The sequence below is a fragment of the Massilibacteroides sp. genome (assembly GCF_028705895.1).
In the GTDB taxonomy this organism is placed as follows: Bacteria; Bacteroidota; Bacteroidia; order Bacteroidales; family Tannerellaceae; genus Massilibacteroides.
In genome coordinates this window covers 1-57,671 of the sequence record NZ_JAQWCQ010000010.1, presented here as the reverse complement: position 1 = coordinate 57,671, position 57,671 = coordinate 1, and the positions used below count along the sequence as shown (strand labels likewise).

Below are 57,671 nucleotides of genomic sequence, written 5' to 3'. Positions count from 1 at the left end.
CGCGTTCAGCGTTAACCATTTTCTTACCTTGCTATCTAAATTTAGTCTGAAATTATACCGTTTGTAATAGGCCGTATTCAAGACTCCCTTTTCATTTACATAGCCGCCGGAAATGAAATAATTCATTTTCTCGGTACCATCGGAAATAGATACCTGATAGTTTTGGCGATTACCGGTTGAATACGCTTCATCAAACCAGTCTGTTTTGTCCGTGAGACCATCCGGCAGAGAAATTATTCCGATCTCATCCTGCAGCTCTTTATACTGTTGCGTATTGAGTACATCCATGCTCTTAACCACTTTGTTAAGACTTAATTGTGCATTGAATGTAATTTTAGCATCTCTGTTGCTACCTGCTTTAGTCGTCACAAGAATAACTCCGTTTGCCGCACGTGAACCATAGATAGCAGCTGAAGAAGCATCCTTTAAGATCTGAATGTTCTCAATATCATTTGGTGATAAGAAATTGATATTGTCAACAGGTACTCCATCGACTACATAAAGAGGATCATTACTGCCGTTGAACGAGGTTGTTCCACGTACACGAATAGACATATCAGCTCCCGGTGCACCATTGGGCTGTACAACGGAGACTCCCGCAGCTTTTCCCTGTATTGCCTGAGCAGCCGAGATAATCGGACGTTGATCCAGGTCTTTTGTTGAAACTGTGGCAATGGCAGTAGTCACATCTTTACGTTTAACGGCGCCATAACCGATCACAACAACCTCTTCCAAAGCAACTTGAGATTCTTTTAACTGAATAGACCAGCTTTTTTGAGAACCGGTCACTCCTATTTCCTGAGGTTCATAGCCAACGTAAGAAATGTGTAATGTAGTTCCTGTCGGTACTGAGAGCGTAAAGTTTCCATCATAATCAGTTACCGTACCATTTGTTGTCCCTTTTTGGACGATTGAAACTCCAATAAGCGGTTCATTGCTTTTAGCATCCGTAATTGTTCCGTTGATTTGTGTTTCCGTCTGTGCATACGTATTCGAAGCGAAGAAGGTTAACAAAACACAGAGCAAGAAAATTGGAGAAAAGATCTTTTCCAATAATTTCATAATCTTCTGTGGATTTAAATTAGTATTTCTATTTAAGTATTCTTACACACACTATAAAATATAATGCTGTTGCTAAGCTATCGGGATTCGGTATGCAAATAGAAGAGATGAATAAAAAAAGTACTGAATAAAATTACAGAGTTATTGTTTTACAATATAAAAGTTTGAAATAAAAACGAAAAAAAGTACTGAATGATTAATTTTCTTCAGATGGGAAAGCTGCAATTTCTGCTACTTTTTTCTCAAAATCATCACGGACAACGGCAGACTTATTTCTCATTTTTGTCCGGTAGTTATATACTGTCCGAAGAGAATACCTCAAGAAAGAAGCAATCTTATCACTGTCGGTAATGCCAAGTCGGATAAGTGCAAAAATGCGAAGTTCGGTATTTAAGAGTTCACCTTGCTTGACTGTCACCTGTTCTCCGGGTAGTAACAGTTTATTGAACTCCTCAATAAAAGTAGGGTAGAGGTTGAGAAATATAGAATCAAAACTTCTATAAAGCTCTTCTAACTCACTATCTACAAAATTAGTTGATTTAAGTGCGTTATATAGTTCCTCTAATTTCTTGTTGGAAGCCAACTTGTTCAGATCTTTCCTGTAATTCTCTAACTTATCTATATAAGAAGAACACAAGTCGAAGAAATGTCCAATATATTCTTCTTTTATGTGATTGGCATCAACTAAACTTGAGTTTACATGATTCAAATCAGTGTTCAGTTTGCTTAATTCTTCATTCGTATCCTTTAGTTGACGACGAATACGAGATAATTTTTTCATCTGTTTGTACAGATAAATTGTAAGAATAAGCGCAAAAATCGTCAAAAAACTAATTAATATTGAGAAAAGCTGCAGATCGGATTTCCGTTTTTCTTCTTTGGTCTGATACGAAGCATTGATGATAGGATAAAAAGAAGACGTTTCAATTGCACGATAACGCATATTGCAAAACAGAGCTTCGTTAATAGCCAGATCGATAAATTGATAAGCCCTGTTGATATCCCCATTCTGATAATAAAACAATGCAAGTTCCTGTAAAGAAGCATTGTCTTTAATCGCGTTCTTAATGTCGGCAATCGCTGACAATAAAAGCTGTTTCTCCTGTAGTCCGGACTGTCCCGTTTGTTTATAAATCAGACTAAGAAAATAGGAAACAGTAGCCTGTTCAGGGCTCTCTTGCTGAATATCGTGTATTAATCTGTTCAAAACAGTCTCAGCTTCATTTAAACGTCCGTTATAAACTAACTTTATCCCGTAATTTAACCGATAGGAGTAAGAATCCCTATCTAATACAGACAATAGAGAATCCCTGTAATATTCACTTTTAATAAAATATTTAACCTGATTGTTACTTTGTCCGTAATGACTACAAAATGAGCCATATACTTCATAATATCTTGCAAGAATATCTTGATTTAGTATTGGTTTATGAATACTATCCAATAATTCTTTAGCTTCAAAATATAATCCGCGTGATGAATAGAGCCACGCCAACTCAATATCCGAATAGTTTTTTCGTTCCGAATCATTTAATTTCTTCGCAATTTCTATATTCTTTATTACATAGCAGACTGCAGAATCAGAGATGAACTTTTTATACTCATTGTATAATTGGTCATTTATTTCAAACTCTTGTTCAAGGGAAAGAAATTTCATATCTAACAGTTGCTTGTGCGACTGAATAGTTTTTTCTTTTATATCAATATAATCCTGCTTTTTTTCGATAATCTTATCCAGCTCTGTTATCAAAGAACTGTTTTCTTTTTGAGCATTTATACCTAAAGAAAAGAACAGAAGAAACAGAAGAATATTAAGTGATGTGGACTGTGGTCGAATTTTCATTTTTCTGGCTGATAGTATATATTACAAAGCTACTTAATTTTTTTCAGATAATGTATTATTATAAGAAGAGACATTTTTTGCAATAAAAAAGTCCGAACGAAAAGTCCGGACTTAGTATATTCTATGAATTGAATTTATACGTTAAACCTGAAATGCATAATATCTCCGTCTTGTACGATATACTCTTTTCCTTCTACACTCATTTTTCCTGCTTCTTTTACAGCAGCCTCAGAACCATATTTTATGAAATCATCGTACTTGATAACTTCTGCACGGATGAATCCCTTCTCAAAATCAGTATGAATAACACCGGCACATTGTGGTGCTTTACTTCCTTTCAGGTAAGTCCAGGCACGAACTTCTTGTACTCCTGCGGTCAAATATGTTTCTAAATTTAGTAACCTGTAAGCTGATTTGATCAGGCGATTAACTCCCGACTCTTCCAGACCTATTTCACTAAGGAACATTTGTCGTTCTTCGTACGTTTCAAACTCTGCGATTTCGCTTTCTATCTTTGCTGCAACAACAAGTATTTCGGCATTCTCGTCTTTAACCGCTTCGTGGACAGCCTCAACATATTTGTTTCCGTTTACAGCACTGCCTTCGTCCACATTGCATACATAAAGTACAGGCTTATTCGTCAATAGAAATAATTCGTGCGCTATCTTTTGTTCATCTTTTGTTTCGAAACTTACCGTACGTGCGCTCTTTCCTTGCTCGAGAGCCTCTTTAAACTTAACTAATACATCGTAGGCAAGCTTAGCTTGTTTATCTCCACCCGTTTGCGCTTGTTTCTGTACTTTAGAAATACGCATATCAATCGTTTCCAAGTCTTTCAACTGTAATTCAGCATCGATAATTTCTTTGTCACGGACAGGATTAACAGCGCCATCCACATGCACAATATTTTCATCATCAAAGCAACGTAACACATGAAGAATGGCATCCGTTTCACGAATATTTGCAAGAAACTTATTACCTAAACCCTCTCCTTTACTGGCACCTTTAACTAAGCCGGCAATATCAACAATTTCTACAGTAGTAGGAACAATGCGTTGAGGATTGATAAGTTCGGCAAGTTTATTCAGTCGTTCATCGGGGACAGTGATTACCCCTACGTTAGGTTCTATTGTACAAAAGGGAAAATTAGCCGATTGCGCTTTTGCGTTCGACAAACAATTGAAAAGAGTAGATTTTCCAACATTCGGAAGCCCTACTATACCGCATTGTAATGCCATGTATATCTTAATTAATTAGTTATATCTCTGATTTCCGGGCGCAAAGATAACCAATCTTTTGGTATGTTATTTATATTCCCGAAGTTGAGTTTGCCTATGTCTTTGTTCAAAAAACAAGGAATTAAGTTACAATAGAATCGAAAAGTGCGTTTTGTATGTAAAAAGATAGATGAGTTATAAAGAAACTTTAGACAATTTTGTATTTTTGTATAGGAAGGAATGAAGATGCTGAATTGTAAGTATTGGCATTTTTATTTAAATAAATATTCCTTGTTTAAAGAGTTTTTAAAAAAAACGAGAACTTTATTTTATATTTATGAAGAAGATTTTAGTAACAGGTGGAGCAGGTTTTATAGGTTCTCATTTGTGTATTCGATTGTTGGCAGACGGACATCAAGTGACGTGTCTTGATAATTATTTCTCCGGGAGAAAAGAGAATATTCTTCATCTACTTGAAAATAAAAACTTTAGAATAATTGAACATGATATTACTTCTCCCTGTTGTTTAAATCAGCAGATAGATGAAATTTACAATTTAGCTTGTCCGGCATCTCCTGTCTTTTACCAATATGATCCGATAAAAACGGTCAAAACCTCAGTTATGGGGGCTATTAATGTGCTTGAATTAGCGAATAAGATAGGAGCAAAAGTTCTACAAGCATCTACGAGTGAAGTCTATGGAGATCCTGTTATTCATCCACAAAAAGAAGACTATTGGGGAAATGTGAATCCTATAGGGATTCGTTCGTGTTATGATGAAGGTAAGCGTTGTGCGGAAACTTTATTTATGGATTACCATAGAGAAAGAAAAACAAGGATAAAGATTGTACGTATTTTTAATACTTATGGTCCGCATATGTTATTAGATGATGGAAGAGTGGTTTCAAACTTTATTGTTCAGGCTCTTCAAGGGAAGAATATAACTATCTATGGAGATGGAAGCCAAACAAGAAGTTTTCAATACATTGACGACTTAATAGAAGGAATGATCCGGATGATGGAAACAAATGACGACTTCATTGGTCCAGTAAATTTGGGGAACCCATCTGAATTTACAATTAAAGAATTAGCTGAAAGAGTTTTACTAAAAATTAATACAACGTCAGAAATTGTGTATAAACCATTACCAATGGATGATCCTAAGCAGCGAAAACCTGATATTAGTCTTGCGCAACAATATTTGGATTGGAAACCTAAAGTAGAATTAGATGAGGGAGTGGTGAGAGTGATAGATTACTTTAAAGAACAACTATATTTATTCGCATAGTTTAAATAAAATAGAGGGAGGAACGTAAGAATGATTTTTGATTATTCATTATACAAAATATTGGTTATAGATGATATTCCCACTAATGTTCTATTATTAAAAGTGATGTTAGAACAGGAGGGATATAAAGTTATAACCGCAAATGGAGGACAACAAGCTTTTGAACTTATTAATATGAATAGGCCTGATCTTGTACTTCTGGATGTTCTAATGCCTGAAATGGATGGCTTTGAGTTTGCCAAAAAAATAAAGAATGAAGCAAATTATAAAGATATACCTATAATTTTTTTAACAGCATTAGATAAACCATCGGAAGTTGCAGAAGGCTTTAAGGTTGGAGGACATGATTTTGTTTCTAAGCCTTTTAATAAAATAGAACTTTTAGCCCGAGTCAGACATCAGATATCACTAATTGCTGCTAAGAGAGTGATATTGAAACAAACAGAAGAACTTAAATGCACAATAGCCGCGAGAGATAAATTGTATTCTGTTATAGCTCATGACTTACGTACGCCTATGTCATCCATGAAGATGATATTGAATGCACTCTGTTTTAATATTGATAAAAACTTATCCAAAGAAGAATTTTTCGAAGAATTGCAGTCGGCGAATAAAATAGCAGAAGAGTTATTCTCGCTATTAGATAATCTGTTGAAATGGACACGAAGCCAGTTAGGTTTGTTGAAACCTATTCTTCAAGATTATAATTTGGTAGATTTGACAAAAGGTGTTATTGAGGTTTTTGAAATACTTTCAACTAAAAAGAATATAACAATCTCTTTTAATGCACCGCAAGAAGCATTTGTGCATATTGATATTGACATGATTAAGGTTTCAATAAGAAATTTATTAAGTAATGCGATTAAATATAGTTATCCAGGAAAGAATATTGAGGTTAAGATTCAGAAAGTTGATGATTATGTTTCGTTGGATGTTATAGATCATGGATGTGGAATAAATGAAGAAAACCTGAATAACCTCTTAGACGTAAAAACTCATATTACAACGTTTGGCACGAATCAAGAAGAAGGATCTGGATTAGGACTACTCTTAGTAAAAGAATTTTTGGCATTAAATAATGGCAAGCTTTGTTTTGTCTCAGAGGAAGGTGTCGGTTCTACATTCACCGTTATTTTACCCCTTGTCGGCGAAACAAGTACAAACGAATAAAAAACTTAACTTAAAACAGTAGAGTTTTATTTCTTTTTAGACAGTTTTATATGTTTAGTTAAGATTTCTAATAGAATGTTTTTGTCAACAGGTTTACTAATGAAATCATTGCATCCGCTTTGCATCGCTTTCTTTTTCTCTTCTTCATATGCATAAGCTGTAACGGCAATTATTGGGATATCTTTAGATACTTTTCGTATTTGTTTTGTTGTTTCAATACCGTCCATACCCGGAATTTTGATGTCCATAAGGATGATGTCTGGGTGGTATGCGTTGAACATCTCAATAGCTTCACTACCTGTTGTTGCATGATACAGCAGGTACTTTGTTCCTATAATCGCTTTTATAAGATTGAAATTTGAAAGAATATCTTCAACCACTAAAATTGAACCTAATGGAGTTGCTGTCTGGGAATCTTTATCAAATATATTTTTCTCATGTTTTATACCGTTTTTTTTAGGCCGTTCATAAGGTAAAGTAAATGTAAAGATAGTTCCTTCTTCTTTTTTTGAAGTGGCAGAAATACTTCCTCCTAATTTTTGGACAATAGTTTTACAAATAGCTAATCCTAATCCTGTTCCCGGTGCAAACGAATCAACTTTTACGAATCGATCAAAAATTATATCGATCTTATCCGGAGCGATGCCAATGCCTGTATCTTTTACATAAAATTCAATCTCAGCTGTTTTGATTTTATAACCAAAATGAATCTCTCCTTTTGGCGTAAACTTAATAGCATTATTAATAAGATTTGAAATAACTTGCGCTAACCGATTTTTGTCAGTCATAAGTACAATATTATCTGGAGAAGGATCAAAGAATAATTTGGCCATTTTATTATAAACCTGATGAGTTGCAAGAAGTTCTTCAAACAAATCTTTTAGCATGATTGATGAGAATGAAAATTGAAAAGTCCCTGACTCAATCTTTGACAAATCAAGTATTTCATTAACCAATTGTAATAAACGCTCATTGTTTGTTTCAATAATATTATAATATGATCTTCGTGTTTCTGCATCATCTGTATCTGCAATAATCCCAGAGAAACCAACAATTGCATTCAACGGTGTTCGAATTTCGTGACTCATATTAGATAAAAATGCTGATTTTAAACGGTCAGATTCTTCTGCTTTTTCTTTTGCTTTGACTAATTTTTCTTCATAACGAAGCTGATCGGATATATCACGCCTGAAACTCCAGATAATATCTTCTCCCTTTGAATTTTTCACAATATATGATGTACAATCTGATGCAATAATATCAAAATCTTTATAATTCTGCTTACAGACATACTTTAAGATATTATTATTATTTAATAATTTATCAACAAAAGCATTCCACATGTTTTGATCAGTAATATTATCTAATATCTCGAAAGCTTTATATTGAGAAATATCTATTGTTGGGGCTATATGATTATGGGCACGGCATAATTTATTGGCGAAGATTACAGTTCCATCTAAGTACGTGGCATAAATACTGTCATTTGAATTATTTACAGCCATTGTGGTCATCTCTAATTCACTTCGTTTTTCAATCAAATCCGTTATATTCTGAATATAACCTTCATAAAAGAAATGCCCGCGTTCTGTATAAGATTCTGTAATTTTTATACGCATATAATCAATATCATCACCTAAAATGCGATAATCAAGAACATCACATCCATTATTGCCCATGTCAAGATTCTTAAGGGATTCTATATCATCGACATGCACGGATTTACAATAATCGCAAAATTCCACTTCGTGTATATGCCCTTCCGGATAACGTCTATCTGCAAAACCAGCATATAGAATTATACCAGTTTGTGTGTCATATCTCCACTGCCCGATTTTCGCAGCTTTCTCCGTTTCCCTTAACTTTTGGTTCATCGATTGCAACCTTTTTTTCATTTGGCTTCTTTTGGTGATATCCCGATATTGACAAATTACATGTTCCGGATCATAACGCTGCATGATGCATTTGAAGTAATACATTTTATCTGAAGTTGGGAGATCATAGTTCTTATTTGAAATGATGCCATTATTTACTACACCTTCAAATTCTGGACGAAATTCTACGACTGTTTCATCAGGTAGTACATCAAAAATATTCTTGCCTAAAATCGTGCCATTGTCGGAGATATAAGGATGTACTGTACGAATAATCGCATCTTCACAGACTCCATCATTTCTTACAAGAAGAAGCGTGTCACAGGTTAAACCTAATATTTTATACGCATTATTTTTGTCATGTAGTATTCCTGTTGTTTGCATAATAATAAAGTGTTAAGAACGTTCGGCTTTCTCCCATATAGCAGGTTTGCCCCTTTGCTTCCAAAAGTAATAAAAACCCTTCAGAACACTTAGATTCATAAATAAGAAATAGTAAGGAATAAAAAAAATCTTATATTTAACCCTTTGGTTAGCGTATAGCCAGCCGATAAAAGAAAGCAAATAAAACAAAATCTGAAGAATCGCTATAGTTTGATAAAGAAAAACAGGCTCTGTATCTTGGATAATCAATAATATATTCAAAGGAATTAAGAGAAAAAAGGCTAATGGTGTAATTGTCCAACGAAGAACGCGATGCGAAACGTATTGGAAGCTAAGCAAGCCATATCGAAACGGATTAAGAAGCGCTTTCAATCGAAGGACAGACTGTAAACCACCGGCAGAAATACGAACTTTCCTTTTCTCTTCCTCCTGAATATTTTTAGACGCACTTTCAATGGCGTAGGCATCTTTACAATAAGCAATACGATATCCTTTCTGAGCAATGTGCATTGATAGAATGAAGTCGTCTAAGAGCGTGTCTGATGACATTTCTTCAAAAAGTGATGTGCGGATAGTAAACAACTCCCCAGCTGCGCCTACGGCCGAATATAGGCGCGAATCCAGGTCTTTCAGTGCCGATTCGTAATGCCAGTAAGCCCCTTCACCTCCGGTTGCCGATTCTTTTTCCTGTTTCACTATTCTTTTTTCTCCTGCTACACAACCTACTTTAGGATCACTGAGCTGCTGAACCATTAACATGATAGCATCCTGATTGATCATTGTATTGGCATCTGTAAAGACTGTGACAGAAGTACTCACCTCTCCCATTCCTCTATTTAATGCTGCTGTTTTTCCTCTTCGTTCAGGTTGATGAGTTATTCTGATATTTTTGTAAGTCTGGAGTTTTGTTACTGTATTATTTGTACTCCCGTCCGTAACCCAAAGGATTTGTAACTTTTCTTTCGGATAGTTTAGAGCAAGGGAGTTATTCATCTTTGCTTCAACACAATTTTCTTCGTTATAAGCTGTAATGAAAAGGGTTACATCCGGTAGTTCTTTGCCATAATCTACTTGTTGAGGTTTCTTTAGCATTTCTTTTATCTTTACCAAACACCAAAGAAGTATCCCATAACCTATATAGGTGTAAAAAACGATGAATAGGGCAAGTATAAACAGATAAAAAGACAATGTCATTTTTTTATAATTTAATTCATCTAAGGTAATGAATATGTTATACAAAAAAGACGAGGCAAATGAAATGTCTCGTCTTTTTCTCTCTATTTATCGTTAATAAACTTTTCCTGCTGATGGAGATTTATACCAATCTGCACTGCTTGATCCTCCGCTACTTGCCCAGCTCTCAAATTCAGGATATGCATCTTTGATGTTCACATACTCTAATGGATAGCTGAATCCGTTAGGAATACCTAATACCCACACTAATTTATCCGCACTTCTGAATGTTGTACCACTTGAGTTACTATTTGCGGTGGGAGCGTATCCATACATATGTATTTCCGATCTTTTACCTTTTGTTCCTCCGTTAACCGCGAAGATATTCAGTTTGCTGACATTAATCTTGTCTGTGCTGACCGGCGTATTGAAAGTAATGGTGATAGTCGTACTTGCAGAGCTTTTTGAAGCACCGCCTTTTATTGTATTTAATAAAACAGCGCTTGATTCTCCAAGGGTAGCATGGGCATCATCAAATAGTGGAATAACGGCATTGCTTCCTGATTCAAAATCAGATGAGAAAACACTTCCGGTTAACCAATCATCTGATCTGCTAACATTACTGATCAGAGATGAATTAACGCCATCCAATTGAATACCGGCAGCTAATCGTTTGCTTGCTCCTACAGCACGAAGTACAACTTTCAAGGTTAATGTTTCAACTTGGTTCGCTGAATTTTGGCTGTAACTCGGTTCTACGTTGATAACCAGGTCATTCATATCATAATCCCCTAAAGACGGCCAGTTGTCTTCAAATAGATAAGTCATTTCACCTCCGTCTGAGATGATAGGGAAAGAGGGATTAGTCGGTTCAGTTGGCTCAGTTATTATTTTATATCCTCCATCATTACAACCGCTGTCTGCGATATTTTGCGGATAATCGCCCCATTTTACACCTGATGTCTGTGTGTAATATATATTCCAATTATCCTTTTTTTCCGCAAAGTGGGAATTACATTTTATATATAAATTTCCATCATAAATTACATTATTATTTGAATTCTCATTTCTTATTGCGGTATTCATTATTAAAAACGCATTGTTTCCTGTTCCAATAATCTTGTTATTATATTTTAAAGTTGCAGTATCATCAACTTTAAAAATAGCATCTTTACCTAATTCAATATTAGTTTGTTCGATAGACATAGAATTTGTCTTAAATAATCCGCCAGCGCCTACTGTAATAGTTGAACCGTTTAAGTTGGATTTATCTGTAACTTCAAAATGACAGGTGTTAATAATAACACCTCTCCACGTAAGATTTAAAGATTTAGTTGTAAATGACTTATTATTTTCAATTGAAGTATTATCGCTCTTCAAATTTGTTTCATTATGAACAAGAATAGTTCCTCCGTTGACTATTCCTCCGTTATCAAAAATTAGGTCATTTGTAGTAATATTTCCTGAATTTTCTATCTTACCATTGTTTGTTATCTGTATGGTTGAAGAAACATTAACTGTTCCTAAATTGTAAAGGGCAGAATTATTATTAGTAATAGTTATATTTGTAGCTGCAATACTTCCATTTCCTGTATTTTCAATGATACCATTACCATTACTTGTCTTCAGATTTCCTGCAACAGTAAGTGTTCCCGCATTGTTTAATAACGTATTCTCTAAAATTTCAAGACTCGGAGCAGAAAAACTTCCACCACTTAAAATGATTAGTTTACAATTGCTCGGAAGTTGAAAATTATTAGATAGTGCTACATTACCTGTAATATATATTTCCTTACTTGTTGAACCACCAAAGCTTAAACTTCCTTGTAAATTTGCTATTACGTATGCTCCCGCTGCCAGATCAAGATGACCTCCATTAACAATCGGAGTTGCATCAGCCGGTACCGTATATGTTTCGCCAGCTCTTAAAGAATACGTTTCTGTATTATTTGAGGATGTAAACTCAAAACTTTTTGTTGGATTAGACGCAGTATTATTTCCAAAATCGTAAACAAGACTTTGAGAGTTTATATCTAAATACCCGACAATTTCATTTTTTGCCGGATCTGTTTGTTTGATATAAACAGCCTGAAGCGCTTTAGCTATAGTTGTTGTTGTAACAAAATCTTGCCCTTCTTTAGCAACGCCTTTGCTTAATAGTATAGCGTTTGTGTCGAATAAAGGGTTTGAATCATACACTTCCACTACATAGTAGTATTCACTATTATATTGGTCATCCACTTTAACTGTTATATTGACAGTTTGAGTATTGTTCCAATCAAAACTTTCGGGGATTGTAAAGTCTTCACCAAAAATATCGGAAATAGTTTTTGTTTCTTCTGTTGACGGATCATAATAATCCTTTTCGCAGCTAGTCAATATTGTGGCTAGTAAAAAGAAAGAAAAGAAAAATTTAATAATAACATGTTGTTTCATAACCACTATTCTTTATTAATCTTAAATCAGATGCAGTGAAAAAAATTAAGTGTAAATTCAATTCTGTCAAAAGGACGGACAAAGATATATATATATTTTCAGAATTAATGAGAAATGGGTTGATTGTTATATAATTGGGTTTATTTATGCAATCATAAATGCTGTCTATTTTATTAAGTTTGATGTTTCATCTTTGGGTGGTTTGTTTTGCTTTGTAAAGTAAAACGCTGGATTTTTTAACGCTTTGATAGTTCGTACCCGAAAACTATTCCACAATGAACCGTCAGCATTTAATGTGTTACTCGCTGTTACAGCCCGCGCTTTGCGAGAGGTAATTAATTTTATTTTTCCATATTTCTTTAATCCTAAGGCCATTGAACCATCTTCACCGCGAATTAATTCTATGCGATAGCCTACTTTACGGCCAAACTCTGTTCTATAAGCGAAAACCATACCTCGAACCCCTCTTTCAGGACGGTTTATTGATAGTAAGCGAATATAAATATCTCTCAGTAATTCATAAGCAAAAAGTTTTATTGGGGTGAATTCTTTATTTGGAATAAAACTCCACAATGAATAGACAGCCATGATATTTGGTTTTTCTAATTCATTTATCATTGTTTGAATATAATAAGGAGGATACATGGTATCTGAGTCAATACAAATATAGTATTTTCCCTTTGCTATAGCTTGTCCGCATTGTCGTGCATATCCTGGACTTTTCTTCCCTTCAAAAAGAGGTGTTATTCCTACAGTCCTAAAAACATCCTCAGTCCGATCAATAGAATTATTATTTACTCCGATTATTTCTATAGGATACTTACATTTGTTATCAGCTAAAGACCAAAGACAACTAAGAAGGCGGGTTTCCTCATTGTGAGCAATCACTACCACAGAGGCAATAGGAGAGTTGCTTTGTTTTTTATTAATTTTATTTCGTATCTCATCAATAACCCTTTCTGAAGCCTCATCAAAAGGTTTTTCAAAGACACTTAAATATTTGCTATACCAACTCATGATTGTTTTTGTTTTTTAGTAAATCATTAAAAAGGCTTTCCCATTGTTTAGCAATATATTCTATTTTAAAACGTTCGGCATTTATTCTTGCTTGCTTTCCCATCCTTTTTCGTACTTCTTCGTGTTCAATCAGATAACAGATTCTATCAGCCAATTCTTCAATATTGCCATTCTCAACAAGTAGTCCGTCTTCTCCGTCTTTGATTATATCTCGTGGTCCGCAGGGACAGGCAAAAGAGACCGGAGGAACTCCACATGCCATTGCCTCCACCAGTACCATTCCAAATCCTTCATAGCGAGAACTCAACACAAAAATAGAGCTTTCACAATATTTAGCAGTAATGTTGTTTACTGTATGTTCGAGGATGCAGTTTTCTCTTAAAGACAAATTATTAATCTGCTCCTGTAATTCTTCTCTATTGCCATCACCATATATTTTTAAAATCCAATCAGGGTGCTTCCGAGTAACAATAGTCCAACTGTCTATCAATCTGTCAAATCCTTTTTGTTTCGTATATCGTCCAACAGCTATTACTTGTTTATTTGTCATGGGTGACACGCATGAAACATGAATGGTTAATGGATTAGGTATTACTGATATGTTTGATAATTCCGGCCATAATAAAGATTCTTCATTTGTTAATAAGATTACTCGAGACAGTTTTTTAAGGTTATTGATGAATCTGTCTGATAGTCTTTTTTTTATGAAGCGGATAAAAGGATTATCCTGTTTTATACTATTTGCCTGATATGAATTGCGGGTGATATGAAATTCGCCGATTTTAACGCTACCGTCATTGATGGAATGAATGAAATTAATCTCTCTCCTTAGCGTTGAAATTACAATGTCGGCTTTTATCTGAAATAATGCGGAAGACAGTCTTTCTCTGAACTGATAATAACGAAAGGGGTATTTGAGCATTTTGAAAAATGGTGACTGATTGAATGGCCAATCAATGGGGCATCCTAAATCAATATGTTTGACACGGGAAGAGAGTGGGAAATAAGGTGGTTTCCCGATTTGTTCTGAAGTAATAATCGTAACAGAACAATTCGGTATATTATCAGCAAAATAGTTTGCTTTGAAGGTGATAATGCGCTCTAATCCCCCCGGTATATAAAGAGATGGCAAATAATAAACGATTTTCATTATTCAATCCTGCTAATTATTTCTTTTTCATATTCTTTATCACTCTCAGTTACCCAATTACCTCCAAAAGCTTCGTTTGTGAACTTTTGTTTTATCCTGACTTTTCTTTTTGCTTTCATTCTCCACCACTCATATTCGATATCAATATGCCCAATGTCCAACGCTTGAAAACCAAGTTTAAATAAATCATAGGAAAGAACCGTGGCAGTTGGACCTAACGCAATCAGAATGAGGTCGTTTTTGTTTAGTTTTTTTGCTTCGTGAACTATTTGGCCGTATTTGTCGAACGCATCATAGGCAGGACATAGAATGCGTTTTATACTGTTTGCGTTATCGAATAAATCATTACCCACTCCTAACCTACTCTTTTCCCCTTCAATAAAAACAATATCTCTATTATTCCAAACTCTTTTTATCTCTTTGAACCATTTATCACATTCTTTTTTTGAAGCAAAATCCATGTACGGACGTGAGACAAAAGTATTATAATATTCTTTCTCAGGCGAGAGATATTTGTCCCAAAGTTCTCCATACAAGTAAAAATGTGCACGCCAGAACCGACGTGCTTTTCTGTTATACCGATATAAGTCTTTAAATACATCGGATATACAGACAAGATGTTTCTTATCATTACTTTCTAAAACTTCAATCAAACGTGTGGCTAATTCAGGATCTCCTTTTTGAAAACCAATAGAATGACAATGAGTAAGTAATATTTCTCCATCTCCAAAACGACTGATAGAACACCCATCAGAGATTATCTTGTTTATAGTCTCCTCTATTGTAGCAACCTGTGGAGTAATTTTCTGCTTTTTCTGAAAAATAAGATACCAGAAATTGTACCATTCAACAATAAAGCCATATCTGACTTTTGATTTGATGAAACGAAAAATGTCGGAATAACTCATAGTTTCTTCAATTTATATTATCTATCACTGTCTGCATTTGATTAGTCCAGGATAAAGAATCAATGGATTTTCTGATCTTTTCTGATGTCCAGTTCTGATTGTTATAGAAATCAATCAAAGCATCAATATCTATTGGTGTTTCATCAGCCGGAGCTTTTATCACATAAGGCATCATTTCAAAATCTTCGTCAATTTCCGAATAAATAAAAGGGATACCTCTTGCTGCGTATTCGCGGTTTTTCAGTGTCTTGATATGAGTGATATGACTTCTGTGACGTGCTAAGCTACCAATACCAATATCAGCCATGTCGAACAATCGAGTTAGATCATTTCCATGTAATGCTCCATGAAGAATCACATAGTCATTCAGGTGGTTCACCTCAATTAATGGTAATATCTCTTCTCTTTCCCGCTCTCCACTGAAGTTTCCAACAAGATGAAAGACTATTTTCTTTTGACCATCCTTAAACGATTGATAATAATTAACCATACCGGCGATTAACCGATCATAGCCATGCCAATAATGAATCTCAGCGACTCCAATTAAATGGATTTCATTTTTTGATACTTCTTTTCCTCTTTTTAAAGGAATACTGTCAAAATCAATCCCATTGGAAATCTGAATCGTACGTTGACCAAATATTTCCTTTTGATTAGAGAATGTAATTATCGCATTGAGAAAGGAGGCTAATTTACTGCGAAAAAGTTTATCAATCAGCAGGTGGCATTTACTTTCAAATGTGATATACTCTTGGTCGTAGGGATAGGTTGGTATCTCCATCAGAACTTTTATGCCATGTTGTCTCAATGATCTTATAAAGGAAATAGTAAATGGATTCGCATTATGATCTGACCGTATATAGATAAAAGAGATTTGATTGTTTATGATATACCTTAATAAAGGCCGTAGATAAAAGCGTTTCTTTAATTTAGCGATAAAGCCTTTTCCCAAATTAACAATAACTTGTTCATCGCATTTCCAAACCCTGCTTCCGTTTTTCTCTACACCATAGTGGCAGAGAGCTGTTTCCACGCCACATTCATTAAGCGCTTTTACTTGCGCTTGTATCTTCTTGCTGATACCATTTGTTGGCGACAGTCCGTGGAATATGAGGAATAAGGCTTTCATGTGTTTATAATCAGTTGATTTATTAATGATTAAAGATGCTTGTTGAGATTAAATCCTATCTGTGAAAATTTTGAGGCGCCTCAACTTTCTTTTCCAGGCGCCTCAAAAAAGTCAAAGCTCAGTCCTTTTTTTTCGTAGTCCATATAACCTTTTTTATTTTTTCTAATAAATTGTATTCACCACTTAATTGGAGATAAAAACTCACAAGAAAGATAGAGGAAATACCTTTTATTAACAAGTTTGCTAATAAGTTTTTATCTGAAATTACTGTATTGAGTGGCCATAAAAGTAATATACAACAGAATGTCAACGACAGAGGTGAGAGGAATTGCTTAATCAATGACTTAAGAGAACGTTTGTTAAATGTTTTCAGATACATCTGTAGATAACATTGTATGAAGTTTATAAAAAAGGTAATGCACAAGCACCAGGCTATGGCTTCCAACGATTTGAAATAAAAGACACCCATAGCAATTCCGCTTACATTCAGTACGGATGAAAATAGTCCGCAAATAAATAAACTTTTTGTGTCGTTTGCTGCTTGGAATATTGACCCGGAAGAGGAAAGCACGATTTGAAAGCCTGCTGATAAGGCTAATATCTGAAAAACAGGAACAGAAGGCAACCATTGGTTGCCGAATATAAGCAGTGTCAACTCCTGAGCGGTAAAGAAAAGAAAAACGCTAAGAGGAAATCCGATAAACGCAAGTATTCTAATTATTCGTTCATAAGAAGAAGCTAAGAAACGCAGGTCGTTCTGGAAATCGCTTAACACGGGATGGAGCACGGGGGTAATAACAAAAGTAATATTTTGTATTGGTAACATCATCAGGCGGTACGACTTTTCATAATAACCCAAAGGATTCATTCCTAAGAATTTCCCAATCAACAATTTATCCAGATTTCGACTGAAATAATTGATTAAATTGAAAAGGAACTGAAATAAAGAATAAGAAAATATTTTTCTGACGGAGTTAATTTCCGAGACAAAACGAAATTTCTGTGGATATTTCCGATATGAGAGTATAAATATAAAAATACTTGATAATATCGGGCTAATCAATAATGCGTACAAACCTGCTCCTGATAAGGCGGCAATAATAGCAAGCAATCCCGTCGCTAATTGAATAGAAAAACTCCTTATAGCGATATATTTAAACTCTTTATTCTTATAAAGTAAAGCGTTGGGAACAAGGTTGACGGTATTGAAAAAGAGATTTACAGTCAACAAGCCACATAAAACAGAAAGCACAGGAGAGTTATAGTAAGCCGCTATAAACGGAGCTGCCAACAGAAAAAGAAACGATAAGAAGAGGCCAAGCCAAACCGTAAACGAGAACAAAGAGGCCAGATCATCTTCTGTTAAACTTTTATTTTGCACGATAGCCGGTGATATCCCAAGATCAGAGAAAATACTGAAAAAGGTAATGATAACCGTTGCTATAGCTACAATACCAAAATCTTCCGGATGCAGCAGTCGAGCTAATATACCGGAAATAATTAGTGTTAAAATAATGCCGGAGTATTTTGAAATACCGGTGTATAGAATGCCGGATAAAATTTCTTTTTTTTGTTTAGACATCCTTTCTTTTTACTAATGCTTTTATTTGTATTAACCACGGGAATAGCAAAACGCATAAGTTCTTAATCCGAATATATGGTATGTATTTTTTTCTGATACATGTAAAAAACAGTTTCCATCTGTGTTTCGCTGATAAAACAGATGCATTATATATTACTGGATTAATAATATACTCAATTAATTTTTGAGTGGTAATCACAATCGAACTACTTCCATTACAATTAGATTGTAGATAATCTAAAACGGTAAAGTAACCCGTGATGTTCTTTAAAGAAAAGACTTGTGTCATTGTAGAGTTTTCTCTAACGCGACGTTTATAAAATTTCTGATTGATAAAAGAAACTCGTTGTGCTGATTTATATAATTGATAAGAAAACAGTTCGTCTTCATGAATGATGCCAGGATAAAATTTAAGTTTGTTGTTCTTAATATAATTGTGACCTATTAAGTTAAGACAGACTGATGCTGAATAGACCTTTTTATCAATCATTCGTTCCAACAGTTCTAAACCGGAATAAATACCATTCTTAAGAAGTTCTGTTTTTTGATAATCAAAAGGAAGTTGTTTGCTATATTCTGTATAAAAAATTGCTGCGTCAAAAAAAACAAAATCTAATTTTCCCGTCTCGCATTTTTCATAGCAAAGTTCTAACGTTTTTTCATCTAACAAGTCATCACTATCCATGAAATAGAGATACTCTCCGATTGCTTTTATGATACCATAATTCCGGGCTTCTGATTGTCCCTTATTCTCTTGTTGATAAAACGAAATTCTTTGATCTTCCTTCGTAAGCTTTTCTATGATTAGTTGACTGTTGTCGGTGGATCCGTCGTTGATAATAATAATCTCGATATCACTCAATGTCTGGCACATAATACTGCGTATAGCTTCTTCGGCATAAGCTTCTGTATTATATACCGGGATTATAACACTGACTTTTGGTTTGTTTATGACTTTATCTTGATCCATTTCTGTTCATTAAAATCATATTGTTTGATAATACGAGCCGGATTTCCGACAGCAACCGAGTAATCCGGAATGTCTTTATTTACAACACTCCCCGCTCCTATTACAACATGTTTACCGATTGTGACACCTGCTAAAATTGTTGTATTTGCTCCAATCCAGACATCATCACTTATTGTAATAAGGGATGTTTTTATTCTTTGATCAGCAATCGTATTATCCGGATTTTCATAATTATGATTTAGTCCCGACACAACAACATTCTGAGCCAGGTTGACATGGTTTCCTATTTGTACAGGTCCGATAATTGTATTTCCTAATCCGATACGAGTGTGATTTCCGATGATAATCTCTCCTACTGCATTGGTTAATGCAGAGAAGCTTTCTATCACAGAAAAATTTCCGAGTAAGAAAGGATTAAAAGGAACCAAATCTTTTCGGACATTACGATAAATAACCGATCCTTTTCCTCTTTTGATATATAAGAATTGAAGTAAGCGCAGCCATAATCGAGGACGCGTTTTAACCGGATGCATCATTAGCTTTAAAAGAAACTGTTTCAGCCGTGGATGCTGCTTTATTTTATCTGATATGCTTGCCTTTGATGTCATTTCTTATTCTGATTTCGTATGTTCTGTATGCAGGAATCTTTCCCCTCCTTTTTTTGCTCTAAAGAGGTTTATAAACATTAGGATAAAGAGAATGGGAATTTTTTTTAGGGCGTGCTTAAATTTATCATCAACTAACTCATCCGGAATCGCCAAGCTGAAGGTGATAAATAAAAGTAATAATATGCCCCACCATTTTAATGAATAAACCCATGATATGCATATGGACACAGAAGCGATAAGTGTAATTATTCCCAGAAGGATAACGCGTGGTAGCATAAGCCATTGAAAGACTTTATCTAAATACCACCAATTACCAGTCAGTATAATTTCCGGTAAATCTTTTATGCTTTTCCTCAAAGCATTTATCTGGGAATAGATCCAACGAGCACGTTGGTTGTAGAAAGCATTCTTGTTTTTAACTTTTTCATCCAGAATAATAATATCGTCCAAATACTCCACATATATTTTTTGCTTCATCAAAAGTTGTTCAAGTTCTTTATCTTCACCTACAGAGGATATTTTTTTAATATTTTCCGTAAACCATTTGTAATCAAATGCCATTCCTGAGCCAATGAGCGCTGAAGGAAGTCCGGCATTGACGTGTCCTTTTCGAAAGAAAGCATTGTTGATCTCCTCACTTGCGGCATCAAGAATTGCTACATCGGTGTTTTTGTTTTTTGCTTTCCTATGAGCCTGAATGGCATAAACACCAAAATCATAAACCTCATTGATTCTTTCTAAGAAGTCAGTTCCGGCTAAATTGTCTGCATCCATAATAACAATGCAGTCATATTCCTTTTCTAAGTGATCAATAGCATAATTGAGCGCTGCTGCCTTGGAGCCTAACGGGGCTTTTGTCTGTAATAATAGTATCGGATATTTCTGCAATTGCTTGTTGGTTTCCGGTAGCATTTGATCGGAAACAACCAATATGTCGTACTTTTCTTTAGTGTAGTTTTGTTTTAAAAAGCAGTCGACGGCTTGTTCTATTACATAATCTTCTTTGTAGGCAGGGAATAAAACGAGAAAATCATGTTGTTTACGTGCGCGAGGGTAATCTGTTTGTGACTTACGCAAAGAGAATAGTGCGAAGATAAAAAGATAGGTAACTTGTATAAACAACAGCCCGAATAACAAAGTATCAACTATTTCTAAAAGATAATTCATAGACCTTTTTTCATTTGGAAAAAATCAATGATTCCTTTGATGACAGCTTTTGCCTGCTTTCCTTTTTTATGAGACAAAAAGTAGAAAAAACTTTTTGGATAGGCGAATATAAGCAAATAAAGAGCAGACAGGATATATTCGCCTCCTTTTCTGTTTCGCTTTGCGTAAAGAAGCCGGTTGCGTGTCATATAATAGACCTTTAACGGACTCTCCTGCCCTGTACTGCGACTTTCCTTGTGAAAGACTTCTGCTTGCGGCACGTAGCCTAATTCATATCCTTTAGAAGTCATCTGCGTACACCAATCTAATTCTTCATAATACAGGAAATAGACCTCTGGCATTAAGCCAACGGTTTCTATCACTTCTTTTCGAATACACATTGCGGCACCGTGCAAATATGGTGTTTCGTGTGGTGAATCCCATTGTCCGTTATCATCCTGTTTATATCCAATAATACAATTTCGAAGTGTTATGTGTGACAATGATGTATAACCGGCAAACTGAATGCTTTGAGGGCTGTCTGCAAATAAGATTTTAGGTGATACACCAGCTAAGTGAGGGTTCTTATCAAGTGTTTCAAACAGGAATATGAGAGAAGCGTCTTTGAGTATTACATCATTGTTTAAGAAGAGTAAATATTGACCCGTTGCCTGTTTGATTCCCAAATTATTTCCTCCTGCAAAACCTAAGTTCAGATCACTTCGTATGGTTTGTATTGTTGGAAACAGCTCTAGCAATAGGGCGGCTTCGTTTTCTCTTGAGCCATTGTCTATAACAATCAGTTCATAGGAAACTGTAATCAGATGTTCTTGTATAGAATAAATAAGCTCCTTCGTATCTTCACATCCGTTGTAATTGACAGTTATAATTGATATGTTAGGCTGAGGTTTCATTCTTTTCAAGTTCTTTATCGAATTTTGTTCCTAACATAACGAAAGCCATAAGCGTATAAACAATTGGCCCATTTGGAAATTGTTGAAACATTTCGTTTCCGTATGAACAAGCCAGCATACCGGCAATTCCGGCAATACATGCGCTTATAAGTCCTTGTAATTGTTTGTTTTTTATTTTAAAAAGAACATCGCGTGTTCCCTTAACCAAAACGAAAAGAAAAAGAAATAAAAACAGAAAAAGACCAACTATTCCGGTCTCAACCCAGACATATACTAAAGAGGTATCGGTAGGTAACTGATACATATAGTCGCCAGGTTCAGCTCGTTTGGCTTTTCCAACACCAATTCCGAATGGCTTCTCCTGCATGAATACCCACATCTTTTTCTGATTCTCTAAACGAACATTAAAAGATGCGTCCTGACTGGCATTAAAAGCACTTCGCATCCGATAAATATTGATATTCCCATTTCCGATGTAAGTATATTTGAAGAAAACGAAAACGAAGAGTAATAAGAATAATCCGGGGACTAATATTTTCCACTGTTTAGAGAGGATGAAATAGATAAAGAAACCGATAAAAGGAATAACTACAGCAGCCCGCGTCCCGGAAATCATTAAGCCGTAACCCGCCCCAAGAGCAATCAGAAGGAAATAGATCTTCAGATATTTATTTTTCATATAGAATGAACAGATGGAGAAAATAACCATAGATAAGCCCATACTGCTACCGAAAGAAGCCGCGTCTGTGAAGAACGAGAAATATCGGATTCCGGTATATATTACATGAGTTCTTGAACCGCCTAAAACATATAGCCAATAATTCTCAACCGAATCAAATCCATAATATTTTTGCATCAACGCTTTTAGTATAGCAAAAAGAGTCAGGACAGACCAGATATAAAGAAAGATTTTTAGATGTTTATATTGATCGAACAATAAGAACACTAAGAGCGGAAAAACAAAAAGATAAAGCGATAAACTTCTTACCCCAGCCAACCAATTTGACAGAGAGGTGTCCGGATGAAATAATAGTAGGCAACAATAGACTAACCAAGTCAAAGTGAAAGCGCTAAAAGGCTGTCTTATATTATTCCATTTAATGGGGTATTTCAAACCACGAAAAAGAATCAAAGCGAAGGTCAGGAATAAAAGAATATCCATTGTGATACCTCCCGGAATGTCCGGAACGTAACGGGTTAATCCCATAATAAAGTAGTTGGTGACAAATACCCCATACAAAGCCCACTCAGGTTTTTTTAACGCTTGTAAGAGGATGAAGAAAACAAATGGAGAGACAGACCATATAAGAGCTATCCCTATTCCTGTTTTAAAAAAAAGAACGACAAAGACAATAAGGCCTGTTAATAAGCCTCCATAGAGACAAAGTCGTGGGGAAGAAAATGATATTTTACCACTAAAATCCATTCTGTTACTGTGGTGAATATAGCCCGATTCGATATAGCAAATAGGCCCATGTTCTGGATTTAACAAAAGGAGGAAGCGTTCCGGTGAATGATTCTACTACCTCTTTTGATGCTTTGTTTAAGTAGATAAACAAAGACGTCTTATTTTTTTGCTCCTGTAGTTTCTGAAACAGAAGTTTATCACTCTCTTTCCATATAGAATCTGCGTTGATGACCAATAGATTGACCGTAGCTTCCTGTAAAAGTAAAGGAGGAATACTGTTTAATGATAAAGCGGCATATTCAACGACATAAATATTTGCTTTTACATTTGGGGTAAAATCAAATAATCTGCGGGCAAGGAAAAATTCTTTGCTAAATGCGGAATAGTCACTGTCCCACTCCAACATTTGTACATTTAATCCATGTTCTTCCCAATAATCGACTACCTGTCTGCCTAAGTAAGTTTTCCCTGTTTTCTGTCCGATACTAATCAGATTTATTATAGTTGGAGTATAGGGTTGAATATATTGGGATAATGCATTACTCATAAATTGTGTGGACTTTTCTTCACGCGCTTTATCATATTTTCCTTTACCGACTAAAGGAAATGCTCCCAAAACCCGTCCTCCGGTAATTCTCTCGGTGCGGACCCGGTCTCTTAAGGTAAAGTCCAAAAGATCCATTATCAAAAAGAAACCCAGAATAAAGGTGAAGCTACCAATAAAAGCTGCTAAAACATACGCTTTTCGTTTGGATGGCTCTGTGTTTAAAGGGAAAGTAGGCGGATTGATTAACTTTAGTGAAGCCGAATTCATTTCCAGACTTTTTAAACGTAAACGTGCCGCGTTTAAGCTGCTTAAAATGGATAGATAAGACCGTTCGATGAAGTCAATATTTCTTTCCTGACGTTTAATTGTAGAGCCAATAGGAGAGAAGTGCGAATATTTTTGGTTTATATCTTGTTTGTATTGTTCGATCACATTTTTCTCCGCTTTACTCTTTTCAAATATAAGAAGCTCCTCTATCCATTGAGATACGAAATTGGAGGTTGGATAGCCAGATTTAGTAAATTTTTTATTACCTGCATCTGTCGAGATGGAAGTAAATTCTTTTTCAGCGTTACTTAATTGTTCTTTATATTGTTCGAGTTGTTGGTTTCGAGTTGTTGAGCTACTATTTTCCTGATTAAAAGTCTCCAACTCTGATACAATCTTATTCAGATTAGATATTTCAGATAATTTAGACAAAAGTAAAGAATTGCTTTTCAGAAAGGACGCATTTTCTCCCAATTGCGTTTCAATATGCTTAATTGATGCTTCCGCACTGCGATATTTTTGTAACACATCCTGATATCTTAATTCTATTTCCTTGTCCAAAGCAGCAACTTCTTTTGTTTGCTCGTCATAATTAATGATACGATTTTCTACATTATACAATGTTAATGAGTCTTCTCCGCTTTTTAATTCTTTACCAACCCGATCTAATTCCCGTTCAAAATATTTTATAGCATTATTAGTCGAACCAAATTGAAGATTCTGGTATTGTTGAATATAGATATCATTGAGTAGAAGCAATGTTTGATAAGCCACACCCGGATCATTCGCTGAATAATCTATTTGTAACATATCGCTGCTTCCTAGTCGCTGAACCTTTATATTGCTTAATGAACCAAAGCAATAATAAGGATGATTCCAATTAAAAAGCCCATATACAAAGTTCGTTGGTGATTGCTTCTCGTAACTCCTAAGGTTTTGTACGGTTTTTTCTTCAGAGGATTTATCAATCAGTGCTAATACCTCTTTGGGCGTAATACGTAATACACTTTTATAATTTTCAGCATTTATATAAGCATTATCTTTTTCCGGGTCTCCATAAATCATATGTCTGGCGTAAAGATGCAGCGAAACTTCGTTTAATGTCTCCTTGGATTTGATGATATTAATGATATTGTCTATTGTGTTGTTTACAACGGTACTATTTTGCATTGTCTCTCCTGTTTCCATCGCAAAACCGGAGACTACTCCAGTGTAAATCGTCATGTCCACATGATAAGTACGTAGCATATTCCTGGTACTAACGATAACCAATAATGTAATTACTATTGGCGCGATAATCAACCACCAACGGATGCGAAACAGAAAACGAAAAATATATTGTATGAAGTCCATTGTTTTATTTGATTATTTTCGTTTTGGAAAGAATCTCTAATTGTAAAAGCGCTTTGTTTAATTCTGCTTTTGTGTTCTCATAGGTTTCCAAAGCATCTGATTCAATGGACTTTCTCTGATTTAATTCATCGATTTCAATTTTACCATTCAAGAAATCCTGTTCTGCCGCTTGGTATTGTGCATTTGCCATTGTAACGGATTCTGCTTTAATCTTAAGTACAGCTAATTCTTTTTGCGCTTTAGTGTACATCTCAATAATACGGAGTTTCTGTTCGTCATGCCATTTTTCGATTTCCACTTCTGTGGCTTTTGTTTTTAATTGTTGACGTTTTATACGGTTTTTACGATCAAAAAAATCATCAAACGGTATGGCAACGCTAACTCCCACATTGTACCAGGCCTGACGTGCTCCCGAATATTGGTAGAAAAGCGGGGTGTCATTATCAGAAAAACTACTGTTGATTCCCATAAGTCCGTACTGAAAAGTACTCTGAGCACGAAAATACTTTAACCAACTTCTTTTCTCTGTTTTTAACAGACTTGCTTCTTCTTCCATTCTTACGCGATAGAAATCTACTGCAGCGCTGTTATTGGCATTTTCAAATAAAACATCTAAAGGAGGAAGTTGCATATTGGTGAGCTCTTCGGGAGTCATTGCCGTAAAGCTTTCTTGCGCATTACTTATAAAGCTGAAAGCGATTAGTAACAAGACGATTAATATATGTTTCATTCTTTAAGTGTTAAATTAAACATCCTCTTTCTGTATAAAAGCTTTAAATGTTTTTAGAATTATTCTAAAGTCCATTAGAGGAGAATAGTTTCTGGCATAATAAATATCCAAATCTTTTCGCTCTTTTGCAGAGAGACTACCGGAATCCCCTCTCTTCTCTACTTGCCAAAGACCCGTCAGTCCCGCTGGAGCAAGAAAGCGTTCTATGGATTCATCCCCAGTTAAAGCCTCTGCTTCGTACAAAGGTAATGGTCTATTTCCAACTATTGACATGTCTCCTTTTAAAATATTAATCAATTGAGGTAATTCGTCAATACTATATTTTCTAATAAAATGTCCTACCTTAGTTATTCTCGGGTCATCTTCAAGCTTTTTGAATGCATTCTCTGTTTCTATTCGTTTGTGCTTGATGTATTCTTCTTCGGGAATAATTTCATCATCGGAAACTAAAAATGTCTGATTATGATATGTCTTTTCATTAGAGGTAGATATAGGATTTTCTATAGGCATTGTTTTGTATTGGTTTAAAGCTTCATATTCTTTCAGTCGTTTATCTGCATCAACATACATTGAACGAAACTTCCAAAAATCAAAAATCTTATAATTACTACCAACACGTTTGGACTTATAGATGATAGGTCCTTTACTTTCTATTCTTATTGCTAAACTTATTATCAAGAATAGAGGAGAGAGAAATATCAGAGTTAGTAAAGAGACGGTTATATCAAAAAGTCGTTTCAGTTTAGGTATAACAAAAGGAACCAAGTCTTCTTTCTCTACATGAGGATGATTCAATAAAGAGTTATGTTCATTTATCCAATCTAAAAAATCTCTGATAATTTGTAGTTTAACATCAGGGGCTGCAGTGTCATTAACACCACTTTTAATATAGCTTAGTTTTTCTTCGCTGTTTAATCCTTTTGTGATTAGAATGATATAGAGATGAGTAAATTTTTTATGAAGAAATTGTATTCGCTCACAGTCTATTTTAACAGTGTCTTGTTCGTAAAAAATAATTACAGGAACTTTTGGGTAGTAGTCATTGATAAGATTGAGTGCTGCTACATGATTTTCAGCAAGATCAAGTCTCCCTTCTGATTCCGTATGGAAAAGTTGTTCGAAGTGTTGTATATAGACTTGCTGTTTTCCAATATAAATGGTTTTAACTTTCAATTTATAACTTTTCTAATTCTAACTTTTAATTCTAATGGATTAAATGGTTTTAAGATAAAGTCTTCAGCTCCTTCTTCCAGTAAACGGATACGTATATCACTACTCTCTTCACCCGATAAGATTATAACAGGGATTGATTTAAAAAGTTCATTTTTCTTTAAAAATGAAAGAAATTCATCTCCAGACATTTCTGGCATATAGATGTCTGTAATTATTAGGTCTGGAATATTTCCTTCCTGTAACCATTCAATGCCTAAGATTGGATTACTAAAATAAGTAATATCATATTCATTAGATAAATAAATACTAATAACATTAGCTATCGTTTTTTTATCATCAAGAATTAATATACTTCTTTTCATAAGAGAGAATGTCTTTACCAAAATCTATATTCAAATGTCTAACTTCAACTGTAATCAATGTTCTAATATAAATCACAAAACTCTTGCAACGGGTAGCTTTGATAAATGTTAAAAAGCTAATTTTATGTCTAATGTGTTAAAACTATCTGCTAAAAATGTTTGTATATTATTATAAATAAATAATATTATCGTTGCAAAAGTACAGAAAAATAGAATTTTATGTGTATAAAGTATGGTTGTTAACATAAATTAAATAAGATAAAATAGTGAAAATGAGATAGACGGATTTACAGATTGATAGTTTTCTTCTTTTCATTACTCTCAAAAGCCGCTTCAATAATACGAATAACGGGTAATACGACAGAGGCGTCGGTCTGTGGTGGTGTGTCTGATTTGAGAGATTGGTATATGTCTTCATAGAATCCCATATAATTTCCGGGAATTGTTTCTATTTTCCCCCGGAAATGCAATCCGTCCAGATCCGTATTGAGTATTCCATATGTTGCCTCTTCATCTTTTCCCCAATCAGAAAGAGTAGGAGAGAGGCCTGCTTTCAGTTCTTCTTCCTGAGGATCTAAGCCGTATTTGATAAAAGAACCTTTTGTTCCGTGTATATAATAACGTGGAGTTTCTTCACGCATTAGGTAGCCGGCTCTTAATGTAACCTTAACATGAGGATAAAGTAGCTGGATGTGATAATAATCATCGACCTGTGTTCCTTCGCGTAATTTATCTATATCGGCATAAACAGCTTTGGGTATTCCAAATAAGTTAACGGCTTGATCAATCATATGTGAGCCCAGATTATAGGTTAGCCCAACACGGTGATCTGCTTTCTCTTTCCATGTTCCCTGTTGTATAAAATTACGATAACGTTGATAGGCGGATTGGAATTCAACGACGCGTCCTAATACGCCTGATTGAACGACTTGTTTTACGGTTAAGAAATCGCCATCCCATCGTCTGTTTTGATAGACAGAGAGCATTTTATTCTTCTCCTTTGCGAGTGCAATCAATTCTTCTCCTTCGCGGACGGTAAAAACAAAAGGCTTTTCTACAATAACATGCTTATTTGCTAACAATGCCTGTTTAACAAAATCATAATGGGTCACATCCGGCGTATTTACAACCACTAACTGGATGCTTTGATCGGATAAAAGTTCTTCGTACGAATGCATAATTTTTACCTCGGGATATCTCAACAAAGCACTCTCCGAGCTTCGTTGAACAATAGCGTAAAGTTCAAATCCGGGATGGTTACTGATAAATGGCGCATGAAAAACGGACCCTGACATGCCATACGACGCAATTCCTGTTCTTATCTTTTCCATAACACAAGCTATTATACAATTATAAAGACGAAGATAAGAAAAGTTTCATTCCTTTTTCCGGAAACTAAACTCGCAACCGCAGTATTGTTGGTTGTAGAAGTCATATTGCGCGATAATCTCCAAACGGCGTTCGCTTAGCCCGCCTTTGCGCCAGTTTTGTTCCCAGAATTGTATGCCGGAGAATTGTTCGGCAGCAAAATTACCGGCAGCAAATATATCATTCAGATTTTTCCAACGTGAAGAGGCGAGGGTAGTGGTAAACAAAGAAAAACCGTTTTCCGAAGCATAACGTGCCGTTTCAAGCATACGAACGATGAAGCATTTTACACAACGGCGACCACGCTCAGGTTCTTTTTCTAATCCCTTTATCTGTTCCCGCCAATCTGTATGGTTATAGTCTGCATCAATAAAGTCGAGCCCCAGTGCTTTTACATAACGTTGGCTTTCTGATTTTCTGATTTCGTATTCTTCTTTGGGAAAGATATTGGGGTTATAATAAAATACCGTCGGGCGGATATCATTTTGCAATAAGCATTCAATGATAGCCGATGAACAAGGAGCACAGCAGGCATGTAACAGCACTCTTTTTTCGTCGTTAGGTATCTCTAATTTAAGCATTCTGTTCGGTTTTCCTCTGCAAATGTAGTCGTTATTGAATTAGCTTATAGCCTATTCCTCGGACATTAACAATCCGTATGCTATCGTCTTTGGCTAATTTATGGCGTAGTTTGGTTATAAAAACATGTAAGCTGCGAGAATTGAAAAAGCTATCATCCCCCCAAAGATCAAGCAGTATGTCTTGTGTATTAACCACTTGGTTGATATTTTGACATAGACGTTTTAAGATTTCTGATTCCCGATGAGATAATTCTTCGGCCTTTCCGTTTAAGTAAAGTTTCTGAGATTTGGCATTAAAGCTATATGTTCCTATTCTGAATTCCTTTTCCGTTTGTACATTAAGTTGAGGTTTGTTGACAAGGGCTTTTATACGTACAATTAATTCTTGCATACCAAAAGGTTTCCGTAAGTAATCATTTGCTCCCAATTCAAATCCTTCCACTACGTCTTTTATGGCAGAACGGGCAGTCAGGAACAAAACAGGAGTGACGAGGTCTGTTTGTCGGATACGTTTGACTAATTCAAATCCATCCATGCGCGGCATCATCACATCGGTTACGAGAATATCCGGTTTTTGTTCGAAGAAATAACGTAACCCTTCTTCCCCGTCTTTGGCAACACGAATAGAAAAGGAGTCTTCTTCTTCAAGTGTCTCTTTAATAATCATGGCAAGCGTTTCTTCGTCTTCAACCAGAAGTAGATTTGTCTTTTGCTTTTTCATGAGATTAATGATTAGCTGGAATCCGGATTGTAAATAGGCTTCCTTTACCGGGAGTACTTTTTATATAAATAGCTCCACCATGCTTTTCCGCCATAGTTTTTACATAAAAAAGACCTAATCCATAGCCTTTAATATTGTGTACATTTCCATGTGGAATGCGATAGAACTTATCAAAGATGTGCGATTGCTTGTCTGCCGGAATCCCCAGACCGTTATCTTCTATACTGAAACAGTAACAACCATTTTCTTCTTTTACCTGAATCGTTACTATTGGCTTATCTCCGGAGTATTTTATTGCATTGTCAATCAGATTACTCAACATATTGCTCAAGTGAGTACGGTCCGCATAAACGATTAAATCATTTGGATAACAAGTACATGAAAAATAGACAGTTTTGTCTGTTTTCAGTTTGTGTTGTTCTATCAATTCCTGAATTAAGGTCTGTATCTGTATTTCTTCCCGATACAGACTGAATGATTTTCTCTGTTCCATGCTCATGGATAATATTTGTTCTACCAGATTACTGAGCCGGGTGAGTTGTTCTTTACAAATTAGGAGATATTTCCGTCGTTTTTCTTCGTTTTTTGTCATGTTAAAATTCAGCAGCGCATCTGTTGCTGAATAAGCAACAGCAATTGGTGTCTTTAACTCATGCGTCATGTTGTTGGTAAAATCATCTTTCATCTCTTCGAGCGTTTTCTGATTCAGCACAGTGCGGATCAGATACCAGAAAGCAAATCCTAAAATGATGATAATGAATAAAGTGGTTGCTAATATTCCTCCCATTCGAATTAATATGGTTCGAGTTAACGGTTCCATATAAATACGGAAACAATATGCTTCGTCATTATCATAAAAATAAATCAGGGTAGGGTAGTCGGACTCTTTTTTATATGTCTCTTCAGGACGAGAAGTACTTATCACTTTTCCTTGATTAGTATCGAATATCTCTGAGTAATAATGTTTCGTCCGGATATTTTTTTGTTTTAGTTTATTCGCGAATAGGCTATCTAACCGATGTATATTTATAGGTATTTCCTTATCTATAGCATTATGCATAGAGGTGTTGATATTGCGTACAAAATGTTCAGAAAAGAAATCCTCTTCTATACTATTAAGAGTGCTTTTGGTAATTGTTGTGTCATTATCCTCTTTACTTCGATCAACGAATCTGTCTTCCTTTTCAAATGTAATATTGCCTCTATCGTCAGATGTGCCGGTGATGCTGATCGTTTGCTCGTAGTCCTTCTTATGATGTTCTTTCTCAAGCATCTCCATACGATAGAATAACTCCAGTAACTCAGCCGATTCCATACAAGTTGTAAGTTCTCTTTTTAACTCATCGTGCATAGAATTATACAGACCATATAACCAATATAGTTGCCAACCAAAAATGAGTAACAGAGCGAGCAGAACACTTGTAACAATATATCGAAATGACTTTTTCATGACAATGGCAAATATACAGGCTATCCTCCATAATTCTGAGAAACGATAAGACTAAATAACACTTCTGAGTAAGGGCAGATTAACTATTCATTTTCTATAGAGGGAGTAATATAACCGACAGGTTTTCGTAAAATTTTCAGTTCCTTGTTTTTGACTTGTAATTCAGCTAATGTCTCATTTATAAGATCTAATTGTATCTGTGTATTTTCGTTGATATCATTATAGTCGGTAAAAACGTCTTCAATATATTGTTTAAGTTCTCGGATTTCATGTTGTAGTTCTTCAACTTTATAAGAAGGAGAATTTAGTACTAATTGGCGCATTGCAACAAATGCCCGGGTTATTAGAATACTGGTTTGAACCGCAATATTGCTTCGTAATAGGCTGGCAAGCATTACTACGCCATGTTCTGTAAAAGCAAATGGAATTGCAACCTTAGGACGTTTATTTATTGATGTCATCACAATTTGTGATGACATGCTTTCCCATTCTTTTGGTGTCAACTGAAACATAAAATCTTCAGGGAAACGTTCAATATTCCGTTTTACAGCTTGATTTAATACGCGAGTCTCTACCTGATACATATTGGCCAAATCAAAGTCCAATATAACTCGTTGTCCTCTGATTTCATAGATTTTGTTTTGGATGATTTGTAATTCCATCTGTTTTTTACTTTTCATAGTTAAGAGTATGCAAAGTTATTATATTTTGATTTTATAAAAACCGATAAGACTAAATAACACTTCATAAGCAAGCAATAACACAAAGTAAATTGTTTTTTCGGGAGTTTTGCATGACAAATAAATGTTACGATTATGAAGCGAATTTATTTTACGACTCTTTTTTTATTCTTCTTGGCTCACGGCTATGCGCAGGAAGAAATTTCACAAAGCGTGGCTTGGGAGAATGATACCATTATCTCCATGTTGAATCTACCGGATATACTGATTAAGGGCGAACGTCCGATTGTGAGATTAAGAGAAGGAAAACTAACGTATGATATGCCTCGTTTGCTTGAGGATAAGATCGTGAGCAATGCTTATGAATCTATTTTACAATTGCCCGGCGTACGTGAACAGAATGGTTCTTTGTTATTAGCTGGTGCAAAGAGTCTTACTGTGATATTAAACGGGAAACCGACTACCATGACTTCTGATCAACTATATGCGCTGTTGAAAGCAACTCCCCAATCCCGATTACAAAGCGCGGAAGTGATGTATAGTGCCCCTCCGCAATATCATATACGTGGTGCGGTGATTAATCTGGTATTGAAAAAAGGAAATTCGATTATACCTGATTTACAAGGGCAGGTCAATTCATCCTATACACAAAAATATTATGGAGGCTATTCGGCCGGAGGAACAGTCTTATATTCTTCCCGGAAGTTTTCTGCAGATTTTCTCTATACCTTGAACAAGAGCAAAATGAGGACAGGATTGGATCTGTACTCGAAACATTTACTAAATGGAACAGAGCATGTAATTGATCAGTTTAATAAAGGGAAAAGTACGCGATTCTCCCATAACATGCGTATTGGTCTTGATTATGAGTTGACAGATAAGGATAAATTGAGTTTTGCTTATACAGGACGTATTTCTCCAACTTATGATCGTTTTGAAGAGTCTAAAGGGAGTTTACCGCAAACAGAGACCTCGAGAAGTTATATTGACCCTGAACAAATGCATAATCTGGCAATAAATTATAAATCGGGAATGGGTTTAAGTACAGGGTTAGATTATACATTTTATAAGGACAAGTCCGTACAAGACTTTACAGATCAACAAACAAAGAATTTCTTGTCTTATACAAATCAACAGATAGATCGCCTCACCGTTTACGCAGATCAAACACACACACTTGGTACATGGGCATTGAATTACGGAGGAAAATTTTCCTACGCATCTGATCATAGTAGGCAGTACTACCAACCGCGTAACGGAGAGGATCTGTCTTCGTTGGATGCCAATAATACGTTGGAAGAATATACGTATGATTTTTATGCGGGATTTGATAAATCTTTTACAGAGCAGTTTTCTGTTTCCGCTTCTCTTACAGGAGAGCATTATAGATATGGTAGTTTTAAAGAATGGGTATTGTTTCCCAGACTTGAAATGTCTTATGTCTTTTCTCCTTCGCATCTCCTTCAGTTGTCCGTTTCATCAGACAGAGCTTATCCCAATTATTGGGAAATGCATGGAGCGATCAGTTATCTGAATAATTATGCAGAGATACACGGAAACCGGGATTTGAGACCGTCAAAAGACTATGAAGCGCAGTTAAACTATATCTTCAAAGGAAAATATATTGTTACGGCATATACCAATTATTCCGATGATTATTTTGCGCAGTTGCCTTATCAGTCTTCAGATAGGCTTGCACTTATTTATCAGACATTGAATTGGGATTATAGCCTGACTGCCGGCGTAAATATTATCATTCCCTTCAGCGTAGGAGAGAAACTGGACTCGCGTCTGACTTTGAATGGGTTTTATGACAGGTCAAAGAGCGAGCACTTTCATGATATTTCTTTCTTAAATAAAAAATGGGTGTTCTACACCCGTTTAGACAATACCATAAAACTGTCTTCCCAACCCAACATTGCACTTGAAATATCCGGAGCTTATCTTACCCCCAATATTCAGGGACCCGCCGAGCTGACTAAGATGTGGATGCTTGATGCCGGACTAAAGTGGACATTTGCCAAAGAAAAAGGAGAATTAAGACTGAAAGGAATCGATTTGTTTGACGCCTGGTCTCCTAATATGAGAGTACATTATGCAACTCAGAACCTGGATATGAATATGCTGCCGGACTCAAGAGCTATTACACTTTCTTTTACGTATAAATTCGGAGGATATAAATCCCGTGAGCGAAAAGAAGTGGACACCTCCCGATTTGGACAATAAAAGAATCTGAAAAATTTTAAAGAGCCTGGTAATGAAAGTTGAGGCGCTTCAACTTGTTTGCTGAGGCGCCTGGAAACGTATGTTGAGGCGCCTTAAAATTTTTGAAGCTACTATAAAAAATATAAGCTTTTATATATCTATGTAATTTTTCTGATTTCTTTGCGACTAATAGAGAAAAAGCAATTGAATGGTATGGACAAAGTGAGTTTGGATGATGAGTTTGTGAAGCTTATTCAGGATAACGAGAAAATCATATACAAAGTTTGTTCGGTGTATGTGACGGACGAGAATCCTATAGCTGATCTTTATCAGGATGTAGTTTGTAATCTTTGGAGAGCATTTGCCGGATTCAGGCGTGAATGTGCCGTTTCTACCTGGATTTATAAGGTGTCCCTGAATACCTGTATCACGGGCTTGCGGAAATACATGAAGAGGCCTCAGCATGTATCACTCTCGGCTCTTTCCGCGCATTTGATGGAGACTGATCAGGATGATACTATTCGCGAAATGTATCGCCTCATCCGCCGTCTCTCCGCCCTTGAAAAAGCAATCGTCCTGCTTTATCTTGACGAACATTCTTATCAGGAAATTGCGGATATCACCGGACTTACTTCTTCTAATGTAGGTGTTAGGTTGGTGCGTATCAAAGAGAAACTCAAAAAAATGTCGGAAGTTAATTAAAGAGTAGTATGGAACTGGAAGAAATGAAAAATGCCTGGCTGGCACTTGGTGAAAAATTAGATCAGAAAGAGAAAATAAGTGCATTGCTGATTCGCGAAATGTATCAGACTAAAGTGAAGAAGTCGTTAAATGTATTGTTGGGCTATGAAATACTAAGTGTAGTTGTTTGTTTTCTGATATTGCCATTTATTGGTTGGATTATGACACAGACGCCCGACTTATTGTTTTTCTACACAATGTTGTATTGGGGTATATTTTCTTTGTTAACCGCAATCTGGTGTTCTGTAAAAGTAACATTATTACTGAAGATTGACGAATTGGGTATAATAAAAGACAACATCAAACGTATCAGTACTTATGCTGTGTGGATACATAAAGAGAGGATGTATTATACGGTGTTTGGGATAGTAGGTGTAATCCCAATAAGTATAATTTATATGCTGCACGCTGGTCTTTGGCAGTGGATATTTATGGGTGCGGTATTTATTGTTGTTATATTGTTAACGATCTGGTCATATAAGCGGCTGTATTATAAAAATATTCGGACAATCCAGCAAAACCTGAACGAACTGAAAGATATCGAAGACTAATAAGAAAAAGAGGGGGCTCAAAAGGTTCTCCTCCTCTTTTTTAGGTATCCAATAACCACTTTTTAGTATTCTCACTCTTTATTTACCCAATTATGGGGATTGTTTGGTGTTGTCGGCTTGTAGAACTTTGCATCAGATTTAGGATGGAGTTTTAGGTATTTAAAGAGAGTTTAGAATGCAGATTTATATAAGGTTAAACGCTATAATTATTTTATTTTTATTTTTTTCTTTTCCAATATTTTCTCAACAGGCCAAAATTTCAGGGAAGATAAAGACAAATACAAATGAGGCAGCAGAGTTTGTAACCGTGAGTTTGAAAAACACCAGTTATGGTGATGTGACGACACTGGATGGCTCTTATTCGATACAGGCTCCTATTGGTAATTATGTATTGGTGGTCTCTGCTATAGGGTATAAAACGGTTGAGAAATCGGTCAGGCTTTCTGACGAGAAAGAAATGAAAGTAAATCTGACAATTACGGAACAGGCTACGGAACTTGATGAGGTAGTCGTGGTTTCAAACGGAGTGAGCCGCTTGAAACGATCTGCTTATAATGTAATTGCGATAGACACAAAGGCTTTACAAAATTCTACACAAAACCTTAGTGAAACATTGGCTCAGGCTCCGGGTGTTAAACTTCGTGAATCGGGTGGGGTAGGATCGGATATGCAACTTATGATGGACGGCTTTAGTGGAAAGCATATTAAGATATTTATAGATGGTGTACCACAGGAAGGGGTGGGAAGTTCGTTTGGATTAAATAATATACCGGCCGGCTTTGCGGAACGTATTGAAGTTTACAAAGGTGTTGTTCCTGTTGGTTTTGGAACGGATGCAATTGGTGGTGTTATTAATATTATCACGAAGAAAAACCTGAATAAGTGGTTTCTTGATGCTTCGTATTCCTATGGATCATTTAATACACATAAATCGTACGTTAACTTTGGACAGACATTTGAAAATGGGTTTACTTACGAGATTAACGCTTTTCAGAACTACTCGGATAATAATTACTCGATAGATACACCAGTAAAGGATTTTGAAACGGGTGCTATTAATAAGAAAAAGATTGAACATGTAGAACGTTTCCATGATATGTATCATAACGAAGCTGTGATTGCTAAAGTTGGTCTTGTTAATAAAAAATGGGCAGATCGATTAATTTTTGGTTTTACCTATTCTAATATGTATAAGGATATACAAACGGGAGTACGTCAGGAAATTGTTTTTGGAGGGAAATACCGTAAAGGGCATTCTTTGATGCCGTCTTTAGAGTATCGCAAACAGAACTTATTTACAAAGGGACTTGATCTTACGTTAACAGGGAATTACAATAAGAATCAGACACACAATGTTGATACATCCACTTATGAATATAACTGGCGTGGTGAAATGCGTTTGCTCAGATCTCCGGGAGAACAGTCTTATCAGCATACCCGATCAGATAATGACAACTGGAATGGTACACTTACAGCCAATTATCGTCTGGGAAAAGCTCATGTATTTACATTGAATCATGTTTTGAACAACTTTACCCGCTCTAATCGTTCCATGTTGAATGAGTATTCGGGAAAAGATGCCATTTCAAAAGAAACCCGCAAAAATATTACAGGCTTGTCTTATCGGTATATGCCATCCGAAAATTGGAATGTTTCTGCTTTTGGTAAATATTATGATCAGTTCATAGCCGGGCCTATTGCTACGACATCAGCGCAAGATGAATATACGCGCACGACCAATTCGGTTAATGCAATGGGGTATGGTGTTGCGGGTACTTATTTTATTTTGAAAAGTCTGCAGACAAAACTTTCTTATGAAAAAGCATATCGTTTACCAACCAATGAAGAGATGTTTGGTGACGAAGATCTGGAAACCGGAGATTTGGCCATCAAACCGGAAAATAGTGATAATGTAAACCTGAACGTAAGTTACAGTGAACTGTTCGGGGATCATTCGGTCTATGTAGAAGGGGGTGTGATTTATCGGAATACAAAAGATTTTATACAACGAAAACTTGTTGATCTGAGCGGCGGTAAATCCGGTGCAGCTTATGAGAACCACGGTCGGGTGGAAACAAAAGGATATACCCTTTCTGCCCGTTATGGTTTTGGCAACTGGGTTAGCATGGGTGGAAACTATACGCAAATGGACGTTCGTGACAATGTAAAGACAGTGACCGGAGGAAGTAATCAGCAAAGTCTGACATACGGGGCACGTATGCCTAATTTGCCGTATCGGTTTGCGAATTCAGATATTACTTTCTACAAGCGCAATCTGCTTAAAAAGGGGAATCTGTTGACTGTTACTTATGACAATTTATATATGCACAGCTTCCCTTTGTACTCGGAAGTTTTAGGCAGTGAATCAAGTTTCGTGGTTCCTTCCCAATTCTCTCATAATCTGACAGTCTCCTATGCTATTAAAAACGGGCGTTACAACTTCTCGTTTGAATGTAGGAATCTGACTGACGAAAAATTGTATGATAATTTTAGTTTGCAAAAAGCCGGAAGAGCCTTTTACGGAAAGGTGAGAGTCTATTTCGGCAACTAAATGCAGATCAGAATTCTTGTTTATTATCCATAACTAAATATATAAAAATGAATAACATGAAAAGTTTTTTAATAAAAGGACTTGCCACAATGATGATGGCTGGTTTCTTATTCACATCGTGTAGTGATAGTGATGATCCGATTCCGACTCCTACTCCTGATCCGGAAGAAAATGTGATCTCAAATTATGTTGTTGTTGCTACGGATGAAGCAGGTTACTTGTTGACAACAGATACATTAGGAACAGGGTCAATTACGGCGCTTAATAATGGACTTGTAACAGAAAGTGGATCATTCTGGGTTTTTTACGGAAATGAATATCTATATCGTTTAGTTTACAATCAGGGAAATGCAGGTGTAAGTTCTTCTTATATCCTGAATGCAGAAGGAAAAGTAGAAGAACGTGACTATACGTATGAGATTAAAAGATTTACGACTTATGGTATCTATAAAGACTATATCATAACTTCTTCTACCGGCGATCTGGCAACAGAATATGCTGACGAAAATGGATTCTTACCGAAAGGCTTTCTTTTGTCTTATCTTGACGTGAAAAAAGAAACGTTTACAGATAACAAGGAAGTAATGTGGTCTGAAAATTATCTGGATAATGGAGAGTATGTTACTTTAGCCGGTATCGAACAGGTTGGTGATAAAGTATTCTCTGCTCCAATTCCTATGGGTTTGAGCCAGTATGGTGTAAAAGCTGAAGGGGGTAAATATGTAAAATATCCCGAGCTTGTTAAAACAGAAGCCGGAGGAAGTGCAAGTAGTGCATGGAAAAAAGGAGAATTACAATGGACGCAGTATCCTAACGAAGCATGGGTGGCTATTTATAACGACCAGACGTTGAGCAATCCTAAATTAATCAAAACGGATAAGATTAGCTACGCTTGCGGACGTAATCGTTCTCAATACTATCAAATGATCTGGGCAGCGGATAATGGCGATGTGTATGTTTTCTCTCCGAGCTATGCGAAAACGATGACAGCGGATGTACAAAAGACAACTTTGCCGGCTGGTGTTGTACGTATTAAAGCGGGAGCAGAAGACTTTGATGCAAGCTATTATTGCAATATAGAGGAACAGTCTGCTGGTAACTCTTTTGTACGTTCATGGCATCTTACCGAAGATTATTTTCTTCTGTTGATGTACGACAGACCTCTGACAGAGACAGGTTTTACGGCTAATCAACTGGCTATTTATAAAGGAGAAGATAAGAAACTTACTTATGTAACCGGACTGCCGGATGTAAGCCTTATCTCCGGATTTGCAAATGAGCCATATACGGAAAATGGTATAACTTATATGCCTGTTACTACCACAGAAGGTGATCCGGCAATCTATTGCATTAATCCAAAAACAGCAGTTGCCACTAAAGGGCTTGTTGTTGGTACGAAACAAATCAGTGGTGCAGGTAAACTCACTTATGCTGGTGAATAAGATTTATATTTGTTTACTATTCCTCCTGCCCCCATTAGTATTATGGGGACAGGAGGATATTTGTATAGGTAAAAAGTATTCTTTGCATTCAACGGTGCTACAGGAAGAAAGAGCCTACTGGGTGCATCTGCCCGACAATTATGCAACGAATGTTACGCAGACTTTCCCTGTGATTTATTTGCTCGACGGAGATCTGTTCTTTCATTCTTTGGTCGGTATTAATAGAGCATTTTCTTCAGGAAGACGAAAAGATATTCCTTCCTTTATTATTGTCGGTATAATAAGTACGGACAGAACGCGTGACTTTACGCCTACGGCTTCTGCTGCCGGAAGAGACGGTAAAATACCTCCAGGAGCTGTTCCCAAAGGAGGAGGAAGTGATACCTTCAGTCGTTTTCTGACCGAAGAATTGCGTGGCGTAATTGACGGGTCTTTTCGGACAAATGGGCAAAATATGTTGGTCGGACACTCTTTCGGAGGTCTTTTTACGTTGAATACATTTTTCAAACATACCGAATTGTTTGATACTTATTTAGCGCTTGATCCAAGTCTATGGTGGGATCAGAGACGATTGTCAAAAGAAGCCGGGATATTGGTCAAAGATAAAGATTTCGAAGGAAAAAGTCTTTATGTGGGTGTGGCAACTAAGCCACGACCGGATCGCGCTACGATGAATCTCACGGATTCCGACAGCCTATTTGCCGAGATATTACCTCAGACAAAAGGGCTTCGCTTTTTTAAGAAATCCTTCCCTGATGAAACTCATGGAACGATTGCTATTCCGGGTATTCTCGATGGATTCAGGCAATTGTTTTGGTGAAAATAAGTCACTCACTACATAATAAACGAAAGACTCATGGTTAAATTATTAATAGAATTATTGGAGTTTCTGAGGTCGTGCGCACCTCTTCTCACATCGCTTGCTGTTTTTACGCTATTGTGTATCTTGTTATCTAAATCGATAAGAAAGCATGCGAAAATATATTATTTCGTATTATCAATTCCGTTTATCTTAATTGTGCTTCCTTATCTTGCTAAACCCTTTGGGTTCGAAATTTCAGGTTTTGCAAGAGTGCCTTTCCTTGGAGAGATAATACGGGACTATATCCATATGGCAGCTTTTGGTCATCCTCTGCTGATTATTATCATGTATATGGGGGCTCTTGACATGAAAACGCCGGGAGTAAAAAGATTGATGTCAATACGTAAGGAATTATCCATTATATCCGGATTTCCTGTTCTCTCACATGCCTTGATTCGCGTGTTCCACAATCTGCCGGCATCTCTGAAATATTTTGGAGACCATGCGGCTTACTTAGCAGAGACTAAAGTTACCAATGAACTAGGCGCAGGTATTACTAACTTTAGTTTTGTTTGGGGGATTTTGCTTATTATTTTATTTATTCCTCTTTGGGTTACTTCTTTTGACTCTATTCGAAATCGTATGGGATATCCCAAATGGAAGAAATTTCAGAGATGGGCTTATGTCATGTATGCAGCGTTGTTTATTCATGCGGTAGGAATACAAGTCGGTTTTATTCTGAATCCGAGAGGAGGCCATGCTCCACAAAAGCCCGCTGTTGAACAAGTCGTTTCTCAGTCTCCGCAAAGAGGAAATCAGGTTGGAAATGGCGAACAGCTACAGGCAAGAGAAAGAAAAGGAAACGACTCTGTAAAGCCTTCAGAAAATAAGAAGAGCGAACAAGTGTCTCAGAAATCAAATGGAAAGCGTGCTCAGTCAAAGGGATTTGCAGACATAAAAGTAAGTTCTCAGACCAAACAGTATATTCATCTCTTCTCTATCTTCTTGGTATATGGATCATACTTGTATCTCCGTGTAAGAAAAGCAAGGAGAAGCGGGTCGAAACGAAAACTGGCAACAGTAAAATAATCAATTGTCTTTCTCTATAGACATTAAGAAACATGAGGGTGCGTTAAGTCACATCCTCATGTTTTTTTATTTGTTGATTTCCGACGTAATATCTTGTACATCCTGTAAGGTGAAATTCCCCAAAAGCTGAATTACGGAAAATCCTTTTTCTGTGTCGGCCAGCATAATGAGTTCATTGATCAGATCCCCCTTTTGCTTAGCATAGAATGTTGCTTTTGTTTTGCCGTCTCTAACGCGCATAAGCTCTTCATGCTGCTTATTTATCAATCCCGAGAATTCTTTGCGCATTTGTTCCGCTTTGTCCTTGCTGTCTGTATTCAGAATCTGAAGTGATTCTATTTTACCTTTCAGGTTCATCAGATTGAGTCCTCCGGTTTGTATGTTAGGCATCATCTGAAACATTGCTTTTGAGATGTAAACGGACTGAACATTGTCCATTTCGGCGAACTTATCAAATAATTTGTTTTGCGCGAATGAGATGCTAAAGCAAAAACAAGAGATGAGGATAAGAATATATTTTGTTTTCATGATGAAATGTTATTTTAATTGATTGTTTAGAATATTACTGACCTGTTGCATTTCCTTCTGTGCATCTTCCATCTGATCAATTCCTTTATTCAGATTGGATGATAAAAAGGCGAGTGCTTCACCGGCAACTTTGGCTGCTTCGTGAGGATCTTGATATGTATCAGCCGTCATATTCCGGTCGTTATTGAAAGAGGCTTGATTTAGAGCAATACCGATACAAAGTAATACGGCGGCAGCGATACCGGTTATTTTATATGCAATAGGTTTTATTCTGAATGTTTTCCCTTTGCTTATATGTGTATCTAAGCTCTTCTCTAAACGTTTGCTGAGACCTTCTGGTAATGGAGTCTGCGCCGATTTCCGAATGAGAAGGAAAACTTCCCGTTCTTCTTTCCAAAGTGAAGGTACGTTTACTTTATCAGCAAAGAAATCTGCTAATGCTTGCTCCTCCTGCTCTGTAGCCGTTCCATCATAGAAAGCGGCGAGGTATTGTTTTATCGTTTTATCGTTCATAACTCATTACTTTATTAAATTTTTCGCGGACTGTTTTTCGCGCTCTTGAAAGCAAAACTCGTATATTAATAGCACTTAGGCCGGTTATATGTTCTATTTCTTCGGCCGTGCAGCCTTCTATTCCGCTTAATAAGATTACCTGTCGTTGGTTGTCCGGAAGTTCATTGATCAGTTTCTTAATTACCCTTGTTCGATCCTGTTCTATCAATTCATTTTCCGGAGAACTGGTTGATACAAAAATCTGATCGTTTACTTCGTCTTGTCCTATATTTCGTTTTGCTGATCTCAAATAATCCAAACACATATTGCGAACCAAAGTTATACAAAAAGCCTCTGCACTGCGTATGATTGTCAATTCTTCCCGCTTATCCCATAATTTGCAATAGGCTTCCTGAAGAATATCTTCTGCATCTTCCGTATTGCCTGTTATCGCAAAAGCAATCCTATATAGCTTAGGATGAAGAGGAAGGAATTGTTGTTTGAAGCTGCCTTCATCCATTTGCGTGTTTCTTTACTAACGAGTCGATATCAGACGGCTTGATATTTCCTTTGATACGAATCAGCGAATTGCTGTTGCCCGAAATGAAAACAATAAGTTCACGTATGGTTTCATCTTTCATCTTAACCAGCACGCGCGTGCGGTTTCCGTCTTCATTTGCTGTGACCATCGTTTCATAGCCCGCATCTTTCAGATCCTTCAATGCCGACTGAAAGTTGGATTTAACTTCATCTGCACATTCATCTAAAGATAAAACCTGAATCCCATCAACTCCCATTACATCTGTGAACAATCCGGCCAATTTCATACTAATAGAACCTATTGAAACTGTAGAAACATTTTTCTCTTTTGCAAACTGTTTAAATAGCTGGTCAATATTTTTCTGAGCAACTCCTATTTGTGTAATTAGAGCAAGTAATGCGATTAATACATATTTTGTTTTCATTTCCGTATAATTATAAAGTTACTAATTCATCTGTTAATTGCGCTATTAACGGCTTTCTAATAACAAGACGGATTCGTTATTTGCTTTGTTACAAAAATAAGAGAATATTTTATGTAAAAAGAAGAAAGGCAACCCTTGAGGATCGCCTTTCTTATATATTAATGAGGTACGACTTACCTCAATTCATCAATCTTAAAGAAGTCCTGATCACCATAATCTAAATTCTCACCGGCCATACCCCAGATAAAGGTATAATTGTTTGTCGCAGAAGCGGAATGTATAGACCACTCCGGAGAAAGAACAGCCTGATTGCCTTTCATCCAGATATGACGTGTTTCAGTTGGTTCGCCCATAAGATGACATACGGCCTGCCCTTCGGGTACTTCAAAATAGAAATAAGCCTCCATACGACGGGAGTGGATATGAGCAGGCATCGTGTTCCAGACACTTCCCGGAGCCAACTCGGTCATACCCATCTGTAATTGACAGGTAGGTAATACCTGATTCACAATCATCTTATTAATCTTCCGGTGATTGGATGTTTCCAACGCCCCGAGTTCCATAACTTCGGCATCAGCCTTTGTTACTTTCTTATCGGGATAGTTACGATGCGCACAAGCCGAATTGAAATAGAACAAGGCGGGTTTTGAGGCATCCTTGCTTTCAAAATAAACTTCCCGTTCGCCGGAACCTAAATAAAGGGCTTCTTTATAATCCAATTCAAAAGAATCGTTTCCAACATAAACAGTACCGGGACCGCCTACATTAAATATTCCCAGTTCTCTACGACATAAGAAAATGGGTTGTTTCAGAGGGTCGATAGCTTCTAATTGAAGTTTTTCCTTTACCGGCATAGCACCACCTACTACTAGTCGGTCGTACATGGAATAAACCATGTTTACTTCATCTGCAGCAAAAAGCTTTTCAATCAGAAAATCTCTCCGAAGTCGTGTTGTGTCGTATGCTTTTGCATCCTCCGGATGAGCCGCATAACGTAATTCATAATTTGTCTTCATTGCTAATATCTTTATGTTATTATTTATTTCCGAGTTTCACAAACATACTCAATTTTTTGCAATAACTAAAAGTGTATCAGCTTACTTTTTAATCAATTTATCTATCCATTCCCATGCTTTTTCCCATTGTTCAGGATAAGTATAATGCCCTATTTCCTCCACAATAAGGTAATCTTTCGGTGCTGTGATCATATTTAAAGCAGAAAACATAGAAGTAGGCGGACAAACCATATCATTATATCCCAATGAATAAAATCCGGGAACTTTGATCTGACGGGCAAAATTCACCACATCATAATAATAAGACGTTTCTATTTTTGCCGGAATATTATTGGACGGATCCTTAAACATATGTGGCCATCCTCCTGCACGTCCGTTCAGATATCCCGTCAAATCACAAAGAGCCGGATAAAAAGCTGCCAACCCTTTGATGCGGCTATCCAAGCCGGCTGCAACAATCGAAAGTGCACCTCCCTGACTACCTCCTTGTACAACTAAATTATTCCCATCAAACTGCGGCAATGAATAAATGAAATCCACCGCACGGACACAGCCTAAATAAACCCGTTTGTAGTAATATTTATCCTTATCTTCCAGATTGAAATTATTATAGCTTCTAAGCGCTCCCGCTGATAAATTCTGATAAACATTTGCGGGCAGATCAACAGGAATACCATGTATGCCTATTTCGAAAGTGATGTAACCACGTTCTGCATTCCAGACATCACCTCCATAAGGACGAATACCTGCACCGGGTACTTTCAGTACGGCCGGATATTTTCCCTCTCCTTTCGGAATACAAACAATACCGTAAAGTCGCGCTCCCCATTCATAATTCTGAACGCTAACCTGATATACATTGACCTTTTCCGTACACTTCTCCGGAATCAACGTCATCCGCGTATCCATTGGAATTTTGGCCGCCTCTTTTTTTGCATTGTCCCAATATTGAACAAAATCGGCAGGTAGCTTAGTGGTAGGCTGAATCAATTCCGGATTAACTGCAGCCGTTGCCAATCCCGGGTATTCTTTCCCGTCGTACTTCGCCCAAACGCGGCAGCGCAAAAATCCGGGCTTCTTCATACTTCCGGCATTGACCGTGAAAGTCCCTTTGTCCAACGTCTTTGTTTCGCTTTTCAACGGATCCATCATGTCTTCGGAAACCTCATAGCGAATCTCCACCCCTTTCATCGGAATACTATTCTTCGTAACCGTAATATCAAAAGACACCTTTTCACCGGTTTTATACACCCAATCTGCATGATTGGGAGCAACAACAACCTTAATAAGTTTCTCACCCGGCTGGGCAAACAAAGTTGCCCCTCCAAACAAAATCATTACCAGCAGTAATGTAAATCTAATAGCGTGTGTTTTCATTGTGTATTAAGTATTTAAAATTGAGTGTTAAAGGTATGGATAAAAAAATACTTCCCAATACAAGAAACATTAGATATTAATACTTCTTGTATTGAGAAGTGAACAAATTTACTTTCGTAGCTTGTTTTATGATTAATTAGTGATAGCTAACACCATTTCCCATGCGCCAATTTGTTGAATATTAAATATCTTGTACTCTCCATCTACTCCAGATGAAGAAATATTCATTTCTTCGTCACTTATAATATAAACATTCTCATTACTTAGGAATGTTACTTCTGCATTTTCTCTTGAGTAAGCAGCAGGGAGGCCGATATCATATATTTCATGCCTTATTACTGGATTCTGCCTATGTCGTTTTGACAAATAGATATGTTTTTGGCTGTTTTTCTTACATGTTCAAATAATGCATATTGTCATTATTCACTTATTTATATTGTTTTGAACCAATAAGTATTGCATAAAGACCAAAAATGATCGTTTTTTGCCTGAAATTAAAAGGTTATCTTTTGAAAAATAACCTTTATTTTTGAAAAAAGATACTATTCTTTTTTCAAAGACATTAGGACAAATTTTTTCTTTGTGTTCTTTTCACTGTTTTGAAGGTTTGAAAAAAACAGGCATGACATATGGTGTGGCTTTAGGTCGATTTCCCTGCGTTTGTTTGCAGAGTGCACTTTGAGGCATTTTATCAAAGAAAACGCCTCAAAACGCCCGAATTTAACCAGCTGTCAATGTGGTGTAAAATTGTGTTGTTTGCTTTCTTTTTGTATTTTTAGCCAATTGCCTTAGTTGACAATACTCCAATCACCGGAATAGTATGCCTTATCCAATTTCGTTTTTAATTCCGGCAGATTATCTCTGACAGCTAAATCCCGTAAATCTTTATAAATATAAAAGTTCAGCCAATACCCATATGCATACTTCTCATGAGTGGAACGAGGTTGTTTCCAGAAGGAATACCAAGCCGTATTTAATTTGTATTTGTTTGCAACTTCAATAGCTTTTTGACTGCGATTCCAGATATTTTCAGTAGCTTCTCTGAATAACTGCTGATAGTCGGTCAACTTCATCTTGCCTGTTTCATGAACAGTAGCACGGTCGTCTATGCCCAAAGCTTTCAGGGATACCTTTTCTTCAAAAATCTGATCCCCATCCAAGTCATATTCAATCACATCGAAGAAACCATTATTATCTGAATCGCTATATTTTACGGTAGCCCAAGCTGATGGAACACCCGTATTCCGTTCGTAACCCGTAAAGTCGTACAGCCCTCCGTAGCCTTGGAAATAGTTGGCTTGCTGATCAATACGCCAAGCGCCCCATTCTGCCCCATGAAGATGGATGCGGCCGTCAAAAGGAGAAAGATACAGATTTCCTTTACCGGAATTATCCTCGTCAAACTCCCCTCTGTCTCCTACCGGATCCGCCTGCGGATTATTGTCCAATCCCCCTTTTCGCATGCCGATTTTAAATAGCTCTTTCGGCTCATAAAACTCCACTCTTTCCCAGCGGTTACAATCATCATCCTCATCGAAAACAAACCAACAGGAACTCCATTTTCCCTTTTCATAAATTAGATTGTAAGCCACATGCCTGTCCGGATACACCAGATGATCCAATTGTCTCCATCTGGGATCAAAAAAGAACTTATCTGCCTCGGGCAATCCCCTTAAATTTTTATACTTATGTACCTGGTCAACATAAGAAAAGCCCTCTCCTTTAAACAAAATAGACATATCAAAATCGAATTCATTTCCCGGACCGTTATCGTTATCCAGATCGTACGTATGCGCAGCATAGTCTATCTTTTTTGTAAAGAAAACATCATGTTCCGGATTCTCATTATGATATTTGGGATCGGAATTATCAGAAGGACGATACTTCGGCGTATCAAGCAGACGGATAGCCATTTCAGAAAGCCCGTCATTATCATCATCAAAGAAGATAAACGGAACCTCCCAGTTGTACTCCAGATCTTTAATTCTGAAAGAAGCAGCATGCATCTTCAGGAACGTATTATTCCCATGATAATCCTGATAAAAATTAGCGTGCCCATTATGCTGCCAACACTTCAGCACAACATCTGTCCATTGAATATTATGCTTTATATTATCCTTCTCGCCATCATCGATCATATACATATAATCCGATCCATCCATGCCACCGCGTCTCTTCCCATCCTTATTCCAGACCACGGTCTGTATCTCAGCAATACCATCCCCATCTTCATCCACCCAGTCGATCGAAATATCATTAGGCCCGGCAAAAACCCCATCCTTATCCTTATCAATAAGCAAACAATCATTGTCCGTATCCCCTTCCGTATCTCCGTATTGCATATCATCGTCATCATCGATCCACATAATAGGCACATCCCCCAGAATAAACGACTTCAACACATCCGGATCCCCATCCTTATCCAAGTCAATATACTCAATCTTCGACTTATCAATCACCAAAGGAAGCCGGAAGGGCGTTAACTGCGTTTTATTATTCCAATACTCCTGCGCCCACAGCCCACAACTAAAGGAAAGAATCGCAGCAAAAATCATGAGTTTTCTCATCTTCACTTTTATACAAGGTAACATCGTTTTCATTTTCATGTATTAGGATTATTAATTAGTTTTTTCCAGTACAAAAAGTCAAAGATAACAAACTTAATAAAAAAGAGAGATAATATGCTTTGTATTAAGGTGCTTTTATTGTGTGTGGGGCATATATTCAATAAACTATCCTCTATGCTTTTAATTATAATTAAAAACATAGAGGATAGTTCTAAAAAAGAATAACATCATCACTTATAATTGATGCGCACAAATTAATACCACCCTTCATTATTTTTAAAACCATTTAACCTACACTCTCGTTCAGGTATCGGGAATAATAGTTTATATGGCTGAATATTATACGATGCATCAATGAGATGACAAACTTGTCCTAATTTTTTTGCTGCCTCATTTAAACGCTTTTTTTCTTTTTTCCCATGTTCATTCATTATTTCTATAGCTCTACCTGTTCGTAAGAGCTGATACCAGCGATGGTTCTCAAATGCAACCTCTACTCGAATCTCTTTGAATATTGCTTCTCGTAATTCTGTTTGATTTGTAGTTTTAATTTCTTCCAATCCAGCTCTCTTACGTACCTCATTCAAATGGATTAACGCTTCCGCGGATTTACCCGTTTCATTTAATGCCTCTGCTAATAACAACTTGAGATAACCATATCTATAAATAGGCCAATTTTCATCGGCTCTTCCATCAACTGTATATGGGGTATGATAGAATTTTTTAATGTATGCAATAGAATCACCAACAACTGTCAAATCTTTCCCGAGAGACTCTTGATAAACTCTATTTTTTTGATTTACGAAGTAACCAATTGAAGCGTCTTTTCTTATATCCCCAGGTTCATATGCTTGGATGATATCCAGTGTAGGTATATTACTACCTCCCATTTCTCCTGTCCATGCAGTATTTATTAATGTCGATCTCGCATTTTTAGGTCCCCAAATAAAGATATAGTCACTATGCTCTCCTTCTACAACAGAGCTGTATTGTACTTCAAAAATAGATTCTGCATGATTCTTATTTGTTGGATCAAATAAGCTGGCATATCCATTTTCTCCTGTTAATAACTGATACCCCAACTTGGTTACTTCCGTAAAATAATTAGCAGCCGCTTCATAATCTTGTTTATATGTCATGCAAATCTCTCCCATTAAAGTATAGGCTGCGCCTTTAGTTAATCTACCTTTATCCATTTCATTATTATACTTGACTGGTAGTTTTTCAATTGAGATATTAACATCTTGCTTTATAAAGGTATATATTTCGTCAATAGAGCCTTTCTTAGAAGTAAAAGCATCTGATGGGCCAGTCGTAGGTTTCTCTCGTAAAGGAACCTCACCCCAGAGTCTTACTAAATGAAAATAAAAGAATGCACGTAAAAACCGAGCTTCTCCCTCATGTTGATTTTTTAGTTCTGAATCTTTGTATTCAATATTGCTAATGTGTGAAATAATTGCATTTGTTTGTTGGATTCCATCATATAATCTATCCCAAACATTTTGATTATAAACATTAGAAGCAGTCATGAGAAAATCATTTATATCCTCACGTTGTTGAACTCCTCTGTCTGTTTCGTAGTATTGAAAACTAGTATTATCTGCACGCATTTCTGTATGTATGTATATATGATCTCCACGATATATATCTTGCAATTTATCGTAGACGCCATTTATTGCGCTTTTTATCTGATCCTCTGTTTTATAATAATCTTTATCGCTTGTGAATATATAGGGGCTAACATTAAGATTATCATTACATGATAACATTCCAATACTCATTAGCAACAAAAGATATTTAGTTGTATTTTTCATATTATTGTTTTTTTAGATCAAAAAGTTAAATTAATACCCAATGAATATGTTCTAGCTACCGGATACCCTGTATAATCTACTCCAGGAACCATAGACCCGGCTTTTTGTCCGCTATTTCCATAATTTGTTATTTCAGGATTACCATCATAGCCCGTAATTAGAAATGCATTTTGAATGCTAACATAGAATCTTGCATTTGAGCATATTTTTTTTATTCCTTTATCTAAGTTATATCCCAATGTTATATTTTTAATCCAGAGATAATCATTGTCTATAACCCAATCTGAATTAACATCTCTATATATTACACGTCCTCTACTTGATCCAGAAGTGGTTGGAGTACGTCCATCACCTGGTTGTTCTTCAGAACGGTATCTATTAACCATATCTTTGGTTACATTGAAAATGCCATCAGTATTATGAGTGTATTCATATTGAGTCTTCAATAATTGACCTCCAACAGAACCACTCATTGAAATACGCATATCCCATTGTTTATAATTCAAGACATTTGTGATACCAAATGTAAAGTCTGGATAAGGATCACCAATAACATCAAAGTCATTAACCGCTGTGATATCTCCACTTCCATCTATATCTTTCACTTTAATATTACCTGCAATTGCCCCAGGAAATTTTGCAACATTCGGATTGTCAATATCTTCTTGAGTGTATAGACCTTCCACAACATAGCCATAAAAAAGGCCTAATGGTTTGCCTACCATTGTAATATGGGTAGGATTTTGTTCCCCACTGAATCCCGTTAGTATCGGCGTGTTATCACGCCCCAAAGAAATAACTTTGTTCTTGTTAAAAGCGATATTGGCGCTCGTTGTCCATAATAGATTTTCAGTACGTAAGTTACGACTAGTAATACTAAACTCAAATCCTGTATTTTGTAAGTTCCCATTATTTTCTTTTGCGCTCTTGAATCCAGACGAAGCTGGAAGTTCTATATCTAAAAGCAGATTTTTTGTATTCCTCTTATAAAAATCTGCGATGAACGAGAAACGATCATTAAATATACTGAAATCAAGCCCAATATTCCACTCATAAACTTGTTCCCAACCTAGACAGGGATTACCTATTGTATTCATTCTGCGTCCTCCCGCTAAAGCTCCGTTTAATACATAATTTGCTTTGGTAATTTCGCTCATATAGGTATAATTCCCTATCTCAAAATTTCCAGCTAATCCATATGATCCTCTTATTTTAAGATCATCGATCCAAACCGCTTCTTGCATAAAACGTTCTTCGTTTAAACGCCATCCAAGAGATACAGAAGGGAAAGTTCCCCATCTGGAATCTTCTCCAAAACGAGAAGATCCATCCCGGCGAATGGCAGCAGTTAATAGATATTTCTGCTTGTAATTATAGGTTGCACGAGCTAGATAGGAAATCAAAGTCCACTCATTAATCCAAGAATTCCATCCACCAATTCTACCAGCGGCATTTAATGTTTCTATTTCATCAGAAGTATAGTCGTTTCCTGAAAAATTTGCCCCTTCATCTTTTTGAGTTTGGTAAGTGAATCCAAGTAGCCCATTGATTGAATGACTTCCTATTGTTTTTGTATAGGTTAGTGTATTTTCTGTTGCCCAATTTAAATAATTTGATTGGTTATATCCACTGGAAGGAATCGTAGGAGGGGCTTGATTTAACCCACCAAGTGTTGAAGGACGGAATGATGTATAATTACTTCCAAACCAATCTATATTTATTGATGATTTGAATTTTAGATCACTAAAGAAACTATACTCCCCGAAAAGGCTGGCAATCAGCCTTTGTGATTTTGTCCGTTGATTAATTTCTTTCATTGATTGTACTAAGTTAGGATAATTCCAAGTAGTACCTGTTTCATCCCCAATCATTGTATTGTATGATCCATCCGGATTATATACCGGAGCAATAGGGTTGGCCGTCATTGCCCAACCTATTTCGTGCTCACGTCCGTTTCCTCCTGTCATATCCCTGCTTTTACGTGTAAATGTAGGAGCTAGATTTAGGCCAACAGAGAACCTTTCACCAAGTTTTGCATCTACATTTACTCTAGCAGATATACGTTCAAAGTCTGTATTGATCACAACACCATCTTGCTTAAAATAACCAACAGAAGCGTAAGATGATATTTTATCTCCTCCACCATTGATACTAAGATTTATTTCATTAACCGGAGCTATCTGAGTTATTTCTTCAAACCAGTTAGTCCCTTTTCCTAATGCTTTTGGATTTTGATATAATGGAGGGACTTCTAATCCTAAATCTTCCAGTCTCTCTTTTTGGAATTGAGCAAATTCTGTAGCGTTCATCATATTTGGTTTTTCTTGAGGAATAACCTCTTGAATTCCTGTATAAACCGTGGCCTGAATTCTTGGTTTCCCGCTTATACCCCGTTGTGTTGTCACAAGAATTACCCCATTTGCTCCTCGCGAACCATAAATGGCTGTTGCTGAAGCATCTTTTAGTATGGTAATTGATGCAATGTCTTGAGGTGGTATATCGTTAATCGGGTTTGACCTTTCATCAGAATTTGTGGGTAGAGGAAATCCATCTATTACATATAATGGTTGACTTTTGGCGCCAACAGCCCCAAGTCCTCTTACTTTTATTTGGGGGCCTCCACCAGGAATACCATTAGATGTGTTTATCATGACCCCTGCAACCTGACCAGTTAGAGCCTGATCTAATCCACTAACAGGCATGCTTTTCACATTCTTCATTGCAACATTTGCAATGGAGGTTGTCAAATCTTTTGCTCGTTGTGTTCCATACCCAACCACGACCACTTCTTCCAATGCTTGAAGATCTTCTGCTAATTTGATGTTAAACATTGTTTCTTGGCCAACTATAACGTTTCTTTCTTTGTATCCGATATAAGATACGACTAAAGGGCTAGATCCCGAGATTGTTAGAACGAATTTTCCATCCATATCTGTAATCGTTCCGTTTGTAGTCCCTTTCTCTACGACATTAGCCCCAATGATCGGTTCGCCTTTCTCATCGGTTACAGTACCTTTTATTTGACGTCCGGATTGTTGGGAGACTTGTGTGGTTACATTTGTTTCGGCAGAGTTCTTCTTTTTCAAAACAATATAATTGTTCTCAAAAAGATACTCAATATCAGTATCATTGAACGCTGTGGCAAGAAGTGAACCTATTTCAATAGATTTATTTTTTACGATGATTTCTCTGTTTGAATCGAGATCTTTATCACTGAATACAACGAGATATTCTGTCTGTTTCTCAATCTCGTTAAATAGGTCTTTAACGGATAGGGAGTTAGAGTTTATTTTAATCACCGTGTTCTGTGCACTGCCTGTATATGCCATGAGTTGGAACATGCAGACGAATAATAGTGTAATGGTTATTTTCATAATCCTGAAATAATCTTTAATGTGTTTATTCCATTCAATAGTAGGTGGTAACAAAGTTTTTATTTTCATATCTTTGCTAATGTTAAGTGAATATTAATTTTTTACGAGGTTTGTGTTTACTTCAACACTGACCGGCAGATGTTCCCGCATTTGCCGGTTTTCTTTTTTTAGGCTAACTGGTTTATTTCATAGGCTGTCTTTTTTATTTACTTAATGTTATTGTATTGTTTTCCCGATCGCGGTCTATTTTGAAATTATGTATCTTTTGTATGATTCGTAGTATTTCGTCTATACCGTCTTGTTGACGGAATTTTCCGGTGTAAACGAAATTGTATATCTCAGGATTCTTTACGATGATCTTTGTGTCGTAATAGAGTTCGAGTTTCTTTATAATTTCGGCAAACCGTTCCTGATCAAAGCTGTAAATTCCATCTTTCCATAGGAAATAGGCGTGTTGTTTGATATTTCCTATTTCCATTTTTGTTCCTGTTATCAAAGCTTCCTGATCAGGGATAAGAGTTATTTTTCGATTTGTAGTTTTGTTGGTTATCTCTACTGATCCGCTTAGTAAGCTGGTTTGGATTTGTTCGGATTCCGGATAGGCTAATAGGTTGAATTCAGTTCCGAGTACTTTGACTGTGATGTCTTTTACGGATACACTAAACGGTGCGAATGGATTCTTTGAGACATCGAAAAAGGCTTCTCCCGTGAGTTTAACTTCTCGTTTGTCTTCAGAGAAACGAGATGGGTAGGTGAGAGTTGATTTAGCATTTAGCCAAACTGTAGTTCCATCGTGTAATGTTAAACATGCGCGTTGTCCGGGAGGTACATATAATGTATTTGTTTCTGTTTCAAATTTGTTTTGGTAGATTGAGTAAGTAATCCACCATGTAGATATGACCAATACGGCAATTGCTGCTGCGTATTTTAATATATGTGGTAAGTATTTTGATTTTGTTTTTTTGCTTTTAGAAATAAAATCATTGTAGCTTTTTTCTCCTTTTGTAATATCGTTATGATTAGGGAGGATATCCAGAAGAGCATATAAATTCTGATGGTGGCGAAACTGTTCACGCAGAGCAGAGTTCTCTCTCAGAAGATGAAAGAGTTCAGACTGTTCTTCCGAATTCAGTTCTCCAAGAAAATATTTATGTAACCGTTCGTCCATATATTGGGGTAATGTATATAAAGTTAACGAACGACGCTTTAAAATCCGCTAAAGGAAAATGACGTTTTTAAAGAGAAAGTAAGAAAAAAAGAATCGGCAGGTAATTTTTGAGTTCTTCACGAAGCTTTTTATAAGCAATTCCTATCTGAGTTTCAACCGTATTGACGGATATATTTAGTTTCTGTGCTATTGTTTTTTGTTTTTCGCCTTCTATTTTGCTAAGGATAAATATTTCACGGCATTTTTCAGGCAAAGAATTAATGGCCTTTTTCAGGATCATTTCTATGTCTTCCTCTGCAAACAGGTTCAGGTCGAATGCTTCTAATGAATCCAAACTCATCTGCAAGGCAATCTGATATTCTTCTTTTAATGTTTCCGTAGTCCGTTGTCTGACTGATTGATTGCGAAGATGGTCGATACATTTGTTCTTAACCGCAGTAAAGAGAAAAGCTAATATATTGATATGGGATGTAAGGGTGTCTTTCCTTTCTAAGAGATCGAGAAATACATCTTGAACAATATTCTCGGCATCTTCTTCGAAAAGTACATATCTACAAGCAAAACGTTTCATTTTCGCATAGTAAGAAATGTAGATATTTCTAAATCGTATATCGTTCTCTTCTTTTCTCAACGTGGTCTTGTTTTCAATAGTGACAAAAGTAATTATTTATTTTATTTATGAGTTTAGTTATCCCGAAGGAATGATATGTAATGAATTTGCCCAAACATACACTTCTTTCGTACATCCGGGCAAATCTCTAAGAACTTGCATTCTGCTAATATATTGTTTGAAGTAATAGTTCTTCCAACTAAATCTCTTTTCTTAAATTTAGTATCTCTTGTTTACTTAATCCTGTTAACCGGCATGTCTCTTCTATCGACAGCCCTTGTTTCAAACAATTCAGGGCAATGGTCTGCCTTTCTTTCTCAATACCTTCTTTCAGGCCTTTCTTTATTCCGTACTCAATACCCTCTTCGCGCGCATAATCTACAGCACTGCGCACATCGTCATATTCTATTATACTTTTCTTGTATGCTTCCATTTCCTGTGTCGTTAATCGTCCGATTTCTGCTGCTTTAAATAGTTTCTCAAAAATACGCCCCCTGCACTGCCGAAGGACGGCTGTCTAATCGTGACAGGTTACGTAAACAAAACAACCACCGATCCGTATTGGTTCTTAGATCTGTCACTGTTTTGAGGAATTTAGGTAACTCCACGAATGCGAATTTAAGCTTTTTTGAATACAAAGTACCTGTCCTTTGCCGGATTAATTGCACGTATTCCAGATAATGGTTTGAATCATCGTTTATTTCATCAAAAAGGATAAAGTCCAATATGCCGACAAAATAGACTGCTTTTAGATGAAAGTCCCATTTACCTTTAGTGGCCTGATTCTGGATCGGACGTGAGGCATAATATAAGCTCCGGTCACGGAAATAGGGTTGTTTTGCACGTTGTATTTCTACAATAAAAAATTCTTTTTTTTCGTTGGTGCAGAAAATATCAAAAATTGTCTTACGGTCACCTTCAAGTTCACCATGAAAAATGGTCGGTTGATATTGCAGGTCAACAATTTTGTCCGGTTCGGGGATGATCTCATTCAGGAAATCAATCAACAAGTCTTTATTTAGTTCATCGAAAAAGATTTTGGCAAACCCAAAATCCGTTAGTGGATTAATATAATAAGGAAAAAATCTTTCGTTCATCTGTTAAGGTTTTTATGATTGTGTTTTAATTATTTTGCGGCACGAAAGTAAAGAAAACAAGCGAGAGCGTCAACAGGTATTTTGTGAAGCGAATCAAACAGGAGGTTTTCTTATTTCACTATTTTATAAAAACAGAGTCCAGCGAAGTTGCTGTTTTTCTCGTATGTTTGTACTCTGTTATTAAAATAGGATGGCGAAGAGGAAGTATTATGTAGTTTGGAAGGGACTCAATCCGGGGGTGTATGACAACTGGGAGGAGTGTAAAATGCAGGTTGAGGGGCAGGAGGGAGCGAAGTATAAATCCTTTGAAACCCGGGAAGAGGCTGTTGCTGCTTTGGAAAACGGCTATGGGGATTATATCAAACCTCGTTCAGCGTCTAAAACTTCATTTTCTAAGCTTGCCGATCAGGAGAAAAAGTCTATCATAGCTAAGAGTCTGGCGGTGGATGCTGCCTGTAGTGGTAATCCGGGTGATATGGAATACCGAGGGGTTTATACGGCTACGGGACAGGAAATATTCCGTGTCGGTCCGTTAAAGAAGGGAACAAATAATATCGGCGAGTTTCTTGCAATTGTGCATGGTTTAGCTTTCCTGAAGCAAAAAAAGAGTGATCTCCCCATCTATTCCGACAGTCGTAATGCGATCCTTTGGGTGCAAAAAAAGAAATGCAAAACGCTTCTTGAAAGAGAAACGGTGAACGAACCAATCTTTGATCTGATTGAACGAGCAGAAAAATGGCTTCAAGCCAATACCTATACAAACAAAATTAT

General features: G+C 36.4%; 49 protein-coding genes (1 of these 49 running past the window's edge). 10 read left to right on the top strand and 39 right to left on the bottom strand.

Features of this window, described 5'->3' with window-relative positions:
• The 3 genes from PHT93_RS04260 to ychF form a co-directional block, all read right to left on the bottom strand.
• Positions 1-1,062 carry the start of a TonB-dependent receptor gene (locus tag PHT93_RS04260; protein WP_300239890.1) on the bottom strand. Its footprint begins 1,923 nt before the window's first position, so the window shows 1,062 of its 2,985 coding nt (coding positions 1-1,062); it begins with the start codon at positions 1,060-1,062; its stop codon lies off the left edge, out of view.
• Positions 1,063-1,258: 196 nt separating this feature from the next.
• Positions 1,259-2,905 (bottom strand): DUF6377 domain-containing protein, encoded by a 1,647-nt coding sequence (locus PHT93_RS04255; protein ID WP_300239888.1) that lies wholly within the window; start codon positions 2,903-2,905, stop codon positions 1,259-1,261.
• Positions 2,906-3,039: 134 nt separating this feature from the next.
• Positions 3,040-4,143 carry a redox-regulated ATPase YchF gene (gene ychF, locus PHT93_RS04250; RefSeq protein ID WP_300239886.1) on the bottom strand — a complete coding sequence of 368 codons (1,104 nt, stop codon included), beginning with the start codon at positions 4,141-4,143 and terminating at the stop codon, positions 3,040-3,042.
• Between the two features lie 316 nt (positions 4,144-4,459).
• On the opposite strand from ychF, the gene PHT93_RS04245 reads away from it, so the two are divergent.
• Positions 4,460-5,410 carry a UDP-glucuronic acid decarboxylase family protein gene (locus PHT93_RS04245; protein WP_300239884.1) on the top strand — a complete coding sequence of 317 codons (951 nt, stop codon included), beginning with the start codon at positions 4,460-4,462 and terminating at the stop codon, positions 5,408-5,410.
• A gap of 30 nt (positions 5,411-5,440) precedes the next feature.
• Positions 5,441-6,580 carry a hybrid sensor histidine kinase/response regulator gene (locus tag PHT93_RS04240; RefSeq protein WP_300239882.1) on the top strand — a complete coding sequence of 380 codons (1,140 nt, stop codon included), beginning with the start codon at positions 5,441-5,443 and terminating at the stop codon, positions 6,578-6,580.
• Between the two features lie 26 nt (positions 6,581-6,606).
• Here the strand turns inward: PHT93_RS04240 and PHT93_RS04235 are convergent, their stop codons facing one another.
• The 22 genes from PHT93_RS04235 to PHT93_RS04130 form a co-directional block, all read right to left on the bottom strand.
• Positions 6,607-8,838 (bottom strand): ATP-binding protein, encoded by a 2,232-nt coding sequence (locus tag PHT93_RS04235; RefSeq protein WP_300239879.1) that lies wholly within the window; start codon positions 8,836-8,838, stop codon positions 6,607-6,609.
• Between the two features lie 12 nt (positions 8,839-8,850).
• Positions 8,851-10,032 (bottom strand): glycosyltransferase family 2 protein, encoded by a 1,182-nt coding sequence (locus tag PHT93_RS04230; RefSeq protein WP_300239876.1) that lies wholly within the window; start codon positions 10,030-10,032, stop codon positions 8,851-8,853.
• Between the two features lie 93 nt (positions 10,033-10,125).
• Positions 10,126-12,390 carry an LruC domain-containing protein gene (locus PHT93_RS04225; protein ID WP_300239874.1) on the bottom strand — a complete coding sequence of 755 codons (2,265 nt, stop codon included), beginning with the start codon at positions 12,388-12,390 and terminating at the stop codon, positions 10,126-10,128.
• Between the two features lie 222 nt (positions 12,391-12,612).
• Positions 12,613-13,464: a glycosyltransferase family 2 protein gene (locus PHT93_RS04220; protein WP_300239872.1), complete on the bottom strand. Its 852-nt coding sequence runs from the start codon at positions 13,462-13,464 to the stop codon at positions 12,613-12,615.
• Positions 13,451-14,614: a glycosyltransferase family 4 protein gene (locus tag PHT93_RS04215; RefSeq protein WP_300239870.1), complete on the bottom strand. Its 1,164-nt coding sequence runs from the start codon at positions 14,612-14,614 to the stop codon at positions 13,451-13,453. The genes PHT93_RS04220 and PHT93_RS04215 overlap by 14 nt, the downstream gene beginning before the upstream one ends.
• Positions 14,614-15,522 carry an SP_1767 family glycosyltransferase gene (locus PHT93_RS04210; protein ID WP_300239868.1) on the bottom strand — a complete coding sequence of 303 codons (909 nt, stop codon included), beginning with the start codon at positions 15,520-15,522 and terminating at the stop codon, positions 14,614-14,616. Before PHT93_RS04210 ends, PHT93_RS04215 begins: the two co-directional genes overlap by 1 nt.
• A 7-nt stretch (positions 15,523-15,529) precedes the next feature.
• Positions 15,530-16,651, bottom strand: a complete 1,122-nt coding sequence (locus PHT93_RS04205; protein ID WP_300239866.1) for a glycosyltransferase — start codon at positions 16,649-16,651, stop codon at positions 15,530-15,532.
• Positions 16,652-16,769: 118 nt separating this feature from the next.
• A complete protein-coding gene (locus PHT93_RS04200) occupies positions 16,770-18,233 on the bottom strand; it encodes a lipopolysaccharide biosynthesis protein (protein ID WP_300239864.1) in 1,464 nt (487 codons plus the stop codon).
• The gene (locus tag PHT93_RS04195; RefSeq protein ID WP_300239862.1) at positions 18,226-19,203 is read right to left on the bottom strand and encodes a glycosyltransferase; all 978 of its coding nucleotides are present in this window, start codon (positions 19,201-19,203) and stop codon (positions 18,226-18,228) included. The genes PHT93_RS04200 and PHT93_RS04195 overlap by 8 nt, the downstream gene beginning before the upstream one ends.
• On the bottom strand, positions 19,182-19,811 hold the full coding sequence (locus PHT93_RS04190; protein WP_300239860.1) for an acyltransferase: 630 nt from the start codon (positions 19,809-19,811) through the stop codon (positions 19,182-19,184). The genes PHT93_RS04195 and PHT93_RS04190 overlap by 22 nt, the downstream gene beginning before the upstream one ends.
• A gap of 3 nt (positions 19,812-19,814) precedes the next feature.
• Positions 19,815-20,978, bottom strand: a complete 1,164-nt coding sequence (locus tag PHT93_RS04185; protein WP_300239858.1) for a glycosyltransferase family 2 protein — start codon at positions 20,976-20,978, stop codon at positions 19,815-19,817.
• Positions 20,975-21,871, bottom strand: a complete 897-nt coding sequence (locus tag PHT93_RS04180) for a glycosyltransferase family 2 protein (protein WP_300239855.1) — start codon at positions 21,869-21,871, stop codon at positions 20,975-20,977. Before PHT93_RS04180 ends, PHT93_RS04185 begins: the two co-directional genes overlap by 4 nt.
• On the bottom strand, positions 21,855-23,297 hold the full coding sequence (locus PHT93_RS04175; protein WP_300239853.1) for an O-antigen ligase family protein: 1,443 nt from the start codon (positions 23,295-23,297) through the stop codon (positions 21,855-21,857). Before PHT93_RS04175 ends, PHT93_RS04180 begins: the two co-directional genes overlap by 17 nt.
• A 4-nt stretch (positions 23,298-23,301) precedes the next feature.
• On the bottom strand, positions 23,302-25,446 hold the full coding sequence (locus PHT93_RS04170) for a hypothetical protein (RefSeq protein WP_300239850.1): 2,145 nt from the start codon (positions 25,444-25,446) through the stop codon (positions 23,302-23,304).
• A gap of 4 nt (positions 25,447-25,450) precedes the next feature.
• Positions 25,451-26,176 carry a TolC family protein gene (locus PHT93_RS04165; protein ID WP_300239847.1) on the bottom strand — a complete coding sequence of 242 codons (726 nt, stop codon included), beginning with the start codon at positions 26,174-26,176 and terminating at the stop codon, positions 25,451-25,453.
• A 15-nt stretch (positions 26,177-26,191) separates the two neighbouring features.
• Positions 26,192-27,349, bottom strand: coding sequence for a sugar transferase (locus PHT93_RS04160; protein ID WP_300239845.1), 1,158 nt, complete (start codon positions 27,347-27,349; stop codon positions 26,192-26,194).
• Positions 27,346-27,711, bottom strand: coding sequence for a response regulator (locus PHT93_RS04155; RefSeq protein ID WP_300239843.1), 366 nt, complete (start codon positions 27,709-27,711; stop codon positions 27,346-27,348). The genes PHT93_RS04160 and PHT93_RS04155 overlap by 4 nt, the downstream gene beginning before the upstream one ends.
• A gap of 287 nt (positions 27,712-27,998) precedes the next feature.
• Complete coding sequence (locus tag PHT93_RS04150; protein WP_300239841.1) at positions 27,999-29,042, bottom strand: oxidoreductase; 1,044 nt, start codon at positions 29,040-29,042, stop codon at positions 27,999-28,001.
• A 45-nt stretch (positions 29,043-29,087) separates the two neighbouring features.
• Positions 29,088-29,660 carry an epoxyqueuosine reductase QueH gene (locus PHT93_RS04145; RefSeq protein WP_300239839.1) on the bottom strand — a complete coding sequence of 191 codons (573 nt, stop codon included), beginning with the start codon at positions 29,658-29,660 and terminating at the stop codon, positions 29,088-29,090.
• Positions 29,661-29,691: 31 nt separating this feature from the next.
• Entirely contained in the window at positions 29,692-30,381 is a 690-nt protein-coding gene (locus PHT93_RS04140) for a response regulator transcription factor (RefSeq protein WP_300239836.1), read from the bottom strand.
• A gap of 4 nt (positions 30,382-30,385) precedes the next feature.
• Positions 30,386-31,831, bottom strand: a complete 1,446-nt coding sequence (locus PHT93_RS04135) for a HAMP domain-containing sensor histidine kinase (protein ID WP_300239834.1) — start codon at positions 31,829-31,831, stop codon at positions 30,386-30,388.
• A gap of 83 nt (positions 31,832-31,914) precedes the next feature.
• Positions 31,915-32,493, bottom strand: a complete 579-nt coding sequence (locus tag PHT93_RS04130; protein WP_300239832.1) for an ORF6N domain-containing protein — start codon at positions 32,491-32,493, stop codon at positions 31,915-31,917.
• 153 nt (positions 32,494-32,646) lie between these two features.
• Here PHT93_RS04130 and PHT93_RS04125 point away from each other — a divergent pair, with 153 nt between their 5' ends.
• The 7 genes from PHT93_RS04125 to PHT93_RS04095 all read left to right on the top strand — a co-directional run bounded on the left by PHT93_RS04125 (position 32,647) and on the right by PHT93_RS04095 (position 41,892).
• Complete coding sequence (locus PHT93_RS04125; RefSeq protein ID WP_300239829.1) at positions 32,647-34,737, top strand: outer membrane beta-barrel family protein; 2,091 nt, start codon at positions 32,647-32,649, stop codon at positions 34,735-34,737.
• 192 nt (positions 34,738-34,929) lie between these two features.
• Complete coding sequence (locus tag PHT93_RS04120) at positions 34,930-35,418, top strand: sigma-70 family RNA polymerase sigma factor (protein ID WP_300239827.1); 489 nt, start codon at positions 34,930-34,932, stop codon at positions 35,416-35,418.
• Positions 35,419-35,426: 8 nt separating this feature from the next.
• A complete protein-coding gene (locus PHT93_RS04115; protein ID WP_300239825.1) occupies positions 35,427-36,008 on the top strand; it encodes a hypothetical protein in 582 nt (193 codons plus the stop codon).
• A 175-nt stretch (positions 36,009-36,183) separates the two neighbouring features.
• The gene (locus tag PHT93_RS04110; protein ID WP_300239822.1) at positions 36,184-38,559 is read left to right on the top strand and encodes a TonB-dependent receptor; all 2,376 of its coding nucleotides are present in this window, start codon (positions 36,184-36,186) and stop codon (positions 38,557-38,559) included.
• A 56-nt stretch (positions 38,560-38,615) separates the two neighbouring features.
• On the top strand, positions 38,616-40,001 hold the full coding sequence (locus PHT93_RS04105; RefSeq protein ID WP_300239820.1) for a DUF4374 domain-containing protein: 1,386 nt from the start codon (positions 38,616-38,618) through the stop codon (positions 39,999-40,001).
• Complete coding sequence (locus PHT93_RS04100) at positions 39,994-40,821, top strand: alpha/beta hydrolase-fold protein (protein WP_300239818.1); 828 nt, start codon at positions 39,994-39,996, stop codon at positions 40,819-40,821. Before PHT93_RS04105 ends, PHT93_RS04100 begins: the two co-directional genes overlap by 8 nt.
• A 36-nt stretch (positions 40,822-40,857) precedes the next feature.
• On the top strand, positions 40,858-41,892 hold the full coding sequence (locus PHT93_RS04095; RefSeq protein WP_300239815.1) for a ferric reductase-like transmembrane domain-containing protein: 1,035 nt from the start codon (positions 40,858-40,860) through the stop codon (positions 41,890-41,892).
• A gap of 66 nt (positions 41,893-41,958) precedes the next feature.
• Here the strand turns inward: PHT93_RS04095 and PHT93_RS04090 are convergent, their stop codons facing one another.
• The 14 genes from PHT93_RS04090 to PHT93_RS04025 form a co-directional block, all read right to left on the bottom strand.
• Positions 41,959-42,420, bottom strand: a complete 462-nt coding sequence (locus PHT93_RS04090) for a DUF4252 domain-containing protein (RefSeq protein ID WP_300239813.1) — start codon at positions 42,418-42,420, stop codon at positions 41,959-41,961.
• A 9-nt stretch (positions 42,421-42,429) separates the two neighbouring features.
• Positions 42,430-42,933 carry a hypothetical protein gene (locus tag PHT93_RS04085; protein ID WP_300239810.1) on the bottom strand — a complete coding sequence of 168 codons (504 nt, stop codon included), beginning with the start codon at positions 42,931-42,933 and terminating at the stop codon, positions 42,430-42,432.
• The gene (locus PHT93_RS04080; protein ID WP_300239807.1) at positions 42,923-43,432 is read right to left on the bottom strand and encodes an RNA polymerase sigma factor; all 510 of its coding nucleotides are present in this window, start codon (positions 43,430-43,432) and stop codon (positions 42,923-42,925) included. Before PHT93_RS04080 ends, PHT93_RS04085 begins: the two co-directional genes overlap by 11 nt.
• Positions 43,425-43,877, bottom strand: a complete 453-nt coding sequence (locus PHT93_RS04075) for a DUF4252 domain-containing protein (protein WP_300239804.1) — start codon at positions 43,875-43,877, stop codon at positions 43,425-43,427. Before PHT93_RS04075 ends, PHT93_RS04080 begins: the two co-directional genes overlap by 8 nt.
• A 173-nt stretch (positions 43,878-44,050) precedes the next feature.
• Positions 44,051-44,893 (bottom strand): 5-dehydro-4-deoxy-D-glucuronate isomerase, encoded by an 843-nt coding sequence (gene kduI, locus PHT93_RS04070; protein ID WP_300239802.1) that lies wholly within the window; start codon positions 44,891-44,893, stop codon positions 44,051-44,053.
• 81 nt (positions 44,894-44,974) lie between these two features.
• Positions 44,975-46,231: an acetylxylan esterase gene (locus tag PHT93_RS04065; RefSeq protein WP_300239932.1), complete on the bottom strand. Its 1,257-nt coding sequence runs from the start codon at positions 46,229-46,231 to the stop codon at positions 44,975-44,977.
• A gap of 171 nt (positions 46,232-46,402) precedes the next feature.
• Positions 46,403-46,636 carry a hypothetical protein gene (locus tag PHT93_RS04060; RefSeq protein WP_300239800.1) on the bottom strand — a complete coding sequence of 78 codons (234 nt, stop codon included), beginning with the start codon at positions 46,634-46,636 and terminating at the stop codon, positions 46,403-46,405.
• 422 nt (positions 46,637-47,058) lie between these two features.
• Positions 47,059-48,837, bottom strand: coding sequence for a hypothetical protein (locus tag PHT93_RS04055; protein ID WP_300239798.1), 1,779 nt, complete (start codon positions 48,835-48,837; stop codon positions 47,059-47,061).
• Between the two features lie 254 nt (positions 48,838-49,091).
• Positions 49,092-50,651 (bottom strand): RagB/SusD family nutrient uptake outer membrane protein, encoded by a 1,560-nt coding sequence (locus tag PHT93_RS04050; protein ID WP_300239796.1) that lies wholly within the window; start codon positions 50,649-50,651, stop codon positions 49,092-49,094.
• A gap of 17 nt (positions 50,652-50,668) precedes the next feature.
• Entirely contained in the window at positions 50,669-54,094 is a 3,426-nt protein-coding gene (locus tag PHT93_RS04045; protein WP_300239794.1) for a TonB-dependent receptor, read from the bottom strand.
• A 133-nt stretch (positions 54,095-54,227) separates the two neighbouring features.
• Positions 54,228-55,193, bottom strand: a complete 966-nt coding sequence (locus tag PHT93_RS04040) for a FecR domain-containing protein (protein ID WP_300239792.1) — start codon at positions 55,191-55,193, stop codon at positions 54,228-54,230.
• A 67-nt stretch (positions 55,194-55,260) separates the two neighbouring features.
• Entirely contained in the window at positions 55,261-55,824 is a 564-nt protein-coding gene (locus tag PHT93_RS04035; protein ID WP_300239789.1) for an RNA polymerase sigma-70 factor, read from the bottom strand.
• A 178-nt stretch (positions 55,825-56,002) separates the two neighbouring features.
• Positions 56,003-56,236, bottom strand: coding sequence for a hypothetical protein (locus tag PHT93_RS04030; RefSeq protein ID WP_300239786.1), 234 nt, complete (start codon positions 56,234-56,236; stop codon positions 56,003-56,005).
• Positions 56,237-56,282: 46 nt separating this feature from the next.
• Positions 56,283-56,900: an Rpn family recombination-promoting nuclease/putative transposase gene (locus PHT93_RS04025; RefSeq protein ID WP_300239783.1), complete on the bottom strand. Its 618-nt coding sequence runs from the start codon at positions 56,898-56,900 to the stop codon at positions 56,283-56,285.
• A 190-nt stretch (positions 56,901-57,090) separates the two neighbouring features.
• Between PHT93_RS04025 and PHT93_RS04020 the strand changes: the two genes are divergently transcribed.
• On the top strand, positions 57,091-57,671 hold a 581-nt coding region (locus PHT93_RS04020; protein ID WP_300239780.1), incomplete at its 3' end, for a ribonuclease H family protein.

Bases quoted from the DNA above. Each gene is read 5' to 3' on its own strand.
- PHT93_RS04255 (WP_300239888.1), bottom strand. From the start codon at position 2,905: ATGAAAATTCGACCACAGTCCACATCACTTAATATTCTTCTGTTTCTT.
- ychF (WP_300239886.1), bottom strand. From the start codon at position 4,143: ATGGCATTACAATGCGGTATAGTAGGGCTTCCGAATGTTGGAAAATCT.
- PHT93_RS04245 (WP_300239884.1), top strand. From the start codon at position 4,460: ATGAAGAAGATTTTAGTAACAGGTGGAGCAGGTTTTATAGGTTCTCAT.
- PHT93_RS04240 (WP_300239882.1), top strand. From the start codon at position 5,441: ATGATTTTTGATTATTCATTATACAAAATATTGGTTATAGATGATATT.
- PHT93_RS04235 (WP_300239879.1), bottom strand. From the start codon at position 8,838: ATGCAAACAACAGGAATACTACATGACAAAAATAATGCGTATAAAATA.
- PHT93_RS04230 (WP_300239876.1), bottom strand. From the start codon at position 10,032: ATGACATTGTCTTTTTATCTGTTTATACTTGCCCTATTCATCGTTTTT.
- PHT93_RS04220 (WP_300239872.1), bottom strand. From the start codon at position 13,464: ATGAGTTGGTATAGCAAATATTTAAGTGTCTTTGAAAAACCTTTTGAT.
- PHT93_RS04215 (WP_300239870.1), bottom strand. From the start codon at position 14,614: ATGAAAATCGTTTATTATTTGCCATCTCTTTATATACCGGGGGGATTA.
- PHT93_RS04210 (WP_300239868.1), bottom strand. From the start codon at position 15,522: ATGAGTTATTCCGACATTTTTCGTTTCATCAAATCAAAAGTCAGATAT.
- PHT93_RS04205 (WP_300239866.1), bottom strand. From the start codon at position 16,651: ATGAAAGCCTTATTCCTCATATTCCACGGACTGTCGCCAACAAATGGT.
- PHT93_RS04200 (WP_300239864.1), bottom strand. From the start codon at position 18,233: ATGTCTAAACAAAAAAAAGAAATTTTATCCGGCATTCTATACACCGGT.
- PHT93_RS04195 (WP_300239862.1), bottom strand. From the start codon at position 19,203: ATGGATCAAGATAAAGTCATAAACAAACCAAAAGTCAGTGTTATAATC.
- PHT93_RS04190 (WP_300239860.1), bottom strand. From the start codon at position 19,811: ATGACATCAAAGGCAAGCATATCAGATAAAATAAAGCAGCATCCACGG.
- PHT93_RS04185 (WP_300239858.1), bottom strand. From the start codon at position 20,978: ATGAATTATCTTTTAGAAATAGTTGATACTTTGTTATTCGGGCTGTTG.
- PHT93_RS04180 (WP_300239855.1), bottom strand. From the start codon at position 21,871: ATGAAACCTCAGCCTAACATATCAATTATAACTGTCAATTACAACGGA.
- PHT93_RS04175 (WP_300239853.1), bottom strand. From the start codon at position 23,297: ATGGATTTTAGTGGTAAAATATCATTTTCTTCCCCACGACTTTGTCTC.
- PHT93_RS04170 (WP_300239850.1), bottom strand. From the start codon at position 25,446: ATGGACTTCATACAATATATTTTTCGTTTTCTGTTTCGCATCCGTTGG.
- PHT93_RS04165 (WP_300239847.1), bottom strand. From the start codon at position 26,176: ATGAAACATATATTAATCGTCTTGTTACTAATCGCTTTCAGCTTTATA.
- PHT93_RS04155 (WP_300239843.1), bottom strand. From the start codon at position 27,711: ATGAAAAGAAGTATATTAATTCTTGATGATAAAAAAACGATAGCTAAT.
- PHT93_RS04150 (WP_300239841.1), bottom strand. From the start codon at position 29,042: ATGGAAAAGATAAGAACAGGAATTGCGTCGTATGGCATGTCAGGGTCC.
- PHT93_RS04145 (WP_300239839.1), bottom strand. From the start codon at position 29,660: ATGCTTAAATTAGAGATACCTAACGACGAAAAAAGAGTGCTGTTACAT.
- PHT93_RS04140 (WP_300239836.1), bottom strand. From the start codon at position 30,381: ATGAAAAAGCAAAAGACAAATCTACTTCTGGTTGAAGACGAAGAAACG.
- PHT93_RS04135 (WP_300239834.1), bottom strand. From the start codon at position 31,831: ATGAAAAAGTCATTTCGATATATTGTTACAAGTGTTCTGCTCGCTCTG.
- PHT93_RS04130 (WP_300239832.1), bottom strand. From the start codon at position 32,493: ATGGAATTACAAATCATCCAAAACAAAATCTATGAAATCAGAGGACAA.
- PHT93_RS04125 (WP_300239829.1), top strand. From the start codon at position 32,647: ATGAAGCGAATTTATTTTACGACTCTTTTTTTATTCTTCTTGGCTCAC.
- PHT93_RS04120 (WP_300239827.1), top strand. From the start codon at position 34,930: ATGGACAAAGTGAGTTTGGATGATGAGTTTGTGAAGCTTATTCAGGAT.
- PHT93_RS04115 (WP_300239825.1), top strand. From the start codon at position 35,427: ATGGAACTGGAAGAAATGAAAAATGCCTGGCTGGCACTTGGTGAAAAA.
- PHT93_RS04110 (WP_300239822.1), top strand. From the start codon at position 36,184: ATGCAGATTTATATAAGGTTAAACGCTATAATTATTTTATTTTTATTT.
- PHT93_RS04105 (WP_300239820.1), top strand. From the start codon at position 38,616: ATGAAAAGTTTTTTAATAAAAGGACTTGCCACAATGATGATGGCTGGT.
- PHT93_RS04095 (WP_300239815.1), top strand. From the start codon at position 40,858: ATGGTTAAATTATTAATAGAATTATTGGAGTTTCTGAGGTCGTGCGCA.
- PHT93_RS04090 (WP_300239813.1), bottom strand. From the start codon at position 42,420: ATGAAAACAAAATATATTCTTATCCTCATCTCTTGTTTTTGCTTTAGC.
- PHT93_RS04085 (WP_300239810.1), bottom strand. From the start codon at position 42,933: ATGAACGATAAAACGATAAAACAATACCTCGCCGCTTTCTATGATGGA.
- PHT93_RS04080 (WP_300239807.1), bottom strand. From the start codon at position 43,432: ATGGATGAAGGCAGCTTCAAACAACAATTCCTTCCTCTTCATCCTAAG.
- PHT93_RS04075 (WP_300239804.1), bottom strand. From the start codon at position 43,877: ATGAAAACAAAATATGTATTAATCGCATTACTTGCTCTAATTACACAA.
- kduI (WP_300239802.1), bottom strand. From the start codon at position 44,893: ATGAAGACAAATTATGAATTACGTTATGCGGCTCATCCGGAGGATGCA.
- PHT93_RS04065 (WP_300239932.1), bottom strand. From the start codon at position 46,231: ATGATTTTGTTTGGAGGGGCAACTTTGTTTGCCCAGCCGGGTGAGAAA.
- PHT93_RS04055 (WP_300239798.1), bottom strand. From the start codon at position 48,837: ATGAGAAAACTCATGATTTTTGCTGCGATTCTTTCCTTTAGTTGTGGG.
- PHT93_RS04050 (WP_300239796.1), bottom strand. From the start codon at position 50,651: ATGAAAAATACAACTAAATATCTTTTGTTGCTAATGAGTATTGGAATG.
- PHT93_RS04045 (WP_300239794.1), bottom strand. From the start codon at position 54,094: ATGAAAATAAAAACTTTGTTACCACCTACTATTGAATGGAATAAACAC.
- PHT93_RS04040 (WP_300239792.1), bottom strand. From the start codon at position 55,193: ATGGACGAACGGTTACATAAATATTTTCTTGGAGAACTGAATTCGGAA.
- PHT93_RS04030 (WP_300239786.1), bottom strand. From the start codon at position 56,236: ATGGAAGCATACAAGAAAAGTATAATAGAATATGACGATGTGCGCAGT.
- PHT93_RS04025 (WP_300239783.1), bottom strand. From the start codon at position 56,900: ATGAACGAAAGATTTTTTCCTTATTATATTAATCCACTAACGGATTTT.